This is a genomic window from Thalassobacillus devorans MSP14 (genome assembly GCF_000496835.1).
Lineage (GTDB): Bacteria > Bacillota > Bacilli > Bacillales > Halobacillaceae > Thalassobacillus > Thalassobacillus devorans_B.
The window spans coordinates 115344-173014 of the sequence record NZ_KI543237.1; the positions used below are offsets into that span (position 1 = coordinate 115344).

The window sequence follows — 57671 nt, forward strand, 5'->3', positions numbered from 1 at the left end:
TTTTATCCTACTCCTTTCGAATCAGTATAAGTTAATTTTCCTTTCACAGGACACATAACCGTTTTATTGGATTATAAATCAGCAAATCCTCTAAAATAATCTTTTTGTAACATCTGTATTATGATCTTCTTCCAAACCCGTCTTTAAAGCAATTCTCCATCTCAGATTAATTTTTTTTCATTAATATTCTTGGTAATTATACCCAATATTGCCGGAACACTAGTTTTGACCTAGTTTTCATCTTTTCCATTTGGGTATCAACAACAGTAAGGGTCATCACCATTTCATTAGTTCCTCAATACTTCCAGAAGGAGGTCGTGCATGAGTAAAACGGAAAAGTTAAAAGAAAATGCAGCAACCACCAGTTTAGCTGGAGGGCTTTCACTTGCTGCTTCTTCTCTGCTTCTTCCAAAATTCAGGAAGAAGATAAAAAAAGGCGTGAAGCAAACTTCTGAATTTGTGGAAGATAAAGTTCCGAGAATGGCAAGAATCATTGATCGAGCCGATGACCCCGGCGACTTAGTGGAAGAAACACAACAAGAAGTTAAAGATGAAATGGCCGATCAGATGAAAGAACAGTTTAAAGAAAGTATTCAGAACAAAGTCAACGAAGCATCAGAGAATTTGCAGGAAGCACAGGAAGAAAATGCTGACAAAGTTCATTCCAACGCCGAAAAAGTACAGGAAAAAGCTCAAAATGCTTTACTGAAGTTTCGAGAAAAACTTTCCGGGGTAAAAGAAGCCGGTGAAGATTTTCAAGAGGAAATGAGCAAAAAGACAAACGGCTCTGATAAAAAGATAAAAGGGGTTAGCGATATCAAAGGTGCAAACAGCATTAAAAGTTCTACCGATATTAAAAGTTCTAATGATATCAAAAGCGCCAAAGATATTAAGCACCCTTCAAATACAAAATCTTCCAGTTAAGTTTAAAAAAGAAAGGGGTATTTATTTATGGCAGTACAAAAATCAACCGATAGTAGTAGCTTGGCAGAGGTCATTGACCGTATTCTGGACAAAGGAATTGTCATTGATGCCTTTGCAAGAGTTTCCGTAGTAGGTATTGAATTAATTACAGTCGAAGCTCGCGTAGTCATTGCAAGTGTGGATACTTGGTTACGCTACGCAGAAGCAGTTGGACTTTTACGCGATGAAGTAGAAGAAGAGGGTCTTTCCGACCGTTTATCTTCACGTACAGAAAGCCAATCTAATTCTCAAAATGAACGCAGTGGGTTCAGTATTTAATGAATTGGAGTCAGAGCACTGCCTCTGACTCTTCCCTATTTTATTAATTAAAGGTGAGGGTGATCGTGAAGATTATGAAAGTAATGGATGAAGTAAATCAATTTTTCACTGAAAATATAGCTCCTCCTCATAAAATTATTTCTGTTCGTAAATATAAAGAAGAGGATAATGAAGATAATGATACTGCCTGGAAAGCTATGGTAGAGGTCATCGAAGAGAAGGAGTATATGAAAAAGTACGCCAATGACCAAATGATTGGTCTTTATGAAGTGTTTTTAGATAAAGATGCTGAAATCACCGGGTTTTCCAGAATCAGCCTGAGATATCGCAGTGACTTGGAAGAGCAGCAATCATCCTGAGCACCTGGATTTCCTACGTATTAGGAGGATAACGAATGACCGTATTAAAAGAAGTAAGACAGCAGCCCCATATCAATAATGAAGTATATAAACATTCTTCCTATTATCAAGGCTTAATAAAACGATCATTACGATACCTTTCCTCCGGTTATCCAGTCCACTTTACTGGTCCTTCCGGGATCGGGAAAACAACACTCGCCCTTCACATAGCCAAACAGCGAAACCGGCCTGTTATGCTGCTCAATGGTAACAAGGAATTGTCGAATCAAGATTTGATTGGCGCCTTTACAGGCTATCAAAGCAATAAGGTGAAGGATAATTTTATTCGTACCGTCTATAAAACGGAAGAGAATGTGACGGAATCATGGACGGATGGAAAATTGCTGGAGGCCGTAAAGCATGGTTATACGCTGGTTTATGATGAATTTACCAGGTCTCAGCCGGAAGCGAATAACATTTTTTTGTCAATACTAGAAGAAAGAATCCTCCCTTTATATGGGACTAAACGGAAAGAATCGTTTATACGTGTGCATCCGGAATTCTCTGTGATTTTTACGAGTAATCCGGCCGAATATGCGGGTGTCTTCCAATCACAAGATGCCTTGCTGGATCGAATGATTACCTTGCCCTTGGATCAAATGGATCACCAGGCCGAAGTGACTGCTGTCACAAGTAAAACAAACCTATCCCAGAAAACAGCGGAAGCCATTGTAGAATTCGTGGTTACTGCCAGAGAGTTATGTGAGAGTAATGAGCAAGTGCAAGGACCCAGCCTAAGGGCTTCCATCATGATTGCTGAAATGGCAGAGAAACATGATATTCCTATTGACGGAAGTGATGAGGAATTCCAGGAGCTGTGTATGGATATTACCTGGTTCCCTTTACAGACTTGCACACCAAGAGATCAACAGCCACAACTTAAAGGAAAGCTTCTGGAAGCTTGTAAAAAAATAAAGTCGGGTGAGTGAAATGCAAATGGATAAGGATAAAGGAATATATATATTTTGTGCTATACAAACAAAAGAGGAACATGATTTTACAAGTATCAATTTCGAGGGTGAAACAAGAGAAGTATTCACCATTCACTATGAGGATGCGGCAATGGTAGCTGCAGAAATGCCAATGAAAATATACCATCCAAGTAAAGAAAACCTAATGATGCACCAGAATGTTATCTCAGAGGTTATGCAGAAAATGGATACAGTCGTACCGATCAGCTTCGGGAATGTTTTTCATTCTAAAGACGATGTAGTTGCATTGACAAAAAGCTTGTATCCTCAGCTGGAAACGCTCTTCCCTAAAATAAAAGGCAAAATCGAACTGGGATTGAAAGTTGTTGGAAAGAAAGAGTGGCTGGAAAAAGAGATTGCTAAAGATACTAAGGTAGCTAAACAAAAGGAAACCGTTCAATCCAAATCAGAATCGGCAGGTTATTTTGATCGCATACAATTAGGTGAAATGGCCACAAAATTTTTCCAATCACTACAAAAGGAAGCGGAAACTGAAATTCATGAAAAATTGACCCCACTGGCAGTATCCTCTGAAATCAATGAGCCTATTGGAGAAAAAATGCTATTGAACGGTGCTTATCTTGTTGAGAAAGATATGGAAGAAAAATTCGATGAAAAGGTCAATGAGCTTCATGAAAAATGGAAGGATAAAGTAGATTTCAAGTACACAGGACCTTGGCCTGCTTATAATTTCATCAATATCAAACTTAAAGTGGAGGAACCTTCATGATACAAAAATTATTCACTTCCCCATTGAATCTCGTTGTCAAAGTAGGAGAAAAGGTAAAGGAAGAAGTGGATAAAGAATTGTATGACCTGGAGACTATCCAAAAGAAATTAGTTCATCTGCAGATGATGTATGAACTCGAAGAAATCCCCGAAGATGTATATAAAACCCAGGAAGAAGAACTGCTTCTTCGTTACGAGGTAGCGAAGAAGAAAGAAATGGAACAATGGAACGAACTGACCAAACGTTGAAAGTGAGGAAGCACAATGACTGAACTAAAATATTTATATGGAATTATACCAACAGACGAAATAAATCAAACCCCTCTTCCCTCTTTCAAAGGTTTAGATGAACAACACGAATTGTATAACATCGCCTTCGATGGAATGGAGGCAATCGTTTGCGATCTGGAAGAAAGTGAATACAATGAGTCTGCCCTGGAGGAAAAGACCTCCGATGTGCAATGGGTGCATGAAAAAGCTTTCCATCACCATGAAGCAGTAATGAAACTTCATGAAATTTATACAGTCATACCGATGAAATTCGCAACGATTTATTCCAGTAAAACTAACCTGGAAGAAACATTAACCAAACATTACCAGGAAATGACCCGATTACTTTCCTGGCTGAAGGGTAAAGAAGAATGGAACCTGAAAATTTATTGTGACAACGATTCGCTCAGGGAGCGAACCGCTGCTCACAATTTGACTATAGAAGAAAAGAAAAAAGAAATAGAACAAATGTCGCCAGGAAGACAATATTTAGAGAAACGCAAATTAGACCGACTCATCGATCAACAATTGGAGAAGGAAAAAGAGCAACACTCCTCTTCCATTCATGACCAGTTGGCCACTTCTTGCGTAAAGACGGATATTAAGAAAAATTGGAATAAGGATGTAACAGGAAGAACCGACGAAATGTGCTGGAACAGCGTTTACCTGCTCGAGAATCAGGATGTAGAGAAGTTTTTGGGTAAGGTGAAACAGCTGCAGGCAGAATGGAAAGAAGCAGGATTCACACTTGAATTGACTGGTCCATGGCCTGCTTACCATTTTTCGAAACTGAAGTGAAGCGAGGGGGATTCATGTCACATAGACAAGAGTTTGAAAATAAGGATGTAGGGCTTATCGATGTGTTGGATGTTGTTCTGGACAAAGGTGTAGCGATTAAAGGCGATCTTATCATATCGATCGCAGGTATTGATTTGGTCTACCTTGATCTCAGAGTATTGATTTCATCCGTTGAGACACTCGTACAGTCTAAACTCAATGGCGATGGGCAGTTATCCTCTGAGCAATTCGATAAAGAGAAGGAGGCGTTGGACCATGTCACAAAAACTTGATCATCGTCCACAAAAAAGCGGCAGAATCAGTTTAGATGAACAAGGCGCTGAACAAGGACTCGCACAGCTTGTTTTGACCGTAATTGAATTACTGCGCCAGCTGGTCGAGCGTCAGGCACTCCGCAGAGTCGATGGCGGTACTTTGACCGAAGAAGAAATCGAACGGCTCGGAATCGCCTTGATGAATTTGGAAGTTAAAATGGATGAGCTTAAGGAAATATTCGACTTAGATGATGATGATTTGAATATCGATTTAGGACCATTAGGCAACTTATTATAAGCACACTTCAAGGAGGTGGCGCACATGGCAATCGAACAATCTACCCAATCCAGCAATCTGGTAGACGTACTGGAAACCGTTTTAGATAAAGGTGTTGTCATCGCAGGTGATATACGGGTAGGCATCGCTGACGTCGAACTGTTATCCATTAAAATACGGTTAATTGTAGCTTCTGTTGATAAAGCGAAGGAAATCGGCATGGATTGGTGGGAAACGGACCCATATCTGAACTCCAAAGCCGCCAATAAAGAACAGGATCAAAAACTGAAAGAAGAGAATGATGATTTGCAAAAGCGAATTGAGGAATTAGAAAAGAAAATGGGAAAAGACAATCGTTTAGTATAATATTACTAATATTTTAATTATATTTAATTACTTTAAGGAGGAATTATCATGGCAGAACAACAACAAAAAACACAACAAGTAAAAGAGGAAGTTAAGAATAAGGCAGAGAAGGCAAAAAGATCACTGGGTAAAAAGGACGTAGCGACAGGAACAATCATCGGAGGTGTAGTTGGAGCCGCAACAAGTCTGTTATTTGCTCCAAAGGCCGGCAAAGACCTAAGAAATGATATCTCTACTCAGACTACTACCGCTGTTGGCAAATGCAAAGATTTCAGCAATTCTACACGCGAAAAATGTTCAAATTGGAAAAATACAGCTACAGAAAAATCTCAGCAGGTAAAAGAGAAGTTTAAAAAGAACAAAGAGGATGAAGAATCTTCAGAAGAACAGTTTGCAGATGAGCAAACTGCAGAAGGCCGAAACGAAGCGGCAGCAACAACAGAAGCCGATACTTCTCAAGATAAACAAACAGAAAACAAAGTACAGAACAAGCAGGAAAATAAGCAGCAAACCAAAGATGAGAATAAACAAAACAAGCAAAATAGTTCGAATAAAAAACAAGAAGGAGAAACAACCCTTAAAACGAATGACGATACAGCAAAGTAATAGTTAGGAGGCAGCGGTTATGAGTAATGATGATGTACTTTCCATGTATGTCAAAGCGGCTAATAAACATGATTTTAATTTAGCCATCACGTTGAATGTCAATGGAGCGCTCGTTACCGGAACTACTATCTCTGCTCAGAGCTATTTTGAGAAAATCAGCGAAAGCTTTGAAGATGGTAATGATGTTGCACAGTCATTAAGTGACCAGTTGAAAAGTGCCAGTGATACTGCTGAGAAGAGCAGTTCAGACGAAGCACAGTTTATCCACTTAAAAGAAGCCCAGGTATACTGCGGTGACAGCAACCCTACACCTTCTAAAGGTAAATTCCTATGGAGAGGAAAGCTGTCTGAAGTAGATGGCTTCTTCCTCGGAACCATCGCAAAAGATAAGTAAAAGATAATTAAGATACAGAGATTAATACGACTTAATACGCTAATAGAGAAAGAATAAAGCCCATTAAAAAGAATTCGACCGACCAAAGTTATATCACTTTAAACCATAAAAAGGATGGACCATCATGAGGTTCATCCTTTTTTCAATACAACAGATTTTTCAATCACAGGCATGTCTTTTTTTATTGAAAGCCTTGGAACCGAAGTAGATCTGGCTGCCTGAAAATTACCAGGACAGACAATCGATACAATCATTCACTAAATGATGAGTTATGCTATAATAAGCAAATAACCAGAGAAGAAATGAGGATTATTATGCTTACTTTTGAACAAAAAATATCCATCATGGAAGAATTCGGAGAGTTGACTCGTAAGGATGTCTCACTTGGCCGAGTGAACTTTCATTTTTATGGAAGTTTATTCGATAAAACGATTGTCGCTTACCACCTTCATCCTAATGGCAATGGCTTTGTTTATACAGGAGACATGCACGGGTTTGATTCTAATCAAAAAGGACTAGTCAATATTAGGGATTATGATGAAACCCAGCTCCGGAATATAGTTAAGGCTTCTATTGCCAACCTGTCAAGTGATGCGGAAATATCCCACAAGCAAGTATGGAGAGGACCGGAAGATCAATCCCTGCTTCTTGTCCAGGAAGATTACTTTTGGAACATTTATACCGGTGATATGTTAGAGGATAGTTTTGAAACATACAATGAAGCGGAAGCTTATTTGAAGGAAGAAGGCTTCATCCGACTATAAGAAAAAGACGAACCCTTTAAGAAAAGTTCGTCTTTTTCTTATTAGTAGAACATTCTATTTTTAATAGCTGTGACTTGCAGTAGAGATCCCCATGTTTTATGTCCTCTTTCCTGTATTCTTGCTATCGCCTCACAAAAAAGATGTGCAGTAGTCAAGGCATCACCTGAAGCGGTATGACGTTCGTATATCCTTGTATCCAACATCCCTGCGTATTCAATTAAATCTTTTCTGCCTTCTGTAGGATACAAATATTTTAATAAACTGAGGGTATCTACTGCTCTCGGCTTGGGAAATTTATATCCCGCCCGTGACAATTCACATTTCATTAAGGTGATATCAAACTGAATATGATGACCGATCAGGCAGGTAGTCTTATTTGCTTCTGCCTTTTGAAAAAAACTATTTATTGCATCATAAGCTGCTGGTGCACGCTCCACGTCCCTATCCTGTATCCCTGTCAACTTGACAATACGTTCCGGTATCACCGTTTCAGGGTTTACATAGGTTTGGAATACTTCCTCTTCTTCTACAAGTAATTTCCGAACCGGCACCGAGGCGATTTCAATCATACGATCTTGTTTTTGAACATGAAAACCTGTCGCTTCTGTATCAATGACTTGGAAATTAATATCTTCCAGCCTTGTCGATAAGGGGATGTCATCTTTCAAATTAAAATGGAATCGTTTGGCTTTTTTTATCATGGTTGTTTTTTCCTCCCACTCCCCTTAAAGCGAATACTGGCTCAACATCGTTGTTTGCAGCTTTCTCATTTCTTTTAAAGCCCGTATCAGCTTCTCTTTGTCACGTGTAGAAAACTGAGAAAAAGTTACAATAGAAGACGGAGCCTTGCCAGCTGTAATACTTCCCCATTTTTGCTTAATATATAGGTCCATTACTTGCGATAGAGCATGCCTTAAATCGGTGGCCAGCCAATCCGTGATAATATCTTTTTCCACTAAAGCCTGTAGTTTCTCAACCGTAGTACCTTCCAGAATATGATGGGAAAGAGAAAGAATCTGTAGAGCATGATGAAATGGGAACAAAACTTGTTTTTTCAAGTCCAGCTGCTTTCGCTCAATCCGTAACAGGGCTCGGATCGGCTGCTCTAAACTGGGAATCTGATTTTCTTTTTCGACCTGGGCCAATCGATATAAAAAGATACTTGATCTTTTAAGGTCTTCCCTGACCATCCGGATGAATGCCGTATGCAAACCATCCGACCCATAAAGTTTCCGGAAAGAAAAAAAGTTCTGTGCCAGCAGCAAGGACTCGTTTGTGGACCTCATTGCCCATTTTCTTAAGGTTTCGTTCCATTTTGACATGGAACCGCGCCACATCAGTTCACTGGCCATCATTTTCCCTTTACATCTTTCGTACCCGGCTATTTCAAGATAATTTGTAATTTCTTCTCCCAATTGTGCAAAATACTCATCCACTTCCTTTTTACGGAGACTCTCCACGTCTTCATAAACAAGGAAGTGATCCTGGTCTGTCAAAACAAATTGTTCACCTCGACCGGCGCTTCCCATTTGGTACCAGACGAATGGCACAGGGGGTTCCCCTGCTCCTTTACGTTTCAAGGAGTCGATAGCTATCGTTACTGCCCGTTTGGTCAACCGGTCGTAAAGTTGAGTCAATACATCCAATACATGGAGAGAGGGAACATTATCTCTTATCAGCATTGCCAAAATGTCATATATTTCTGTTTTGACTTCATTTAAACGATCAGCTTCTGTCTCCTCGACCTTCCTGATTGCCGAGAACATTTGACGATTTTTCTTCCGTAGGAGATCAGCCATGGTTATCATCCCGACTACCTTGTCTTTACCGTCTACTACAGGCAGATGCTTGACTCCTCTTAATATCATTTCAGATAAGGCATGATAATAATAATCGGCCCGATGAATGTGATAAGGGTGTTCAGTCATGATCGTTCCGGCGTGCTCACGGACCGATTTATTACTGGTCACTACCCGGTTCACAAAATCCTTCTCGGTAATAATTCCTTCTAAACGGCCATGATCTGTGATAACAATAGAGCTTGCTTTTTCTGCTATCATTTTCTCCGCAGCTTCTTGTATCGTCACATAGCGATCAACAGCAGTCGCAGGTTTAGTCATAATATCCTGGACACGTAACAGGAATGGATCACTCTCTCCCAATTCATGGGCAAGCCTGACCTGCTCTGCCAAAGAAACGTAGACATCTTTAAGCCTTGAGACAACCTGATGGAGGAAATAATCACGGATATCCTCATGGCGCCATAATCTTCCCAGGACTCCATAAGGGATATAAAGCCCCACCACAGTTTCCACAGCCCGGATTTCAACCATGTAGGCATATGCATCCTCGTTACTTATTCCGAGAAAGTTGCTGAGGCTGCCAAGGCCAAGAATTCCTCCCTCCTGAACAACCTCCAGCACTTCTCCTGCTTCCTGATCCTCAGCGGCCGCATAAACCTCCGCTGTGCCGGAAGTTATCACTAAAATCCCTTCCCGGCGTTTTTGGGCATGGGCAATGACGGCACCATCAGGATAAAGTCTTTCTTCACATTGTTCATATAACTCACGGTAGTAATCATCCGTCAATTTTTGAAAAATGGGTTGATGCCGAAGCTTTTCCCGGACACGGTAACTACCTGGTGGAGTTTGGTACGTCTTCTGTGTCATCCATCCAGACCTCTCCATCTCTATATGTCATTTGTTCCGGATAACGAAGATCAATGACCTCTTCCTGCACTTCTTTTACTGGTTCTTTTGTAGCCAAAGAAACTATAACATTCGTTAAAATGGCAGCACTGGCTCCAAATACACCTGCGCCGGTGTCAATAATACCTAAAATCGTGAAACCCCCAAATTTAGCTGCGAATATATAACCAAGGGTGACAGATAAACCGACCACCATCCCCCAGATGACACCTGGACCGTTTGACCGTTTCCACCAGACACCGAGTAATAAGGCCGGGAAGAACGAGCCGGATGCTAACGCGAATGCCCAGGCAACAATCTGAGTGATAGCCCCTGGTGGATTCAATGCCACCAGGCCGGCAACAACTGTTGCGATTACAATTGACCAGCGTCCGACAAGAAGACGTTTTTTCTCACTGGCATTCGGGTTAATCGAGCGGAAATAAATATCATGAGACAATGCAGCCGAAATAGCGATCATCAATCCACCGGCAGTAGACAAGGCCGCTGCCATTGCACCAGCTGCCATCAAGCCAATCACGAAAATACCAAGGTTCGCGATTTCAGGCGTTGCCATTACAACAATATCGTTACTGATCACAATTTCCTGCCACTGTAATATGTTATCCCCATTCGTATCAGCAACGGACAGCAGACCAGTGTCAACCCACGATGCAGTCCATGCCGGCAAGTTACTGATAGAGGATCCGGCTACCTGTGTCATTAAAATGAAGCGGGAAAATGCCGCATATGCCGGAGCAGATAAGTAAAGTAACCCGATAAACAACAATGCCCAGGCTCCACTCCAGCGAGCGGCTTTCATGGTAGATACGGTATAAAATCGAACGATGACATGAGGCAGACCAGCTGTACCCGCCATCAAAGTAAACATTAAAGCGAGAAATTGCCATTTTGTTCCTTCGGTAAAGGGAACAATATACTCTGTGATTCCGAGATCCTGATCAAGCGCTCTCATTTCATCAATGACCTGGCCATAAGAGACCCACGGCATCGGATTACCCGTCAGCTGCATGGCCATGAAAATGACCGGAATCAAATAGGCAATAATCAATACAACGTATTGTGCCACCTGCGTCCAGGTAATCCCTTTCATTCCTCCAAGTGCAGAATAGAAAGCAATTAAAACAACACCGATCAAAGTCCCTACAGCAGCGTTCACTTCCAGAAGACGTCCAATAACGACACCAGAACCGGAAAGCTGGCCTACAGAATAAGTGAAACTGATGATGATTGTAGCAATTGCTGCAATCAATCTTGCTGTATTGCTTCGATAACGGTCCCCAATAAATTCAGGAACGGTATAACGCCCGTATTTTCTAAGCTGGGGAGCAAGCAGGAATGTTAATAATAAGTAACCGCCTGTCCACCCCATAATATAAGCTAAACCATCATAGCCAAGAATCATGACTGTCCCTGCTAACCCTATGAAAGAAGCAGCACTCATCCAGTCAGCACCGATTGCCATACCGTTGAATACAGGAGGAACGCCGCGACCAGCTACATAAAAGTCCGAAGTAGCCTTCGCTTTGTTATATAAAGCGATTCCTATGTACAGGCCAAATGTGGCAACTATTAGTGTCAGGGAAACAAGAAATTGTGCATCCATACGTTGACCTCCTTAAAATCTACAACTGGATCTAATTCAGTATATTTTTTGGAATTAATGATCATATGTTTTGCCAGCACTTATCGATTCATTTCTTTTTGCATCAATGCCATACTTTTTATCGATTTTATCGCTCACAACAGCATTAATGAATAGTAGAATAATGAAAGTCAAAATTGCCCCTTGAGCGCCCATATAATAATGTAAGGGAAACCCATTGAAGGCGATCTGAGATAATGGCTCCGCAAATAAAACTACACCATAAGAAACAAGAATCCCGATAGCTAAATAGATGATGATCATGGTTGTCCTGGCACGGAAATAAGCGTCAGCTACACTTTTCTCGATTTTCTTCATGTTCGGTCACCTCCCTTCAATGTTTTGTTAATGTTATTCAAGCCGCTTAGCTGCGCAAGTTAAAAATGAAACGGATCGTTTCCCAAAATGGCACCGGAATCATGATGATTTTCACCAGCATAAAAATAAACACAGAAAGAAACGGCACAATCAGGAAAAACGGCTTTTTCTTGTTTAAGGCAATGACTACAGATACCACGGTAATCACTGCGAAAATCAAAACCCAAATCATGTGTGTTCAACCACCTTTGAAAGCGTTATCAAAAAATGTCAGATCTTGTTTATGTATTTAGTTAGAAACCATATGCCCCCTTCCATGCTTTACTCCATTAGTAAATGACAGAAAATTATTTCTATTGCTATTATTCTAAAGTTGCAGTTTATTTGTCAAGTTATATATCAATATAAAACCATTTCCTACTGTACTAAAACACCCCAGGACAGTCTTGATATGGCTGTCCTGGGGTTAAGGAAATTTTATATTTTTTCTACAACATAGGCTTTCTTTTCCCGATAATATTTTTCTCCATCTTGAGAAGAATGTTCAAAGAAACCTTCAAACTCCTGGATAACCTTATACTCCCGATCCGGCTCAGTGAATAGGTGACTCCCATTGTTAGAAAGAAGCAATACATCTTTTGTTGATACAAAACTATCCAGTTCCTGAGCGGAATAATTATTTCCAGGTTTTAATGTATTGAAACCACTGTTAGTCATAAAATATTCCCACCTTCTTTTTTTAGAACAAGTTCCCAGGAAGGGAACGGTTAAAACATGATTACATTACTCATGGAAATAGTTCACACACATCAAAGTGACAAGGATAAGCAAACTAATGATGTAAAGGGAAGGGGGTGTATGAGGAGTGCAAAGACGAAATATCCAATGGCTTCCCATCATTGCATCTGTAGGTATCGGAGCGGCAACTTACAGCATGATGACTGGCCAGGGCGGTCAATTGCAAAATATGATTCCAAGTTTGACGAACATGGCTGGGCAGAACCAACAACACAAGCAAGGGTAACTTGGCCTTTAGGTCAAGATTAAATAAAGGAAACGGACTCTCCTGTCAGGATGGGTTCGTTTCTTATCTTTATACAGCTGTATGCAGGATGAATATATGGAATAGTTGGCAGGCTAAGGATTGGAGGTGAAGAAGATGAGCAAGAAATCGACAAACAGAAGCAAGGGGCAATCTGCTCCTAATATAAACCCTCAAGGGCTTACAGAAGACACAGCTGAACAGCAGCCCAAATCCCAGTTAGAACAACGAGCCAAAAAAAGCAATACAAAAATTTAGTAAAGAACAAAAGCGCAAGCGCCTTGCTAGTAATGACGTTCGACTAAAAGCGGCACGTCCTCAAAAAAGACTTTGTCTTTTTCTGCGAAGTACATTCTAAGAAGTAGTTCTAGTGTGCCAACGTCGAACTGACCTGCATCCTCGAAAAAGAAGACCACTTTTTCTTCGTGCGATGTTGTTCTGGGAAGCATTCCTTGTCCTCCAGGCCTCCGACAAGCTTAAGACAAGCCTCGGTGTGACGTTCTTTGTATTAAAGGATCAAAGTATAAGAAAAACTAAGGCTTTCGCCATTAGGAAGCGGCGATAAGCCAAGTTTTTCTAATCACAAAGAGGATTGACTTAAGACTTCGAGGGGGTAGGCGCTGAAGCTGGATGTGACCCACTATTTAAAGTTATCGACACAAAGAAATTTTATAATTTCCTAGACAATGAAAAAGGAGCACCTTACAGCGCTCCTTTTTCCTATTTTCAGCTGGAAACATGGACTTCTACTTGATCAGATATTTCATCATCCTGGTATAAAATGCGTTGATGGTTATTCAAGACCAATGCTACTTTGACTGCGTTATTACCCTTTGGAAGTTCTAAGTTATAATATTCACCGTACAACCGGTTTATCTTTACCCCATTAATATATATATGCCCATGGCCTTTTTGAAAATCAATTACAGATGAACCAGCCAGCTCCGGGGTGAATGTAAAATTCTTCTTATCGACTTGCAGCAGCCAGGATCCATCAGCCAATTGGTCAACACTGACTTTGACTTCTGGAACCTCCACTCCCTCCGGAATTTCCACTGCAGGATGCCCAGAAGAATGCAAATGATCATTTGTGCTGGTGAAATAGAAGAATAACACTAAGAACAACAAAAACAGACTGGAATAACTCCATAAATTTCTCACAGTATCTCCCTCTTTCACTGACTTGTCAAACGTGCCCGCCGTTTTATCATAAAACCGATGCCCGCTAACAATAAACCAGAAGCCAGGAATGCCAGGTCATAAAGAAGTGGATTCTCAGACAATGGCCTTACTCGATGAACTTGGAGAATATGATGGTCGACAATTCCTTCGATTAAGTTGAAGACCCCTCCACCGATGAACATTCCTCCGACAAATAAATGACCACTTGTCCCTAACTGGTTATTTTTTGCATCAAAAAATATTTTAAAACCGCCCCAGATAAGCATGGCAGAGAAGGCTGCTGTAAAGAGCCCATCCGTTATAATTTCCATACGAATATTCCCGCTATCAATCATGTGGTGCCACTGCAACAGCTGGTGAAAGACGATGCCATCAACCGCTCCCAGAATTCCATGTCCTAATATTAAAGCGGCAAAGAATAAATTTTTATCTTTTTTATTCATTATTAATCCCACCTATCCTGCTATCGTTGTTACCAATATAGGGGGTTTTTATACATAAAAAAGAGCCAGCCCCAGGCTGACTCTCTATTGTTAATCCAATTCCAAATCTGTCACTGCACCTTTTGCAGATGATGAAACCAGACGAGCATACTTTGCAAGTACACCTGTTTTGTGTTTAGGTTCCGGTCTCTGCCATTTCTGACGACGCTGTTCAAATTCATCTTCTGTTATATCAAAATTAATTTCCTGTGTTTCACTGTCAATCGTAATGGTATCCCCTTCTTCCAGGAGCCCAATTGGTCCTCCCACGACGGCTTCAGGGGCGACATGGCCGATGACAAAGCCATGAGACCCCCCTGAGAAGCGCCCATCCGTGATCAGAGCCACTTTGCCGCCAAGCCCTCTTCCGACGATCATTGATGTGATTGAGAGCATTTCCGGCATGCCTGGTCCACCCTTAGGGCCAACATTGCGAATGACCAGCACATCCCCTTCTTTAATTTCTCCGCCTTCAATCGCTTTTGTAGCGTCTGCCTCACTATCATAAACTCGTGCAGGGCCCTCAAAGCGGCTGATTTTCAAGCCTGACATTTTAGCGACGGCTCCTTCAGGTGCCAGGTTGCCCCGCAGTACAACAAGCGGTCCCTCAGGTTTAATTGGTTTATCAAACGGCAGAATTACTTTCTGTCCTTCTTTTAAAGGTGGAGCTTCCGCCAGGTTTTCAGCTACTGTTTTTCCTGTCACCGTCATGCAGTCGCCGTGCAGTAATCCATGCTCATGAAGCAGCTTCATGACAGCTGGTACACCGCCCGCTTCATAAAGATCCTGCATGACATATTTCCCGCTCGGCTTCATATCTGCGATAAATGGTACCTTCTTACGTACATGCTCGAAATCATCGAGCGAAAGATCGACGCCAGCTGAATGAGCCATTGCAGTTAAATGTAAGAGAGCATTAGTTGAGCCTCCCAGCGCCATGACAACTGTGATTGCATTTTCAAAAGCTGCTTTTGTCATGATATCCCTTGGATATATTTCTTTCTCCAACAATTCAACCACTAATTCACCGGCCTGGCGGCATTCTTGTTCTTTATAATCATTTACCGCCGGAGTGGAAGATGAACCTGGGATACTCATTCCTAAAGCTTCCACTGCAGATGCCATGGTGTTGGCTGTGTACATACCGCCACAGGCACCGGCGCCCGGGCATGCATTGCATTCTACCTTGTGAAGCTGTTCATCATTTATTGTGCCTTCCTGGTATTGACCTACTGCTTCAAAAGAAGAAACGATATCAATATCTTTTCCGTCCAATTTCCCCGGCTGGATTGTCCCTCCATATACATAGACGGAAGGTATATTCATTCGCCCAATTGCCATCACACAAGCTGGCGTCGTTTTATCACATCCTCCGATGGCAACGACGCCATCAAGTCGTTCAGCGTTTGTCACGGTTTCAATCGAATCGGCAATTACTTCCCGGCTGGGCAGGGAGTAATGCATCCCTTCATGCCCCATCGCAATACCATCAGAAACAGTAATGGTATTAAAAATCATAGGCGCTCCGCCATTGTCTGAAGCACCACCTTTGGCTTCTCGTGCCAGACGATCGATATGTACATTACAAGGGGTTACTTCGCTCCAAGTACTAGCCACACCGATCATGGGCTTTTTAAAATCTTCATCTTCAAATCCGACTGCTCTGAGCATGGAGCGGTTCGGAACACGGTTAACGCCTTCACTGATCACTTTACTGCGTATACGTAAATCCTTTTTGTTTTCCATCGGTACACCTTCCTATTCAGATATTTAAGTCAGACGATTAACCTGAATCGAGACTATTATTATGTAATGATACTAATTTGTCGCCTGCTTCGCAATTAATTTTCTGAATATATCAAGTTTTTACATAATAAAAGCGCTTTCTTTATTGTCAGATCGCCTATATAAAAATTTTGACAGTTATGTGAAGGACAAAAAGTATTGGAACTTGCACGTAAACACCTTGTAACTTCACCTGGGTACTGCTCATATGCTAATATATTAGAATGACTGGTGACGATCATAATTTTTTAACGGGAATGATGTACATGGGAAATAAACAGAAAATCTATGATAAATTGATGGAAATTGTAAAAGAAGAAAATGTGAAAGTCGATGAAATGCTGAGAGACCACCTATATACCAAACTTGGCGGAAAGGCTGATTTCTTTATCACCCCGACCTCTTATGAAGAGGTACAAAATGTGGTCAAGTTCTCCAATGAAGAAAATGTACCCTTCACCTTACTCGGAAATGGCTCAAACTTGATTATCAAAGATGGTGGCATCCGCGGGATTGTCATCAATTTAAAACATCTTGACGATATTTCCGCAGAAGGCAATACTGTCGTAGCACAAAGCGGAGCACGGATCATCGATACTTCCTACTACGCTTTAAAACAACACTTATCCGGCTTAGAGTTTGCATGCGGAATCCCGGGCACAGTCGGAGGAGCACTGTATATGAATGCCGGGGCCTACGGCGGAGAAATCAAAGACGTACTCGACTATGCCTATGTGGTCGACAAAGAAGGAAACCTTGTAAAACGGCTGGCTTCCGAACTCGATTTAGATTACCGTACCAGCAATATACCGGATAACGGTGATATTGTCCTCGAGGCAACTTTCAATTTAAAACCGGGAAATTATGAAGATATCAAAGCTGTCATGGACGATTTGACGTATAAAAGGGAATCTAAGCAGCCTTTGGAATACCCGTCATGCGGAAGTGTTTTCAAACGCCCGCCAGGCTATTTCGCCGGCAAATTGATTCAGGACAGTAAACTTCAGGGTACGAGCATAGGCGGTGCTGAGGTTTCCACGAAACACGCCGGATTCATCGTAAATAAAAATAATGCTTCCACTACTGACTATATTTCTTTAATTGAACATGTACAAAAAACAGTAAAAGAAAAATTCGGGGTCGATTTGGAGCGGGAAGTCCGGATTATCGGTGAAGATCCTGAGTAAATGGTGACTGCACATCCTGGTATGTGCAGTTTTTTCTTTTTTCTTTTCGGCAAAATCCTACAATGCTTCTCATTCCTCAACTACATAGTACACACAATCGTCATTAAACGACATTTTTCAGCTTAGTCAACTCGATGTTTGTAGAAAGATTTATTGTTTAACCTCCAGCAAAAGGCGGTATAAAGCTTATATACCGGTATAGATCCTTCCCCTCCCTTTTCACCATGATGATCTCCACGATATTCCAAACTAATTAAGGAGAGAAAATTCATGAAAATCAAAGTACGTAGTTGGCAGATGTTAACCAGGCAGGATAAACTGTTTATTCTCAAAGCAGTCAGTCAACGGTCCAGGGTGATGAAAAGTGCTTGAATTTAGGGATAAAAAAATAAATAGATACAGCTCTCAAATACTTAACCTTTCTTAACCTTCCGTGACACGCAAAAACAGTCGCGGAAGGTTTTTACTTTTATAAAAGACTTGTCGTATAAAAGTATGAGTATCATTGGAAAAACCTGGTGAAAGCCAAGTTTTTTTCTTGTCTTCTTCTCCTTGATAATTGCATTGATTAAGTCAGCTATAACATCCCCCTAAGTATTAAATTAAAATAATTATAAAAAGATATTGATTTTTCATTGAGAAGTGTTATCATTAGTTCAGGTTGTGAAAATATTTCATACGAGGTGGTACTTTATGAGCAAAGATAAAAATAAATTGACGACTAGCTGGGGAGCCCCCGTAGGAGACAATCAAAACTCCATTACCGCAGGTTCCCGTGGACCTGCCCTGATTCAGGATGTCCACTTACTGGAAAAGCTGGCCCACTTTAACAGAGAACGGGTACCTGAGCGCGTGGTGCATGCGAAAGGCGCAGGGGCACATGGCTACTTTGAAGTTACTAATGATGTATCCAATTATACGAAAGCTGACTTTTTGTCTGAAGTAGGAAAACGTACCCCGTTATTCGTACGTTTTTCTACCGTAGCAGGAGAAAATGGATCTGCTGACTCTGTCCGTGACCCACGGGGATTCGCTGTCAAATTTTACACAGAAGAAGGCAACTATGATTTAGTCGGTAATAACACGCCGGTCTTTTTTATACGGGACGCAATTAAGTTTCCTGATTTCATTCATACCCAGAAACGTCACCCGAAAACACACTTGAAGAACCCTGACGCGGTTTGGGACTTCTGGTCTTTATCACCAGAATCATTGCACCAGGTTACCATTTTAATGTCAGACCGAGGTATACCAGCTACATACCGGCATATGCATGGTTTCGGCAGCCACACATTTAAATGGACAAATGCAGATGGACATGGACATGGCGTCTGGGTAAAATATCATTTTAAAACAGAACAAGGTATCAAAAATCTAACAGAAGAAGTGGGGACAAAGCTGGCAGGGGAAAACCCTGATTACCATACAGAAGATCTTTTCAATGCTATTGAAAAAGGCGATTATCCAGCCTGGAAATTATATGTTCAGATAATGCCGCTTGAAGATGCTGAAACTTACCGCTTTGATCCATTCGATGTCACTAAAGTCTGGTCCCAGAAAGACTATCCATTGATGGAAGTCGGCCGCATGGTGTTGAACAAAAATCCGGAGAACTATTTCGCTGAAGTAGAACAAGCTACCTTCTCTCCTGGCACACTGGTACCAGGCATTGATGTCTCCCCTGACAAAATGCTGCAGGGACGCTTGTTCGCTTACCACGATGCCCACCGTTATCGTGTGGGAGCCAACCATCACGCACTGCCGATCAACCGTGCGCGGAATGAAGTAAACAATTATCAACGTGACGGACAAATGCGTTTCGATGATAACGGCGGAAGTTCGGTCTATTACGAACCAAACAGTGCCGGCGGCCCCATTGAGCATTCAGATGCCAAACAAGCAGCGTACCCAGTATCAGGGGTGGCAGAAAGCGTTGCTTATGATCATAATGACCACTACACGCAGGCTGGAGATTTGTACCGCCTAATGTCCGAGGAAGAGCGCGAACGCCTTATTTCCAACATTATCGGTGCTATGCAGCCAGTAGAAAGTGATGTAATTAAACATCGGCAAATCCAGCATTTCTATAAAGCCGATCCGGAGTACGGTCAGCGTGTCGCAGAAGGTCTGGGATTGTCGGTTAAACAGGAAGTTTGATCCTTCCCATTCTCAATTATTTTTGATTTTTATCAATTAGAAAAAGGAGATTCTCTTTAGCAGGGAATCTCCTTTTTACATTATTTGTTCTTTACATCTTTCATTTTCCAGTTTTGTATCTGATCTGTTTCAATAATTGCAATCACCACATCATCTACATCGGGATCCTCTAACACGTTGTCCCTTACCCTGTATTTGATATCATCAGCTTCTGCCAGCGTCATCCCTCCTCTTAACTCGATAGTACCATCCACGTGATAATTTTCTCCCTCGCGGATAATACGAAGCCTTTTGATATCTTCAACGTCTTTATCGCTCATAATAATGGAAGCGATCCTATTTTCTACACTTTCCGGAGCAGCAGTCCCAATCAGCCCCATCGTATTTTCGTACCCAAGCATCAATGCGATGATGATCAACAATACACCAATCAGTATTGTTCCTATTCCATCCAGGATATACAAGCCGGTGAAGTGGGCTAAAACCACGGCTATTAAAGCCAAAATTGCTCCTGATGTTGCAATGATATCCTCATAAAAAACAAGCTTTGTTGGCGGAGCTGCATATTTGATGTTTTTAAATGATGCAGAAATCACCTGCATGCCTGAGGCATCCGCTCGAGATTCTTTGACTATTTCTTTCATCGCTTTGATTAAAATAAAACCATCGACAGCGATAGATACCAGTAAAATCAGTACGTTGAGCCAAAAACTTGTCGATGCTTTCGGGTGCTGGATGATTTCCCACCCTTTTAATATCGTTTCATATGCCATAATGCCGATGATAATGACAGCGACCAGCACAAATAAATTAACTACCCGGCCGAAGCCGGTCGGAAACCGTTTGGTCGGCTCTTTTTCTGCCAGAGCACTTCCGAAATACACAAGCCCCTGGTTCGTAGCATCTGCGATGGAGTGGATTGCAGTAGCCATCATGGCCCCGCTCCCACTTACTGCTGCCGCTATGCTCTTGATGATCGCAAGTCCGGTGTTCCCCAGTGCAGCCACACCTGACGACTTGTTACCTTTTTTCAGAAGTTCGATGAAAGCCATATGTCCAACTCCTCTTGAAGTGAAATAAATTCCCTCTGATTTCTTATTATTAACCTTAACTTACTGATAATGCATTCACACCTATCTGACAAAAAGAATTACTCTAAAAAACTGTAATAATTCTACTTTTAGCATATAATGATTGTAAGAACGTATGTTCCTATATAAAAGGGAGGAAATGATATGAAAGCTTGGGAAGCCGTCTATATGGCAGGAATAATTGATGGAGAAGGAAGCATCACTTTAACAAGAATCCATAAAAATGAACATAGAAGACCCTGCATCACCATTTCTTCCACCGATAAGGAACTTCTCATATATCTACAATCATTAGGTGGGGAACAATTATTAATAAAAAGAATTATAACCCGGATACACATTTAAATTCCTATACCCTAAACATTAAATTAAAAACCGAAGTATTAGCTGTTTTAAATCATGTTCATAAATTTCTACGAGTTGCCTGGAAGCATAAGCGAGCATTGTTGATATTAGAAGAATATAAGCTTGTAACCGTAAGGAACGGAAAATATTCGAAAGAGGCATTAAAGAGGAAATTATCTTTTGAGGAAAAGTTTTTTCATCTATGATTTAATTCATATTGAACGGAAATGTTGAATTGCTTTTTATTATTTAATCTATCATTTTTTAAATATTGAAATATTAAAACATAAAAAATAGACCAGCTTTAGCTGATCTACGTAGTTTGATGGAGACGGTGGGACGTGCGCTTCCATGCTTTCGTCATGGCACTGACTATATCTTGAACCTGTTCTTTAAGGTCCTCTGGCGTATTATGCGAACCATAGACTTCCTTTAAGGAGAGTTCACATCCTAGTACTACCAAATCAGGTTGGCAGCCTATAAGTCGATACACGGCTGTTGGATTACTCCACATACCGCTCGGTATTGCCTTATCACGCTAGGTGACTTAGGTTTCACCGATAAAGCCAGATTTTCACTTATGTGTTACCACATAAGGCGACTATTAACTAATCGAACCCACGTCCAGAGATATCGGCACTCAGGCTTCTACAAGCGTAGTCGGTATATTATGCTTCGCCACCTGTTCAGCCTACCAACAGGCTTCCCAGGCGCTAGCCTGATTAGTCTCTTCGTCTCTCCTCAGGCGGTGGAGAAACGCGTAGTCCGCTTCAGTTTGGGACCCTTCAATCTGGCACACGGACAATGCCAGGAAGGATCAGCTCAAGTCAGCTTACGCTGCTAGAGCTAGGTTATCGTTAGATTCGCCAGTTATATTTAGGCAAATGACGTTTTACGAGCCGTCGCCTCGACTTGCAACCTGAGCTCGACCTATCCCTGTCGAATCCGTAACGTCCCCGTTAGGATTAAATAGGCAAGCTATTATTTAATTGTGCTTATTGTCTTCATCGACAACTACCATTATAACATAACTTCACACATAATCAAAAGAGATGTCTGACAGCATTACCATCATTTAGTATCTCTCTTTCAACGCTCTGTCGATGTCCCGCTTCATTTGTTTCTCTTTCAATACCTGACGTTTATCGTATTTCTTTTTACCTTTCCCAAGGCCAAGCAACACTTTTGCCACGCCATTCTTAATATAAATTTTTAACGGTACTAAAGAATAGCCTTCTTGCTGCGTTGCACTGATTAAACGGTCGATTTCTTTGCGGTGAAGGAGCAGCTTCCTCGTCCGTGTCGGTTCATGATTGTACCTGTTCCCCTGTTCATATGGAGAAATATGCATATTATGGAGAAACACTTCTCCTTTTCGGATGGTGGCAAAACTGTCTTTCAGGTTGACCCGCTTCGCCCGGATCGATTTAATTTCTGTTCCCTGCAGAACCATGCCGGCTTCAAAAGTTTCTTCTATAAAATAATCATGACTGGCTTTTCTGTTTTGTGCAATTGCATTCCCTTTTCCTTTTGGCATAATGGTTCCTCCTCTAATTGCCGTGAAGATTATTGTACCAAAAAAAAGGGCTTATTCCAATAAACAGGCGTGGGAATAGACAATCGTAAATAGCATGTGCGATTATATTTTTGGGAATTTCTTTTAGAAAACTTGGTTTATCGCCAAACACTTATGGCGGAAGCCTTAATTTTTCTTATACTTCAATTCTTTACGATGGTTAAACATATCTTAATGTATAAAAAGGGGCGGGGGTAAGTGGAAAAACCACAAGTGATGAATATCCGAAAACTGGATCGGAAAGATTTAGATAACCTGAAACAGATGGATACAGGAATTGAAGATGATTATGTCATCCGCATCTTTCCAAGACTTATCGAATCGAAAGAGCACGAAATTTTTGGCTTATTTCAAGAAGGAACTTTGATGAGTGTAGCTGGATACACCACTTTTGCTGATAAATTTGCCATGCTCGGCAGGATGCGTAGTGATCGACGCTATACCGGAAAAGGATATAGCACGGAGGTAATGACCCACATTGCTGAACGATTAAGTAAAGATCCAGATATAGAATGGATCGGTGCTAATACTCAAACCCATAATTACCCTGCTCAGCGCGTAATTGAAAGATCAGGAATGAGACCCGGACCTGTCCATTACTATGCTATTTTAAAATCAAAAGCTGTGTATCCAGGTGCTACAGGGCCGATATGGAACAGGATAAATGAGCTTCATGAAAAAAGGAAGCTATTGTCCAGACTTACATCTAATGCTCTAGAGGTTTTCCCTTATGAATGCTATTACCCGCTCCCATTTGATAAAAATTTATTTACTGATGACTACTTAGATGAATGCACTTTTTATGTAAGCCCGTCGGAGGACAGGTTTGTCATATTCCGTAACGATCAGAAGGGAAGTCTTCATACCCATGTAAAGTATTTTTGGAATGATCACTACGAGCAGCCAGGCTTTTTTGAAACTGTCTATCATAACTGGGACGAAAACCCGGAAGCAGCTGGAGCCTGGTTTGATTTTTCCGAAACAGGATTCAAAAACATTCCGGATCCATCTATTTTTGAAGTCCAAAAACCCTGGCGGCTCTATAGTAGATGGTTATAGCGCATCTAGAAAAGCTGCCAGTAATATACCGGCAGCTTTTGTATAGGATCATTTCTTTTTCTTTTTATTTTTCTTTCTTTGTTTCAACCCTTTGTTGTTATAAAAGGGCTTCTTACTTTTATTTTTACCCTTTTCTTTCTTCTTCCCGCTCTTGTTTTCAGAAGTGCGATTGGCACTTCTTGTTTTTATGACTTTCGGTTTGGCGTCAGGATCACGTTCTTTCCTTGGTTTCATGCCGACAATTTCAAAATCGACTACACGCTCTTCCAGGTTCACATTCGTCACTCGTACAGTCACTTCGTCGCCAATACGGAAGACATTACCTGTCCTCTCACCAATCATCGCATATTGCCGCTCTTCAAAATGATAATAGTCATCCGTCAGATAACTGACATGGACCAGTCCTTCTACTGTGTTTGGCAGTTCGACGAATAGTCCAAAGCTGGTCACAGAACTGATGACGCCCTCAAATTCTTCTCCGATTTTATCTTGCATGTATTCGGCTTTCTTTAGATCATCTGTTTCTCGTTCCGCATCGACTGCCGCACGTTCCATTTCAGAGGAATGACGAGCGATTTCAGGCATTTTCTCTTTCCAGTGCTGCCGGGTTTTCTCGTCGAGCTTCTTATCCACCAGGTACGTCCGTATCAAACGATGGACAATTAAATCCGGATATCTCCTGATTGGAGAAGTGAAGTGTGTATAAAAGTCCGTTGCCAGCCCAAAGTGGCCGATACTTTGCGGGTCATATTTCGCCTGCTGCATGGAACGGAGCATCAATTTTGAGATAATCATTTCTTCCTGTGTACCTTCAATACCCTCGAGGACCTTCTGCAAAGCCTGGGGGTGGATTTCATTCGCTGTACCCCGCACGACATATCCCAAATTTGCAACGAATTCAAAGAAATGCTGAAGTTTATCAGGATCTGGGTCCTGGTGAATCCGGTGGATGAATGGCACATCCATCCAATGGAAATGCTCGGCTACAGTCTCATTGGCAGCGAGCATGAATTCTTCAATCAACCGTTCCGCCACAGAGCGTTCACGTAGTTTGACATCCACAGCTTTTCCTTGTTCGTCGACTATGACACCGGCTTCTTTGAAGTCGAAATCGATAGCTCCCCGTCCCATTCTTTTTTTCCTCAATGTTGCGGCGAGTTTACCCATGTCTACAAACATAGGTACCAGATCTTTATAACGTTCCATTAATTCCGGATCCTGATCTTCAAGAATCTTATTCACGTCTTTATAGGTCATACGCTCATTCGTCCTGATTACACTTTGGAAAATCTCATGCTCTACTACTTCACCACTACTGTTGATTTCCATTTCACAGGATAATGTCAGACGGTCTACCTGTGGGTTCAAAGAACAGATACCGTTAGATAACCGGTGGGGGATCATCGGAATGACACGGTCGACCAGATAAACACTTGTCGCTCGTTCAGCAGCTTCCTTGTCGATCGGAGATCCTTCTTCCACATAGTAAGAAACATCCGCTATATGAACTCCAAGTTTGAAGTTTCCGTTTTCCAGCCGTTTGACCATTACAGCGTCATCTAAATCCTTCGCATCAGCACCATCAATGGTAACAATCATTTCATTGCGTAAATCACGACGGTTTTTGATTTCCTCCGGTGAGATTTCATCCGTAGTATTTTTTGCCTGTTCTAATACCTCATCAGGGAAATCTAATTTGATTCCATGCTTATAAATAATGGAAATGATATCGATTCCCGGATCATTCTTATGACCAAGTATTTCCTCAACTTCCCCTTCAGCACTCATCCGGTCTTCAGGGTATTTAGTGATTTTCACAATTACCTTATGACCATCCGCAGCACCATTGGCCGCTCCTTTTGGGATAAAAATATCATTCGGTATCCGTTTATCATCCGCAATGACAAATCCAAAGTTTCTACTTGGCTGATACGTACCCACAACTTTGTCCGTAGCCCGCTCCAGAATACGGATGACTGTTCCTTCCGGCCTTGCTCCTGATTCATCTCTTTTTTCCACACGGACCAGCACTTTGTCATTATTCATGGCAGAGTGCAAGTCAGAATGGTGAATATATATATCATCTTTGCCTTCTTCGTCCGGTATCAAAAAGGCAAACCCTTTGGCATGCATCTGGATTCGGCCGCGAATCAAGTTCATTTTTTCCGGCAGACCAAAACGGTTTTTACGTGTCCGTACTAATTCCCCTTGTTCTTCCAATTCATTCAGCGTCTTCATGAGGTCTGAAAAGTCATCGGCTCCATCGAGCTCAAGCGTTTCTTCCAGTTCCTGGACTGATAGTGGTTTTGATGCTGTTTCATTAAAAAAGTCTAATACCTTGCTTTTTATTTCTGTACTCAAAACGCTTCATCCTCCTTTATCGTTCCGTGACACTCCGACCCTGATGGAACATGAACTCAGTCCCAGTCTAACGATTCTAAAAACTCGAGTACATCTTGATGGAGCTCATCCTTTTCCTGGTCCATAGTGATGACATGCCCCGAATTCTCATACCATTTGATATCTTTTTGATCGGATTCCACATTCTCAAATATATAATTAGCGCTTTCCTTATTAATCATCTCATCTTTAGAGGCCTGGACTACGAACGTCGGTGTGTAAATGTGGTCGACATGATCATGAACTTCGTTGATGAACTGCCCCAGCTGCTTGAACATATCTTCAGACTGCTCCATCAGCTCTTCTACTTCATGTTGAATCGTAGCTTTGTCTTTTCCTTCTAGTTGTTTATATTCTTTTGCTTTGAAGCGATATCCTGCCGTCAATTGTTCTTCATTATCAAAAAACATGGGAGCACACATAGGGACAACGCCTCTGATTTTTTCTGTAAAAGCGAGCTTCAGTCCAAGAACCCCTCCAAGTGACAAACCTGCTACAGCAATTTTTTCATATCCTAAATCACGTAAATGATTCAAGGCTTGCTGAACATCTTCCCACCACTGATCGGGCGTTGCCTTAGTCAATTCTTCCGGTGGCAGACCGTGACCACGATAAATAGGTGCATGGCTGGTATAACCATGTTTCTGCAGAAAGCGTCCCATCATCCTTACATCTGCGGAATGTCCTGTGAATCCATGTAGTAACAATACCGCACGTTCTCCTTCTTCAAACGTGAACGGTTGTGGTTGTTTGATTTTCATAAGTATAGTTCTCTCCTTATCTTTGTAATTCCCTATTAAGTCCTTTTTCATTCTCTTTTAGTCAGCCTTTTTATTTTAGCAGACAGCATCCGATACTACCTACCTGTTTGCTTTGCAGATTCCCATTCATACAAAAGGAAAGCCGCGCTGATCAGCACGGCTTTCCCGGTTTCATTACTAACTTAATACATAAGCAGCTAAGAAGGCGAAAACGAAAAAAAGTACTCCGGTTACGATGGTAGCTTTATGAAGCACAGCATCGATTCCCCTTGCTTTTTGCTTACCAAATAATTGCTCAGCCCCACCGGAAATGGCACCAGACAGGCCTGCGCTTTTACCGGATTGAAGAAGAACTAGAACGATCATGACAAGTGTATCAATTGTTAATAACGTGATTGCAAGTGTTTGCATGATGTGACTGACACCTCCTAAGAACGCACAAATACATAATGTAAATGTAGCACAAATTCCCATCCCAGGCAAGATAATATCCCTGTTTCCCATGACAAATCCAAAGGCAGTAAACATGAATGTTTTTAGCTGTTTCTGTTCACATGTATGACACTTATTGATTGTTTTTGATTGATTTTGATTGAAAAATGAAAAGGCTTCCTTTATGATGAAAGCAGGATATTCTGAAAGGAGTGTCAGCCCATGTTGACACCTGAGCGCCATCAAACCATTCTAAAGCTGCTTCAGGATAAAAAAACAGTCAAGATGAAAGAACTGGTGGAAGCTGCCAACGCCTCAGAATCCACTATCAGGCGCGACCTCAGTTATTTAGAGGAACAAAGAAAGCTCCGTCGTGTTCATGGAGGAGCATCCATAAAGAGTGCAGCCAGCGAAGAGCTAAGCCTCCAGGAGAAAAAGACTGTCCATTTGGCTGAAAAGCAAGCTATCGCCAAATATGCGGCCAGCCTGGTACGGGATGGCGATAGCATCTTTCTTGATGCTGGTTCGACCACTTACGAGATGATACCTTATTTATCTCAGAAAAATGTTCTGGTCGTCACCAACGGGCTTTCCCTTTTGGAAACGCTGACGGGCTATGACATAGAGACCTATGTTGTCGGTGGTCGAATTAAGCGAAAAACACGGGCAGTTATCGGGGCACACGCTGTCGAAAGCTTAAAACATTACCGTTTCGATAAAAGCTTTCTCGGTATCAACGGGGTCCACCCCAAGGAAGGATTCACTACGCCAGACCCTGAAGAGGCAGTTGTAAAAAAAACGGCTCTTCAATTATCCGGAGAAACTTTCATTTTAGCGGATTCCTCAAAATTCAACGAAATTACATTTGCAAAAGTTGCAGATATACGGGAGGCAGGCATCATTTCTGATGCACCCGACGATATCCTGCCAATATTTAAAGAACTAACTGAAGTAAAGGTTGTGACACCATGATATATACTTGTACACTGAATCCTTCCATCGACTACATTATGCATGTAAGTAAGTTTGAACCAGGAGGATTGAACCGCGCTGAAAAAACTTTTTATTATCCGGGTGGAAAAGGGATTAATGTTTCCCGCGTGTTGAACAAACTGTCAACCCCGTCCACAGCCTTGGGGTTTGCAGGGGGGTTTACCGGACAGTTCATCCGTTCTTTCTTAGATGATGAAGGGGTTTCCCACCATTTCATTGAAACCGGTGAACCCTCCCGCATCAATGTCAAAATGAAAGCGGGTGATGAGACCGAAATCAACGGACCTGGGCCCTCTATCACAACTGGGCAGCAAAGAGAACTGTTATCTTCTATTGAAAAATTGTCACCTGAAGATACTTTAGTGATTGCAGGAAGTGTTCCTTCTTCATTGGATAAAGATATTTACCTGAACATCGCCGACATATGTAAACAAAACAATATTTCTTTAGTTGCTGATACATCTGGTGAAGCACTTCAACAGCTGATCGGTTCTCCCGTCATGCTGTTGAAACCGAACCACCACGAGTTAGGTCAGTTGTTCGAGACAACTGTCACTACGAAAGACGACGCGGTCTTTTATGCAAAAAAACTGGTCGAGCAAGGTGCAGAGAACGTCATTGTTTCTATGGGCGGGGATGGTGCTGTTCTTGTTGATTCAAATCATGCTTTGCATGCTAATGTCCCACAAGGACAAGTGAAAAACTCAGTTGGAGCCGGAGATTCAGTAGTAGCCGGGTTCCTGGCAGCTCTATCGAGCGGCAAGAACCTTGAAGCAGCCTTACGATATGGAGTAGCTGCCGGAAGTGCTACCGCATTCAATGATGATCTCTGTAATCAAAAAGAAGTAGACGGATTACTCAACGATATTGATATTACCGGGTTAAATTAAAGGAGGGATTTCCATGAAAATAACAGATTTATTGAAAAAAGACACGATTCTGTTAGATCTTTCCGCTCGTTCAAAAGCGGAGGCAATCGATGAACTGGTAAGTAAATTGGATCAGGCAGGCCGTTTGAATAATAAACAGGGTTTTAAAGAAGCTATCTTAGAACGTGAAGCACAAAGCACAACAGGAATAGGTGAAGGAATTGCAATCCCGCACGCTAAGACCAGTGCTGTCAAAGAGCCAGCCATTGCATTTGGGCGCTCATCAGAAGGCCTTGATTATGAATCCCTTGATGGACAGCCGACAAACCTGTTTTTTATGATTGCGGCTTCAGAGGGCGCTAATAAGACTCATCTGGAAACTTTATCCCGCTTATCCTCGTTCTTAATGGATAAAAAATTCCGTGCCCAGCTTGAGCAGGCTAAAACGGAAGATGAAGTCATAGAAGCCATAAATGCCAAAGAAGCAGAAGAAGAAGGCGAAGTGGAATCAGAAGGTAAGGCCAACAGAATCTTAGCCGTTACCGCATGTCCCACTGGTATCGCCCACACTTATATGGCTGCCGATAAATTGAAAGAAACAGCCAAAGAAAAAGGAATAAATATTAAAGTACAGACCAATGGTTCTAGTGGAGTGAAAAACCGCCTTACCGACGAAGATATCGCAGAAGCAGACGCAATCATTGTGTCAGCTGATACAAAAGTAGAAATGGAAGGCTTCAAAGGTAAGCCTGTCATTGAAGTACCAGTCGCAAAAGCTATCCATGAACCTGAAAAGCTGTTGGATCGCGCTGTAAAAAAAGATGCTCCAATTTACCAGGGAGGCGGCAATTCTTCTGAGCGCTCTTCAAATCAAGGAAATCAACGTTCAGGTATCTACAAACACTTGATGAACGGTGTTTCCAACATGCTTCCATTTGTAGTAGGGGGCGGGATCTTAATTGCCATTTCCTTTTTGTTCGGAATCAATGCAGCTGACCCGTCCAGTGATCAATACAACCGTTTTGCTGAAATGCTAAGCATTATTGGCGGAGATAACGCCTTCTTCTTACTTGTTCCAGTGCTGGCTGGTTTCATTGCGTCCAGTATCGCTGATCGCCCGGGCTTTGCTCCTGGCATGGTTGGTGGTTTAATAGCAATCACCACTGGTGTGGAAGGAACGAGCGGTTCTGGTTTTCTTGGCGGTCTGATCGCAGGTTTTCTTGCTGGTTATTTGACACTTGGAATTAAAAAACTGCTTGAGGGCTTACCTGATATGCTTGATGGTTTAAAAACCGTGTTATTTTATCCTGTACTTGCCATTTTTGGTACCGGGATGGTCATGCTGCTAATCAATCCACCATTGACCAGAGTTTACAGTGGTGTACTGAGCTGGTTAGAAGGAATGGGCGGCACGAACCTGGCTGTCGTAGGACTGCTATTAGGCGGCATGATGGCGATCGACATGGGTGGACCGATCAATAAAGCTGCTTATACATTCGGACTGGCGATGATTGACGCACAGAACTATGAATTCATTGCGGCTATTATGGCTGGAGGTATGGTTCCTCCACTAGCTATGGGTATCGCTACTTTGATTTTTAAAAACAAATTCACACCACAAGAACGAGAAGCAGGAAAGACAGCCCTTCCTCTAGGAGCATTTTTCATTACAGAGGGTGCTATTCCATTCGCAGCTGCTGACCCGGTAAGAGTTATTCCTTCTCTTGTAATAGGTTCAGCTGTTGCAGGGTCCCTTACCATGTTGTTCGGAATTCAATTATTTGCCCCACATGGAGGGATTTTCGTATTCCCGCTCGTTGAAGGTGGATGGTATCTTTATACAATAGCTATTTTGATCGGAGCATTTATCAGTGCTATTATTGTAGGATTCTTGAAAAAAGACCTGCAAAAAGCTTAAAATGGTATAGTTAAGATGTGAACAAAGAGAACCCTTTTGAGGAGGAATAAATCATGAAAGAAAAAACTTTTACAATTACATCGTCTGATGGCGTACATGCACGCCCGGCTACCGTACTTGTTCAGAAGGCAGGAAACTTCGAATCAGAAATCAACCTGCACTATAAAGAGAAAGCTGTCAATTTGAAATCCATCATGGGAATTATGAGTCTTGGCATCCCATCCGGAGCAGAAGTGAAAATTACAGCAGAAGGCAATGACGAAGAAGAAGCTATTCAGAAGTTAGAGGAAACTATGAAAAACGAAGGCCTGGGGGAATAACAACATGAGTCACATCAAAGGGATTGCGGCTTCCAGTGGTATTGCTATCGCAAAGGTATACCGTCTGGAGGCTCCAGACCTTTCCTATAATAAAAACAATGTCGATGTTCCAGAAGACGAAGTCAAACGGTTACATGAAGCACTGGACATTTCCAAATCTGAACTTGAGAAAATCAAGGAACATACGAAGAAATCACTCGGGGATGAACATGCAGAAATCTTTTCTGCCCACCTGCTGGTTCTGAGTGACCCTGAATTGATCCAGCCGATTGAAGATAAAATCAAATCTGAAAATGTCAATGCTGAAGCTGCGCTGGATGAGACAGCGAATATGTTCATTGATATGTTCAAAAATATGGATAATGAATACATGCGCGAGCGTGCCGCTGATATTCAGGACGTAACCAAGCGGGTGATGGCCCATTTACTTGATGTAACATTCCCCGATCCTGCTTTGATCAATGAAGAAGTGGTCATCGTAGCGGATGACCTGACCCCTTCTGACACAGCTCAGTTGAACAAGCAATACGTCAAAGGGTTTACGACAGATATTGGCGGTCGTACTTCTCATTCAGCTATCATGGCACGTTCATTAGAGATTCCTGCAGTCGTGGGTACGAAGGAAATTACCAGAAAAGCTGAAAAAGATGAAAAAATTATTGTTGATGGGATCGACGGCGATGTTATCGTCAATCCAACTCAAGAAGAGTTGGATACTTACCAGCAAAAAATGGCTGATTTTGAAAAGCAAAAACAGGAATGGGCGAAGCTCAAGGATGAGCCAACCGTCACAGCGGATGGAACGCACGTCGAACTTGCTGCCAATATCGGTACACCAGATGACGTCGAAGGTGTATTGAATAACGGTGGCGAAGGTGTCGGTCTTTACCGTACCGAATTCCTTTATATGGGGAAAAGTCAGCTCCCAACCGAAGAAGAACAATTTGGAGCTTATAAATCTGTCCTGGAGCAAATGGGAGACAAGCCTGTCGTCGTCCGTACGTTAGATATCGGCGGTGACAAAGAATTGGATTACCTCGATCTCCCTAAGGAATTGAATCCATTCCTTGGTTTCCGTGCCATCCGTCTGTGTCTGGAACGCGATGATATTTTCCGTACCCAATTGCGGGCGCTTTTGCGTGCCAGTGTACACGGTAACTTGAAAATCATGTTCCCGATGATCGCTACGCTGGAAGAATTCCGTGAAGCGAAAAACATGCTAGATGAAGAAAAATTGAAACTGAAAGAAGAAGGTCATGACATTTCAGATGATATCGAAGTTGGTATCATGGTAGAAATTCCTGCGACTGCGATGATTGCACGTCAGTTCGCTAAAGAGGTTGATTTCTTCAGTATCGGAACAAATGACCTGATTCAATATACAATGGCTGCCGACCGTATGAATGAACGGGTTTCCTACTTGTACCAGCCATACAATCCGGCGATATTGAACTTGATCAATAATGTTATCGAAGCTGCTCATGCAGAAGGCAAATGGGCAGGCATGTGCGGCGAAATGGCCGGTGACTCCATTGCTATTCCTATCCTGCTTGGATTGGGGCTTGACGAGTTTAGCATGAGTGCTACTTCCATTCTTCCTGCCCGTACACAATTGAAGGACTTATCTAAAGAAGAAATGGCTTCCTATAAAGAGAACCTGCTATCTATGGGTACAGCCGATGAAGTAGTGGCATTTATTAAAGAAAAGACAAATCAATAATAGTAATGAGAGGCAACTTATGCCATAATAAACAAAAAAGAAGGGGATCGCTCTCCTTCTTTTTGTTCATTATTATAGGGAAAGAAGGATAACCATGACGTTCACTATCATCATGATCATTTCCGTGATCATTGTATTAGGTATAGCAGCAGCTTTTGGTTTTGCAGTAAATTCCGGCTACAATTATAAACACACAGTAGATCCGCATCCTGATGATGAAGATAATAATTCGGAACATAATGCTGAAAATGAAGCTCAAAAAAGCTGACGCTTTCCTGGAAGGCATCAGCTTTTTGTATTTTTACTTATGAAAATCAAGGCCCGAATGAACCTCTTCTACATACCCGGCGCGAATCACAAAATCCCCGAACCGTTCATTATCCTTTTTCTTCTCTGCATAATCGAATAATATAGGTTTTAATTCAGCAAGAATTTCTTGTTCTCCTATATTTTCACGGTACAGTTTATTCAAACGGTCGCCCGTGAAACCGGCACCCAGATACATATTATATTTTCCTGGGGCTTTCCCGATAAAGGCAATCTCGCCCAGAGCAGGGCGCGAGCATCCGTTGGGACAGCCGGACATACGAATGACTATTTCTTCGTCTTCAAGACCTGCTTCCTTAAGCATAACTTCGATTTTATCAAGCAGCACAGGAAGATAACGTTCGGACTCGGCCATTGCCAATCCACATGTAGGCAGAGCCACACAAGACATGGAATTTCTCCGCAGGGCAGAATTCTCTTTACCATCGGTCATGCCGTATTTTTGGACAAGATCATTGATTTCCGACTTCTTTTCTTCCGTTACATTAGCGATGATTACATTCTGGTTCGGAGTAAGCCGAAAATCACCAGTATGGATTTTGGCAATCTCCCTTAACCCTGTCTTCAGTGACTGTTCTCTGCTATCCTTGATTCTTCCATTCTGAATAAATAAGGTCAAATGCCATTTCCCGTCCCCTTTAATCCAACCATAACGGTCGCCGTTATTTTCAAAGTGATACGGACGTTGTTCCTCCAGTTCCCATCCAAGCCTTTCATTCAATTCCTTGATAAGCCAATCTACTCCACGTGCATCAATCGTATATTTGAAACGGGCGTTCTTCCGCTCGGACCGGTTTCCATAATCGCGCTGGATGGTAATGATGGTTTCGGCAACTTCTTTAATTTTATCTGCTGGACAAAAGCCGATTACCCGTCCCAGCTGAGGGTAAGTGTTTGTATCTCCATGGGTCATACCCATACCGCCACCGGCAGTAACATTAAAACCTCTCAGTACGCCATCTTCTATAATAGCAATGAATCCTAAATCCTGTGAAAACACATCTATATCATTAGAAGGAGGAACTGCTATACCGATTTTGAATTTTCGTGGCAGATAATATTTACCATACATTGGCTCGATTTCTTCAGGCTCTCTGCTATCAGCGACTTTTTCCTCATCCAGCCAAATTTCATGATAGGCTTTCGTTTTCGGAAGTAGGTGATCACTTAATTCCTTCGCCAAATTATAGACCTCTGCATGTGTTTCTGACTGGTATGGCTGAACATTGCACATGACATTCCGGTTAACGTCCCCACAAGCAGCAATGGTGTCCATTAACGACTGGTTCATCTTTTGAAGGCTTTTCTTCATATTCCATTTTAAAACACCATGCAGCTGGAACGTCTGGCGGGTGGTCAATTTTAGCGTCCCATTTGCGTAATGATCGGCTATCTCATCCATGGTAAGCCATTGCTCAGAAGTTGCTACGCCACCTGGCAGTCGGACACGCACCATAAATTGATAAGCTGGTTCAAGCTTCTGTTTTCTACGTTCATTGCGTACATCCCGGTCATCCTGCTGATAGCTGCCATGAAATTTTAACAGCTTGGTATCGTCATCCTTTATTCCAGCTGTAATCGGGTCGGAAAAGCTTTCCTCAATTGTACCCCGCAGGTAGTCGCTTTCTTCTTTTATATTTTCCATTTCACTGGGCGGGCCATGATATTGCTTGGATTTCTGATCTGTCATTACCTAAACTCCTTTCCCTTTATGTCCCTGTTTACCTAGTAAACGTCACGCTGGTACCTTTTTTCCTGTCTCATTTTACTTAGATAATCTTCTGCTTCTTCCTTTCCCATACTGCCTTCCTGTTCCAATATGGTCAGCAGGGCATTTTGAACATCATGAGCCATATGTTTTTCATCGCCGCATACATAGATGACTGCTCCTTCGACTAACCATTGGTAAAGCTCTTTGCTTTTTTCCAGCATCCGATGCTGGACATAGACTTTCTCCTCCGTGTCCCGGGAAAATGCAACATCCATCCTGGTAAGCACACCTTCCTTCAGCCACTTCTGCCATTCCGTCTGGTAGAGGAAGTCTGATCTAAAATGCTGTTCGCCGAAAAACAGCCAAGTTTTTCCTTCTGCTTTGATTTCCTCCCGCTCCTCCAGGAAAGCCCGGTAAGGTGCCACCCCTGTACCTGCCCCGATCATGATGATAGGTGTATCAGGGTTTTCGGGAAGTTTGAAATTAGGGTTATGCTGAATATAAACTGGAAGCGCATCGCCTGGCTGGGACCGTTCTGCACATTGGACGGAACATACACCCGAGCGGCTTCGCCCGTGGGCGTCATACCTTAATGCACCAATGGTAAGATGTACTTCATCAGGGTTGGCCTTCAGGCTGCTCGCAATCGAATACAGACGAGGCGGTATTTTTCGCAAAATAGGGACGAACTCCTGCGGGGAAGCTTGCAGTTTATAATCCTTGATAAGATCAAGAAGATCTCTGCCTTCCAGATACTCCTTCAATTCTTCTTTCTGTTCCGGCTCGATCAATGCTGCTAACTGTTTGTTTCCAGTTAGCTCTGCTGCCTGTTCCAGTAGCGGCTTCGTCAGCCGGGTAATTTCAAAAAAGGATAGAAGAGCTTCCCTAACGGATCTTACTTCCCCTTGTTTATCTACCTGCACTGATTCTTCCGGATTCCACCCCAACGCATCCATAAGCTGATCGACGAGGACTGGATCATTTTGCGGAAATATCCCTAAACTGTCGCCTGGCTCATACATAAGATTCGAACTTTCGAGATCCAGTTCCAGGTGGCGTGTCTCTTTATTTGAGCCTCTGCCATTCAGGTTCAGGTTCTCTAAAATTTCCGCATCAAATGGCTTTTTTCTTGAATAGACCGGGGCGGAAGATGAATCTCCTCCAGTTGTTTGAGATACTGGAGAATTACCTTGCTCATTCCGGCTTTCATTCAACCTGTTTAATACGCCTTCAAACCATTCATCCGCAGAATCTTCGAAATCGACATCGCAATCAACTCTTGAATGAAGTCTTTCCGCTCCTAATTCCTCCAGACGTTTATCAAAATCTTTTCCTGTCTGACAGAAATACTCGTAAGAACTGTCTCCAAGGGAAAGGACAGAGAAACGGACGTTTTGGAGCTTTGGAGCCCGTTTACTATGAAGAAATTCGTAGAATGAGAGAGCATTATCCGGTGGATCTCCTTCGCCATGGGTACTGGCAATGATCAATAAATCCTCTGCATCCTTAATGGACTTTGGTTTAAAATCGTCCATGGAAGAAAGCGTGACGGTAAAATCCTTTTCTTCCAGTTTTTTTGTCAATTCATCTGCAAGCCCCTGACCATTCCCTGTTTGGGAACCAAAAAGGACTGTCACTTCTCGGGCAGCAACCGCCGGCGCCTGAACAGGAGCAGTTGCTGCAGAAACCTCTCCATGCCCCTCTATTGTTGCTGCTGATTCTCCTCCAAAAGAAGCAGCCAGACAACCGCTTAACCAAATTTTCTGCGCCTCTGTCAATGTTGGCAAAAGGCGATTCAGATGTTCTACCTGCTCTTTAGTAAATGGACTATTCTCTACCTGAAACTGCAAAACTATCCACCTCACAAAATTAATCATTAGAAAAACTTGGCTTATCGCCAAGTACTTATAGCGAAAGCCTTAGTTTTTTACTTTAACCCTCTAACAAAGTTAAACTTTTTTAAAGTATTATATACGGCACACGCTGCTTAACCTCTAACGTAGTCATGGACTTTGTCCTTGCCGGTAGTGGTGATCAATAGCCACAACCATCGCCCCCATTTTAGAATCCTCGGGCTGAAGAACATCAGTAATGCCTTGGGCCGACAGCTCACCCGCTGTCACTTTCCCAATCGCCGCTGCTAACACTCTATGGTTAAAAGCTTTTACAAGAATTTCACGGCCAGTTTCGTCATGGAATAAGTTTCTGACCTGGGTTTTACTAGTGAACACAACGGTATCCAGATAAAGATCGGCAATGTCATACTTCAGACTCCTGACCACTTCCGTGAGCGGCTGCTCATAAAAATAAGGCTGTGAAAGATAAACATTATTTCCGAGATGCTCCAGGGAATTTTTCAATTTGGCATCTTCCTGGTTATATGCCTGCAAAAAAATATCTCCGCCGCTGGAGTCAGCATGAAAAGCTGACAGAAGGTTTTCCATTGTTCCATCTGAGGAAACACGTTCTGCCTGAAGTGCATTCTCCTTCAGCCATTGCATCGTTTTCCTACCTCTAACTGCAATTTTTGTTTGGCTTAATTTATTGACAAACTCTTTATGAACGCCTGCTGTTTTTGCTGCTTCTTCCAGGGTAGCTGCCCCTATTCCTGTGGTTAAAACAACCCAATCAAATGGTTTCTCCAGGAAATCATAGATGTTTTTGCTGCTTATATCCTTATTCAGATGCTGCATCCCCTGTAGCGGATAAATAACAGGGATGCCGCCTTTATTCCGAATCATTTTGCTGATGACTTCGGCTTTTCTCTCTGCGGCTATCCCTATCCGTTTTCCCTCCAGACTACTCATATCTCTCCCCTCCTTCTGCCAGTCTCTTAAGCCATAGAATTATCTGCTGCTGTTTTTCTTCAGTTCTAAAAGACTCATCCAAAAGTTCATGAAGAAATTGGCGCTTCTCCTGTTTACTAAGTGGAGTATTCTTAATCAGCTGCCGGCACTCATATAAAAAATCCACATACATTTCAAAATCAGGTTCAAACCGGTTTTCCAGTTCTTCCTTTATTCGGGAAGTAAGTATAGGACTGGCTCCATGGGTGGATACAGTAAGAGTCAATTTCCCCCTTTTCAAAAAAGCAGGAAAGTGGACATTACCCCCGCTCGCTTCCCCAGCTGCATTCACGAGCGGAACCTGTGAAGACGATTGAAGTACAGACATATTGACGGACGGGTCATCCGTTGCCACGACGACCATAAATGCTCCTTCCAAGTCATCAGGTTCAAAAAGCTTTTTCTTCCAATTGACTTTTTCCTGTTTCCGCATCTTTTCTAATTCCGTATCCAATGCTGGACTGATGACTGTTATTAAAGCCCCGCCCTGGAGGAGCACCCTGGCTCTTTTAGCTGCCACCTTCCCTCCCCCGATAATGACTACACACCTGCCTTTGAAGTCGATCATCAATGGTTGAAAATTGACTTCTTGCTGTTCTGCGAAATCATTCCCCATGACCATTCACCTTCAGTTTCCTAACCGGAATGATTTCATAGACCCGTTCCGCCAGCGCTTCCACCATCTTCGGGTGGTCGCCGAGATGCTGACACAAAACAACTGGTTGACCGGACTCCTGATAATCCCGGACTCTTTTTTGCATTGACTGTATTAAAATGCCAGTGAACCATAGATATGGCACAACAATCGTCAGGCTGTATCCTGCTTGAATGGACTTTTCCAGACCTTTTTCAAAAGAGGGCTGACAGGCAGCCAAATAACAGGCATCTACATTCATTCCACCCATTCTTTTGCGAAGCTTCTCCTGAATCATCTGTATTGCCATAGGCGTTTCAGGATTTCGGCTTCCTCTGCCTACCAGGAGAATATTAGCATCCGGGGGAACAGGGGCATGCGTTTCTTTGATACGTTCGACTAAAATATCGATCAGCCGATCCTGTACTCCAACCGGCTTTCCGTATTGAAATTCTATATCAGGGTACTTGTTTTTGGCTGCTTCGATTTCCTTAGGTATATCCGTATAATAATGGCCTGCACGCAGCAGTAAGACTGGAATAACCGCAATCTTATCTGCTCCCTTTTCCACCAGAAGTCTGATCCCTTCCTCCATATCCGGCTGAGCTAGTTCCAAGTAACAGATTTCCTGAAGTCCGATACCCACTTTATGCTTAACGGCTTGAATGCAATCAACCGCTTGTCGTCTAGCCTCCGGAACCCGGCTGCCATGGCTGATGTATAGTATTCCTTGCATAATGACCGGACCTCCTTAATTACTACCCGACAACAGAGTCGACAGGCTGTGTTGCCTCTGAATTCAGCTGCTCAAACCACTGCAGCTGATTACGAAGTTTTACGACTTCCCCCACTATAATCATGGACGGGTTACTGATTCCTTCAGCCTTTTGTACGATATCTTCCAGGGTTCCAGTCACTGTGAACTGGTTTTCAGTCGTACCCGATTGCACAAGAGCTACCGGTGTTTCACGATAACAGCCATTGCGGATCAGCAGATCACAAATCTCCGGCAGTTTTTTCACACCCATATAGATACAAAGCGTATCCATGCAATTTACAACGTGTTTCCAATACGATTCCTCTTCTGAACTGAGCTTGCTTACACCTGAAATGAAAGCGACAGAAGAACTGTAATTACGGTGGGTAACCGGGATTCCGGCGTAGGCGGGAGCAGCCACCCCTGAAGTGACTCCGGGTACTATTTCAAAGGGGATCCTTCTTTTAGCCAGCTCTCCCGCTTCCTCTCCTCCTCTGCCGAAGATAAATGGGTCTCCACCTTTGAGACGGGTGACTGTTTTTCCCTGTAAAGCAAACTTGCAAAGCAGACCATTTATGGTTTCCTGGGTAAGTGAATGATTATCAGGACTTTTCCCGCAGTAAATAAGTTCAGCGTGAGCCGGAGCTTCTTCAAGCAGCTGTTCATTGATCAGCCGGTCGTATAAAATTACATCTGACTGCTGGATCACTTTCAGTCCTTTTACGGTAATGAGGTCAAGATCCCCAGGGCCTGCTCCGACCAAAAATACTTTTTTCATCTTAAATGATCACTCCTTTTCCCCAAATCAGAACTCATTTGGCACCCTTACAGCCATTCATTTTTCTCGAGAAAAGAAATGAGCTGCTCTGCACATTCATCCACACTATATACGTTCGACTCCAGTACCAGTTCTGGTGAATCTGGTGCTTCATATGGGGAATCAATTCCCGTAAATCCTTTTATTTCTCCATTTCTTGCTTTTTTATAGAGGCCTTTTGGATCTCTGGACTCGCACTCGGACAGCGGGCAGTCGACATGCACCTCCAGAAAGTCACCAGATTCGACGATATCCCGGACACGGTCCCTGTCTTCCTGATACGGAGAGATAAATGCGGTCAAAACTATGGTCCCGCTATCTGCGAACAGCTTGGCGACTTCTCCGATTCTTCTTATGTTTTCTTTTCGATCCTCTGGTTTAAACCCAAGATCTGCATTCAATCCATGCCGTATATTGTCACCATCCAGAATATAGCTTTGGATACTTCTTTCATACAGCTTCTTATTCACTTGATTGGCAATGCTTGATTTACCTGAACCAGACAGCCCTGTAAGCCAGACTACTCCACTGTGATGGCCGTTTTTGTTCCGGTAATCCTTCGTTTCAATTGCTGCTTGGTGCCATACAATGTTCGACCCCAATCCGCTCACCCTTCCTGTCCTTGCTTTACGGTATTCTGGCTGTTCAATCCATTGATCAGTATTTCGACGACTTCAGGACGGCTGAATGTTTTCGGAGGCTTTTCCCCATTTCTTAACAGCTCCCGTACTTTTGTCCCTGACAATATGACATGCTGGTCGTCATCATGCGGGCATGTTTTATGAGAGGCCATCCCTTCACATGCCAGGCAGTAAAAGCTATGTTCAAAAAAGAGGGGGGTAATTCCAAGCTCTTCGGATTCAAAATTACTGAAGATCTTCTGTGCATCATAAGTGCCATAGTAATCACCAACACCAGCGTGGTCACGCCCGACTATGAAGTGGGTGCATCCGAAGTTTTTTCTGACTAGCGCATGGAATATAGCTTCCCTTGGACCTGCGTAACGCATTGCCGCATTAAAGACTGCTAATGTAACGCGGGCTTCCGGGTAATAGTTTTTTAATAAAACCTGATAGCTTTCCATTCGCACATCGCTTGGAATATCATCACTTTTGGTCTCACCGACCAATGGATTCAGGAACAGTCCATCTACGGTTTCCAATGCTGCTTTTTGAATGTATTCATGGGCGCGGTGGACCGGATTTCTTGTCTGAAAGCCGACGACGCGTTTCCAGCCGAGCTCTTTAAATAATGCCCTTGTTTCAGCTGGATCCAAGTAAAACTTTTGATCATGTTCCCGTTTAGGACGCTCCAGCAATTGAATTTTCCCTGCCACATAAAAATCAGGACGGTCATATAATTTCCTGACCCCTGGGTGCTGGTATTCCGTAGTCAAATATACTTGCTCTGCTTCCCTCTCTTTATCTGGCTGATAAAGCTCTTCGATTTTTATCTGTCCATAAACGGTCTCATCCTTACGTAACTCTGCTGTTTCTCCTGTATTTAAGCTTTCTGCCTGTTCCTTAGAAACTGGCAAAGTGATTGGGATACTCCACGGTGTCCCATCAGCAAGCCTCATTTTTTCGACAACAGATTCATAGTCTTTTTTATTTAAAAAACCTTCTATTGGGCTGTAGGCCCCAGTAGCAATCAGCTCGAGATCGCTTAAAGCCATAGCATCGAGCTCGATAATTGCCGATGCTTCCTCCCAGTTTCCTTTCAGCCGGTTCACTAGCGTTCCTCCGTGGGGTTCAATAAGTGTCATGAATAGTTCCTCCTTATGTTAGTTTTATGTTTATTTCTTTTCTTCTGCAGGTACATGAAGACCGCATTCTGTCTTGTTAAAACCGCTCCATCTTCCAGCTCTTGAGTTTTCTGTACCCTCCACGGCAAACGTGCAGGGAATACAACCGATGCTCGGATAATTATTATCGTGAAGTTCGTTGTAATCCAATTGATTTACTCGGATATAATCCCATACGTCTTCCCACGTCCAATGGATAAGCGGGCATACCTTAATGGACTTGAAGCGTTCATCTTTATTGACAAAATCAGTCTTGCTCCGGCTTAGGGATTGCTCACGCCTCAACCCGGAAATCCATGCATCCACTCCGTTAAGAGCATCCTCCAGGGGCTTTATCTTCCTGATATAACAGCATTGGTCCGGGTTCTTTTTCCAAAGTGCTGGACCATGCTGTTGTGACTGCTCTTCCAGAGTCAAGTCAGGCTTTTTCATATGAATGACAAGATCAGAGTATCTCTTTTTCACTTTCTCAATCAGGTCATAGGTTTCCTGAAAATGAAGACCAGTATCAAGAAAGACGATTTCTGCATCTTTTTTCACTTTTGCAATCAAATCAATTAAAACAATACCTTCCGCTCCAAAGCTGCAAGCATAAACAAGAGACTGTCCGTATGAATCATAAGCCCATTTCAAGACCTCAGACGCCCCTTTTGTATCATCCACAGGCTCCCAGCCTTTAAATGGGTCTCCCGGAAAATCTTTATAAGTAATTGCTGGTTGATTCATTCGTCCCCTCCTCCAATCAATTGATTTTGTTTATACAAAGTTTCCTTACTTACACTTAACTTATAAATCCGATGAGTTAACTTGGTTTTATGTGATTGATAAACATGATATGTGGAATTAAAAATAATGTCAATACTAATTAAAATATTTATACTTTTTTCCCAGTAATCATGATCATTTCAGCATGCAGGAAGCTGCTGTTCGTGCCTGGGAATAATCGTTTCCAAGGTCACTTTGGGCTGATTTTTCCAATCAGGCTAATAGAACCGGTTTTGTATTCCTGCTTGACAAGTTATGGATATTCCTTTAGATTGAAAGCTATTATTTCAGATTACGGTATTAGCTATTTTAAATTTATTTTTTTGAACTTAATCCCGAGTAAACTCATAGGTTTAGTATTAATAAGTTGGAGGTTGATTAACTTGAGAAAATTAATCATTTTTACACTAGTAGGCTTTTTTGCCCAATTGATTGATGGTGCGCTCGGAATGTCATACGGATTAACCTCATCCACCTTATTAATTGCATATGGGGTAGCTCCTGCGGTGGTCTCTTCATCTATCCATATGGCTGAAATAGCTACCACAGCCGTTTCCGGTTACTCCCATTATAAATTCGATAACATAGATAAGAAATTAGTTCTGCCATTAATAATCCCCGGCTCGATCAGTGCTTTTCTCGGAGCTGCCTTTTTGAGCAGCCTTCCCGGTGAAAAGATCAAACCATTTATTTCAATCTTCCTCCTCCTTTTGGGGGTCTACATTGTGGTTCGGTTTTTACTCATGAACACATCAAGTGTAAAGCGGAAAGAAGTTCCTGTTAGAAAGTGCTTCCTATACCCTTTAGGTGCCTTAGCAGGGTTTTTGGATGCTGTCGGCGGAGGAGGCTGGGGGCCGATCAACACACCGGTCCTTCTATCAAGAAAAGGGGCCTTGCCCAGGAAAGTGATCGGTACAGTGGATACAACTGAATTTGCGATTACTATCTCTGCCACGTTAGGATTTCTACTATTCTTAGGTTGGGAACAGCTTCACTGGTTATGGGTAGTATCCTTTATGATCGGAGGGGTAGCAGCAGCACCGCTGGCTGCATGGCTTGTACGAATCGTCCCGTCATTCATACTTGGAGTAGGGGCTGGAGGTTTTATTATTCTGACTAATTTACGGACTCTTCTACTTGCAATGAATATATCAGGAGACATGATGGTTTTAATTTATATTGTGATGGTACTGGGATGGCTGGCAGCTATCATCACCTCCATACGGAAAAATTTTCATTTTCAAAAGAGAGAAAGAGTTGTGGATCCTAAAGGAGAAAATTTCGGGTAAAAAAGAGTTGTAAATAACACCTGCTGAGTAAACAAAGAGAGAGTATTAAAAGTAGAAATCTCAGCAGGTTTATTTTAAACCAGCTTACAGAAATTTTAAAGAATGCTTCAACCATTCAGTTGCCAATCATTAATGAAATTCACTTTCTGTTCGATTGGTGTCCGCCTTTTTGGCTTAGGTATTTTATTAGGATACCCCATCTGTAATACAGAAACAATTTTATAGAGCTCAGGATCGATTCCACACGACTTGGAAAATTCCCTATCGTAAATATAAGGGTTTGTCGTCCATAACACTCCGACTCCATGTTTCCATGCCATTAACTGTACGTTTTGAATAAAAGCGCAGACAGCAGCATAATCCTCTTCAAACAGACGCAAATCCTTACCTTTTTCCATATATATGATCGCATGGTGCGGTATAGATAACAGATGATCTTTTATACCTTCCATGAGCTTCCCCTGTTTTTCTTTATCATAACCTTTGGCATAACCTAGACGCAGATAACTTTCCGTAACCTGCTCAGCAAAAGATGCTACGGCTTTATTTTGGATAATATGAACTTCCCAAGGCTCTTTCATCCGGTGTGTCGGCGCCCACGAGGCCGCAGCGAAAATAGATCTCAGAATGCTTTCTTCCACATTTCGATGTTTAAAATCATGAATTGACCTTCTCTGTTTAATTGCCTCATAGATTTCCATCCATTCCACCTCCTCTGTCTATCAATAAAGTGAAAGTAACGGAAACATAGAAAAATGTCAAAACGTTACGAAAAAATAATTAAAGTTATTGTTTAGATAACGTTAAAAAAATCAGGTAATAAATACTAAGAAATTCTTCCTCTTTCCATCCATATAACTCATTGCTAAATAACTAAACACTCCCCATGAATGATGAACATTCATTATTTATTCCACCTATTTTCCTGAGTATAAATACCTTCCTTTTCATTCCTGCATTTACATTACTTAACAACCAGTTAAAAATCACCTCGTATAATGGCAATTGTTCCAAACATTTCGAACATAGAGAGGAGATATTGCATGACTGAGAAAAGGGTAATAGATGATTTGATTCAAAGGTTGAACGAAGAAACATTGCAAAAGGATGTCGACCGCAGAGGATTTTTGCATGGTGCGGGTAAAATTGCAGGAATATCTTTAGGAGTAGCAGTTGCTCAATCGATGGGAGGCATAACTGTTGAAGCGCAGGAGGAAGAGTTCGAAAGCTACCCGTTCACACTCGGTGTAGCCTCAGGTGACCCACTATCTGACAGCGTAGTTTTGTGGACAAGATTAGCTGTCGACCCAATGAACGGAGGCGGCATGCCTGAACGTAACATAGCAGTGAAATGGGAATTGGCTAAGGACGCACACTTCCGTGATATTGTGCAACGTGGTACTGAAGTAGCCAGCCCAAAACTTGGCCATTCCATTCATATAGAAGCCGCGGATCTGGATGCTGATACCATCTACTACTATCGTTTTAAGGTTGGAAAAGATTACAGCCCGGTTGGAAAGACAAAGACACTTCCAGAAAGTAATGCACCTGCAGCAAGTCTTTCGTTCGCATTCGCTTCCTGCCAGCAATATGAACACGGCTATTATACCGCTTATAAACATATGGCAAAAGAAGACCTTGATCTTGTCTTTCACCTTGGTGATTACATTTATGAATATGGACCGAATGAGTATGTTGCTTCAACCGGAAACGTACGGGCACATAAAGGTCCGGAAATCATGACGTTGGAAGATTATCGCAATCGTCATGCTCAATATCGTTCCGATAAAGATCTACAGTCAGCCCATGCCGCTTTTCCATGGGTAGTGACTTGGGACGACCATGAGGTTGAAAACAATTATGCAGATATGATACCTGAAAAAGGACAATCAGTAGAAGCATTTGTTAACCGTCGGATCGCTGCCTACCAGGCTTACTATGAACACATGCCGCTCAGAAAATCATCCATGCCTCATGGACCGGATATGCAATTGTACCGTAATTTCTCCTATGGCAACCTGGCAAATTTTTATGTATTAGATACACGGCAATATCGCTCCGATCAGGCTAATGGAGACAAAAGCTCTCCACAAACCGAAGAATCCCTTGACCCTTCACGCACATTATTAGGCGACAAGCAGGAGCAATGGCTGCTGGATAATCTCGACCAGTCGCAAACACACTGGAATGTACTGGCACAGCAAATCTTCTTCGCCAAAAGAAACTACGGACCAAGTCCGGAAGAACCTCGGTTCAGCATGGACAGCTGGGATGGCTATACACCAGCCCGCCAGCGTATTACTGACTATGCAAGCAGCATCGATTTAGACAATCTCATTGTGTTGACCGGTGATGTTCATGCTAACTGGGCATCCACCCTGCTGGCCGACTTTGATGATTTGAAATCTCAGGTGCTTGGTGCGGAATTTGTCGGAACATCGATTACATCCGGGGGAAATGGAGCCGATAAACGTGCAGACACTGACCGTATTTTAGAGCAAAACGATCATATTAAATTTTTCAATGACTACCGCGGGTATGTTCGCTGTGAAGTCACTCCTACTCAGTGGAAAACAGATTACCGTGTACTTCCTTTTGTATCCAAACCTGGTGCAGACATTTCCACTCGAGCTTCCTTTGTTTACGAAAAGGATCAAGCTGGCCTCAAGGAAGTATCAGCAACCATCGTTCCAGAAGGGAAGCAGTCATCCAGTGAAGTAGAGGAAGACCGTCATAAAGCACATGATCGTGCCCATAAAAAACAATTTCGCAAAGAAAAACAGTTGAATTGAAGGAATAAGCTATGGATGGTAAAAATCAGCAGCTCATCGGACATTTAGAAGAACTCAGGAACCGCTTAATCATCACAATCGTATCATTCATCGGATTTCTTATAGGCGGATTTATTTTCGTAAAGCCCATTTATGAATGGGTGATCAGGGGACTGGACACACCGTTGGCAGTTCTGGGTCCCAGTGAAATTCTCTGGGTCTACCTGATGCTTGCCGCTGTCATTTCTATGGCAGCGACCATACCCGTAGCTGCTTTTCAAATCTGGCGGTTTGTTGCACCTGCATTAAGCCGGGAAGAGCGTAAAGTGACGCTGCGGTTTATTCCAGCAATGTTTTTTCTTTTTATAATCGGTCTTGCATTCGGATACTTTCTATTATTTCCCCTTGTGCTAGGGTTTTTGACCTCTCTATCTGAAGGTCAATTTGAAATGATGTTTACGGCCGATAAATATTTCCGATTCATGCTGAACATGACTGTGCCTTTCGGACTGCTATTTGAAATGCCGTTAGTCGTATTGTTTTTGACAAGGCTTGGCATTTTGAATCCACTTCGCTTAAGGAAAGCTAGAAAATTCGCCTATTTTGTGATGGTGGTAGTTTCGGTTTTGATTACACCTCCAGATTTTTTATCGGATGTGCTTGTGATTCTTCCACTCTTGACCTTATATGAAATCAGTATCAGTTTATCCTCTTTTGTATATAAGAAACGTCTGGCAGCAAACTCAGCCAGCCAATCTGCAGCGTAAATCAGATTTCTATCAGGAGGTATGGAAATGACCAAAAATATGAATCGCCGCGATTTTTTGAAAGCAGGCGGGCTAAGTACAGCAGCAGTTGCTTTAGGTTCTACTGGTCTGCTTTCATTCAATGAATCCAAAGCCCTTGCTTCACCGAAAGCAGCCAGGAATTCCTTTCGGGGATATGGCCCATTAGTCAAAGATCCTGGAGGCGTCCTTGACCTTCCTCAAGGATTTCAATATCGGATTATCTCAGAAGAAGGCGGTCTTATGGCCGATGGCCGGCCCATCCCTGAAAAATTCGATGGCATGGCAGCCTTTCCGGGTAAGAACAACTCTACGGTACTTGTACGAAATCATGAATTGAGTGGAAATACGAAATATCCAGTCATAGGCAGGAATCCTTATCAACGGGAACATACTGGCGGCACTACTGCTTTGGTTGTAGATGCCAATCGCAAAGTTCAGAAAGAATACGTCACTTCCTCTGGCACCATCCGCAATTGTGCAGGCGGAGCCACTCCATGGGGGACATGGCTGACATGTGAAGAAACCCTGCAAGAAGGACATGGTTACGTTTTTGAAATCGACCCATCTGATCCGGAAAATAATTTATCCAGAACACCGATCCGTGACATGGGAGCTTTTTCCCATGAAGCTACCGCGATTGACCCTGCTACAGGCATCGTCTATTTGACAGAGGACGCCGGGCCTAGTTATTTCTATCGCTTTATTCCTCATGACAGAAGTCAGCGGACCGGTTCCTTACAAAAAGGCGGCGTCTTGCAGGCAGCTGCCATGGAAGAAATGAGTATGGACCATACAAGTGAATTCCATAGTGGCCAAAGATTTGGAGTAGTGTGGAAAGATGTCGACCCTGAGAAACCTACCCTGGATGCTGGTCGAAAAGGCTGCATCCCGTTCAGCAGACTCGAAGGAGCCTATTTTGAGGGCGGAGTCTTCTGGTTTGACGACACTTCTGCAGGCGACAATAATCTTGGACGTGTATATCGTTATATTCCAGCTACAAATACATTAGAGTTGTTCTACGAGTCAACTGAGTCCAATGATTTGGAAATGCCGGACAACATTTGTCTCACACCATGGGGAGATCTTTGGATTGCAGAAGACGGCGGCGGAACCGACCGGATAATCGGAATGACCCCTGAAGGGGAAACTTATTTATTTGCCGAAAACCGGTTGAACGGATCCGAACTTGCAGGACCCACTTTCTCTACCCAGGGAGATACTTTCTTTATCAATATCCAGACACCGGGTATCACCTTTGCCATTTGGGGACCGTTTGCGAGTAAAAATACAGGAAGACAGCGCCAGATGGGGCATGCTGTACCACCAGCACCATACGCCCCGAAAGTATCAGATAAAGTATCTGCCTTTGCGGAAATGGAGGGAATGTCTGCTCTTGAAGCAGCGGCATTCCAGAGACATGGTATGCCAATATTATAAAAATTCGGAGGTGTAATGAATGTTATCAAATATCGGAATTCCAGGGTTAATCCTTGTACTAGTCATCGCTTTAATTATCTTTGGGCCATCCAAACTGCCGGAAATCGGCAGGGCATTCGGAAGCACATTGAAAGAATTCAAGAACGCTACAAGCGACCTTGTAAATGGAGATGGAGGATCCCAGGAAAAGGAAAAGCAAAAACTTAAAGCTGTAGAAAAAGAAGACCAAAAAACCGGAAGTTAAAAGCGGATGCCATATCCGCTTTTTCTTTTGTATTCTTTTATTGCTTTTGTAAAACAATCATGTTGATATACAGTTAAAGCTCCCAATTGCTGAAGACTCAGTTTCGAGAGAAACTGTTTCCGTTACGGTTAAGAAGCTCTGGAGGTCCGGGAAATCACTCGCTTTCCATGGGCGGACCGTGAGCTTCCTCAGGCTTCGCCCTGCGGGATCTCACCATGTCCTATCCTCCCATAGGACTTTGACTAAGCTTCCTGAATAAACACCGCACGAAGAAAATGCGTAGCATTTTCGAGGAGTCTCGCAATTTCCCGGCCCTCCTTGCGTTGGTAAGGAAAACGGAAACATTGATATGCGGACCCAACCCTTCATCCATAAGAAGAGCTTTTTATTAATAAAACCCTGCTTAGAACCTGCATCATAGTTCCATATGATTTGTGGAAGACATCTTCATCTATCGCAGGGGTTCGTTCCTCCCATCCTTCGGATGGGGTGGTTGGGAAACTGCGAGACTCCCGCGGGAGAAGGGACTAGGCGAGATCCCGCAGGGTTTTAGCCCGAGGAAGCTTGCCAGGTCCCCCGCAGGAAAAAAACGAATGCGTAATCGCCTTGGGAGACACGACACGCATAAGCAGAACATCAAAAGGGAAGTGTTCTTTCTTCACGTTGATGGGATGCTTATGTCGCGAGTGTCTAGGCGATGAAGCTGGAAAGCGAGTAGTTTCCAAGCCACCCCTAACTCTTTTTTAGTAAAGAACCCCTTTTATCTTGAAACTGAGTCTTCCACAATTCGGCCGTATAATGAAATAAGCCGATTGATAAATTAACACCTATATTTAATTAAGTTTTATAATTAAAAAACTTCTATCTGGCAGTTTTTACTGTTATCAGGGATTAAAAAAGCTTGCAGGAAAACCAGATAGGTTTCCTGCAAGCTGAGTATATCCACTCTCAAATTATTTGTTCAAGTTATAGAAAGCCTTGTCACCAGCATAATACGCAGTGCCGAGCAATTGGTCTTCGATACGAAGTAATTGGTTATACTTCGCAACACGGTCCGTACGGGATGGTGCACCGGTTTTGATTTGACCTGCATTAGTAGCAACGGCGATATCAGCGATCGTCGCATCTTCTGTTTCACCGGAACGGTGAGAGATGACTGCTGTGTAGCCAGCTTTCTTCGCCATTTCAATCGCTTCGAAGGTTTCTGTCAATGTACCGATCTGGTTCACTTTGACAAGGATGGAATTACCGATTCCTTCTTCGATTCCGCGGCTAAGCTTCTTGGTGTTTGTTACAAACAAGTCGTCGCCGACAAGCTGGACACGATCGCCGATACGGTCAGTCAGCATCTTAAAGCCTTCCCAGTCATTCTCATCAAGACCGTCTTCAATGGATACGATTGGATACTTATTGATCATCTCTTCGTACCAATTCACCATTTCTTCAGAAGTACGGACAACGCCTTCACCTTTCAGGTTATACTTGCCGTCTTCATATACCTCAGAAGCAGCAACATCCATTGCAAGCTTCACCTGTTCGTCAGGCTTATAGCCGGCAGCTTCGATCGCTTCAATGATGGTGGAAAGTGCTTCTTCGTTGGACTGAAGGTTCGGTGCAAAGCCGCCTTCATCACCAACACCTGTATTGTAGCCTTTTTCTTTCAATACCTTTTTCAAGGAATGGAAAATTTCCGCTCCCATACGCAATGCTTCACGGAAGTCCGGCGCGCCTACAGGCATAATCATGAATTCCTGTATGTCGACGTTATTATCCGCGTGTTCGCCACCATTCAGAATGTTCATCATTGGAGTCGGTAGTGTTTTAGCTGCGAATCCTCCAAGGTATTTGTACAATGGAAGACCTACAAAGTCAGCCGCTGCATGAGCTGCTGCCATGGACACACCCAGGATCGCATTAGCTCCTAATTTACCTTTGTTCTCTGTACCATCAAGTTCCATCATCAAAGCATCAATGACAACCTGCTGTGTAACATCCAACCCTAACAATTCAGGTCCGATTTTTTCGTTGACGTTTTCTACTGCCTGCTGTACACCTTTCCCAAGATAGCGGTCTTTGTCTCCGTCACGAAGTTCAACGGCTTCATATTCACCGGTAGAAGCTCCACTTGGTACCAGTGCAGAACCGAATGCTCCGGATTCTGTATATACTTCTACTTCAATTGTAGGATTACCGCGGGAGTCCAGTACTTCACGTGCATAAACATCTGTAATATATGGCATTGAAAAACTCTCCTTTATGAAAAAAATTATTTTTTAATTAATGATTGACCTGTCATTTCTTTTGGTTGTCCGACTTTAAGCAGCTCTAGAAGCGTCGGCGATAAGTCAGCCAAAATACCGCCTTCCCGGAGCTCCACGCCTTCCTTTGTCACAATGACTGGCACAGGATTCGTCGTGTGTGCAGTCATCGGCTTTCCTTCTGGCGTAAGCACTTCGTCCGAGTTGCCATGATCAGCTGTAATGATGGCCTGTCCACCTTTTTCGTGGATTTTATCCACGACTTTGCCAAGGCATTCGTCTACTGCCTCGATCGCTTTAATGGTAGGTTCCAGCATGCCAGAATGGCCGACCATATCCGGGTTCGCAAAATTCAGGATGATGGCATTATGCTTATCGGCATCCAGCTCTTTTAAAAGAGCATCTGTCACCTCATAAACGCTCATTTCCGGCTTAAGGTCATAAGTGGCTACTTTTGGTGAGTCGATCAAAATCCGTTCTTCTCCAGGAAATTCCGCTTCACGGCCGCCACTCATAAAGAACGTAACATGTGGGTACTTTTCTGTCTCAGCTATACGGAGCTGTTTCAAATCATTTTGTGACAGAACTTCTCCGACAGTGTTATCAAGATTCACTGGTTCATAAGCCACTTCGCCATCCACCGTTTCACTGAATTGCGTCAACCCTACAAAATGCAGGTTCTTCGGTGCTTTATCTCCGCGATCGAAGTCTCTGAAATCTTCATTAGCAAATGTTCTTGAAATCTGAATCGCGCGGTCCGGTCGGAAGTTATAGAAGATAACGGAATCTTCTTCTTCTATTTTAGCTTTCGGATTACCTTCCTCGTCAACTATAACAGATGGGAGCACAAATTCATCATAAATTTCATTCGCGTATGAATCATCTACAACTTCCATTGCACTGTGATAAGTCGGGCCTTGACCATAAACCATCGCATCATAGGACTTCTTGACACGATCCCAGCGCTTGTCACGATCCATGGAGTAATAACGCCCGGAAATCGTAGCAATTTCACCTACACCCAGCTCTGCCATTTTATCTTCTGTCTGCTGGATATACTTCTTAGCAGACTTTTGACCAACATCACGACCATCCAGGAAGCCGTGGACATATACTTTCTTCACATCATGACGGGCAGCTAATTCCAACAAGGCAAACAGGTGATCAATATGGCTATGGACCCCGCCTGAAGATAACAAACCAAAGATATGCAATGCTTTATCATGCTGTTTGGCATGATCGATTGCCTTCACGAATGCTTCATTTTCAAAAAAGTCGCCTTCTTTAATCGATAAGTTCACTCGTGTCAGGCTTTGATATACGATACGCCCCGCACCAATATTCAGATGTCCCACCTCGGAATTCCCCATCTGGCCTTCCGGAAGACCAACAGCTTCACCGGATGCCTTCAGCTGCGTATGGGGAAACTGGTTCCAGTAACGATCGAAATTAGGTGTATTGGCCAGCTTGACTGCGTTACCTTTTTCTTCATCACGCAGAGCATAGCCATCTAAGATGATCAAGGCTGCTAACTTATTGTTACTCATGCTTACCTGCCTCCACAAGTTTTAGGAATGAATCAGCCTCAAGGCTTGCTCCGCCTACTAGTGCGCCATCGATATCAGACTGACCAAGCAGGTCATCGACATTTGCCGGCTTGACACTGCCGCCATATTGGATACGTACGGCTTCTGCTGCCTCTTCTGAAGAAAATTCTTTTACGATTTTACGGATATGGCTGCATACTTCATTTGCATCTTCAGCAGAAGAAGTTTTGCCTGTTCCGATAGCCCAAATTGGTTCATAAGCGATAATGACTTGTTGAACCTGCTCATCACTCAGGCCTTCGAGTGCATTTTTCACTTGTGCTTCGACATGATTCATCGTTTCATTATTTTCACGCTGCTCCAATGTTTCCCCGACACATACAATTGGTGTCAACTCGTGCTTGAATGCCGCATGGACCTTTTTGTTTACGTCTTCGTCTGTTTCACCAAACAGCTCCCGGCGCTCAGAGTGTCCAAGTACGACATAAGAAACTCCCAAGTCTTTCAGCATGACTGGGCTGACTTCGCCTGTGAAAGCGCCACTCTCTTCAAAATGCATATTTTGAGCACCGACTTTTAAAGGAGTGCCTTCTGTTTCCTTGACTAGCGTGTGAAGAAAAGGAAATGGTGCACAAACAACGGATTCTACTTGTTCTTCGCTTGGCACTTCATTTTTAGCAGCTTGTGCGAATTGCTCAGCTTCATTCAAAACTTTGTTCATTTTCCAGTTTCCTGCGATTACTTGTTTACGCATATGCTCACCTCTCCTTTATTACTTATCGTTCAATAATGCTACGCCTGGAAGTTCTTTTCCTTCCATGAATTCCAGTGAAGCTCCTCCACCTGTGGATACGTGATCCATTTTGTCAGCAAATCCGAATTTCTCTACGGCTGCAGCCGAATCACCGCCACCGATCACTGTGTAGCCTTCTGTCTCAGCAAGTGCTGCTGAAACATCTTTCGTTCCATTGGCGAATATTTCAAATTCGAATACTCCCATAGGTCCGTTCCAGATGATCAGTTTGGAATCTTTGACGACCTGACTGTATTTTTCCCGTGTCTTAGGTCCGATGTCAAGGGCTTCCCAGTCACCAGGAATGCTGTCGATAGATACCTCTTTCGTATTCGCTTCACGAGAGAAATCATCAGCTACAATGACGTCCTCCGGCATCAGAAAGTTGACATTGTTATCTTCTGCTTTTTGCATGAATTGCTTTGCCAAATCGATTTTATCTTCCTCAAGTAATGACTTCCCTATTTCATAGCCCTTGGCTTTCAAGAAAGTGTAAGCAAGTCCGCCACCGATGATCAGGTTATCGACTTTATCGAGTAAATGATCGATGACACCAATTTTATCTTTGACTTTTGCGCCACCGATAATTGCTGTGAATGGGCGGTCAGGGTCAGAAAGAGCCTGTCCCAGCACATTCAATTCTTTTTCCATCAGGAAGCCCGCAACTGCCGGCAAGTGTTTAGCTACTCCAGCTGTAGATGCATGGGCGCGGTGTGCCGCACCGAACGCATCGTTTACATAGACATCAGCCATCGCAGCAAACTCTTTTGCCAGTACCTCGTCATTCTTTTCCTCACCAGGTTCGAAGCGAACGTTTTCAATCAATAATACATCGCCGTCTTTCATATCTTTGATAGCACGATTGACTTCATCACCGTAAACTTCGTCCGTCTTCGTAACAGTACGCCCCAGCAAATCGCTCAGGCGCCTGGCTACAGGGTCCAGACGAAGCTCATCATGAGCCTCTCCTTTTGGACGACCCAGGTGGCTGGCAAGAATGACTTTTGCTCCGTCCTGAACTAAATGTAAAATTGTCGGTAATGCTGCTTTAATACGTGTGTCATCAGTAACTTCTCCGTTGCTCATTGGTACATTGAAGTCAACTCGGCAAAACACTTTTTTTCCTTGTACCTCAATATCACGGATTGTTTTTTTATTCACAGCGTTGGACCTCCTTTTGGTATGAAAATCGTCTTAAAAGCGATAAAGGAGGAGGACTATGGACCTCCCCCTTCATTTTACATCATATGATTCGACTCTATCTGAATTAAAGTCCCTTTTCTTTAAGGAATGCAGCTAAGTCGACACAACGGTTTGAGTAACCGAACTCGTTGTCGTACCAGGAAACGACTTTAACCATGTTATTTTCAATTGCCATAGTGGAGATGGCATCAATGATTGAAGAGTTAGTGTTTCCATTATAGTCACTGGATACGAGTGGTTCTTCACTGTAACCAAGAATTCCTTTCAATTCACCTTCTGCAGCTTCTTTCAGTGCAGCGTTAACTTCTTCGACAGTAACATTCTTATCAAGCTCTGCCACCAAGTCTACGATAGAAACGTTTGGAGTTGGAACACGCATAGCCATACCATTCAACTTGCCATCCAATTCAGGCAATACTTTTGCAACAGCTTTTGCTGCACCAGTTGTAGTAGGGATGATGTTTTGTGCAGCAGCACGGGCACGACGGTAATCCTTATGTGGCAGGTCAAGGATTTGCTGGTCGTTAGTATAAGAGTGGACAGTTGTCATCATACCACGCTTCAGGCCGAACTTGTCGTTAAGCACTTTTGCAAATGGTGCCAGGCAGTTCGTTGTGCAGGAAGCGTTAGAAATAACGTGATGGTTGTCTGGATCATAAGCAGAATCGTTTACACCCATAACCATTGTAAGATCTTCTTCTTTTGCAGGCGCAGAAATAACTACTTTCTTAGCACCAGCGTCCAAGTGTTTCTTAGCATCGGCACGGTTTGTGAAACGACCTGTAGATTCGATAACTACTTCTACGCCAAGATCGCCCCAGCCAAGTTGTGCTGGATCTTTTTCAGATAATACAGTGATTTCTTTTCCACCAACAACAAGGTTGCTGCCATTAACAGTTACTTTCTCTCCAAGTTCACCATGTACCGTGTCATATTGCAATAAGTGGGCTAGCATTTCAGCGTCAGTCAAGTCGTTTACTGCTACCACTTCTACGTCGTTATTGTTTAAAGCGGCACGGAAGACATTACGTCCAATACGTCCAAAGCCGTTAATACCTACTTTTACTGTCATTATAAAATTCCTCCTTGATAATGGTTGTTTATTATTATTTATTTAAAGGGAAATTTCTTCCCTTACCAGCTGTTGAGCTGCACCTTCATCGGTGATAAGCACATTGCTTTTCCCAGGTTTGAAATAGGAAGCAATCGCCCTGGCTTTTGATTCTCCTCCAGCCACAGCAATTACCTGCTGGGAATCCGTGAGATCCTCAAGCTGCAGTCCGACCGTCCTGGCTTTATGGACTATGTCGCCTTGTTGGTTAAAATAATATCCGAAGGCTTCCCCGACTGCATGCCACTGCTTGATTTTATCAATCTGCTCCGGTGGTGTCTTTCTTCTTTCGGCCATGGTGAGGGCATTTCCAATCCCATGTATGACGGTGTCAGAATTCTTGATCAGACCAAGAATTTCTCTGATCGACGGCTCGGATGTTATCGAGTGATAAGTATCTTCACTCAATGGGTCAGGTACATATAAGAGGCGGTAATCCCCTTTCGCTTTCCTGGCCATCTCTACACAAATCGTGTTGGCCTGATTTTCGACCTTTTCCCCCAGGCCCCCTCGCGCTGGTACAAACAAACAATCAGGCGCCCCGGTGAGTGGAGTCATCATTTCGGCAACTGCCGCCATCGTAGTGCCCCCGGTTATCGCTATTGTGCTGCTCGATTCGAGGATACTTTTCAAATAATGGACACAGGCTCTGCCCATTTCCTGCTTTACCCAAGGAAGCTCATCGCTGTCCCCTGGAACGACCACAACATGGTCTAAATTTAATTTTTCCCTTAACTGTTTTTCTAAAACACTGATTCCTGAAACCTCTTTGATGAAATCAGCCAGCTGATCCAAAACCATTTTGCCATCAACAGTAATCTGCATCCCTTTTACGGTGATGGCAACGAAGCCTTCTTGCTTAAGAAAATCGACCTCACTGCGGATCGTCCGTTCCGCAAGTTCCATATTTTCTGCCAGACTTCTTCGTCCGACTGGTTCCATCAGCTGGATATAATGCAGGATTTGATACCTTCGCTGCATAATATCGAGTAAATCAGGGAAAAGTTTCTTTTGTAAATCAATTAAAGCTCTCATGGAAAAGCCCCTTCAAATATAAGAATTCCACCTCCGGGATGATTTTGTCCCGACTAGTCAAATTTCGTCCCACGCAGAGCAAAAAAATATTTTCTACATGATTAAATATAACAGTACCCAAATAACGCCGCAAGTAAAAAAAATCAGCTATTTTTCTTGTAAACGTTCTCTTAACGAAAAAATATCAATTTGTTCACAATTCAATTCTTCATCTCCGATTTTAATCACAGGTATTTCAAATTGATACCTTTCCAGCAATGCATCATCTTTATAGATATCTTTCTCTAAAACTGTAAAATTATAATCTTTTTTCAAAATTTCCAATAATTCTTTTGCATCATCACACAGACAGCAGTTTTCCTTTGAGTATAAAATAATTTCTTTCAACACCAGCCACCCTCTTCTCCTGTAAGCTTTTAACCTTACTTTTTTCTTGTACCATCTGTCACTATATATAAACCACGTTCACATATAA

General features: G+C 42.8%; 63 protein-coding genes and 1 other RNA gene (1 of these 64 only partly in view). 30 read left to right on the plus strand and 34 right to left on the minus strand.

The window, feature by feature from the left end:
* A protein-coding gene (locus tag P855_RS0111035) for a Lin0512 family protein (protein ID WP_028783632.1) crosses the window boundary here: on the minus strand, position 1 shows a 1-nt sliver of it. The gene continues 359 nt to the left of window position 1, outside the view; a 1-nt sliver of its 360-nt coding sequence is all that appears in the window; its start codon straddles the left edge of the window (only 1 of its three bases is visible, at position 1); its stop codon lies off the left edge, out of view.
* Positions 2-321: 320 nt separating this feature from the next.
* Here P855_RS0111035 and gvpQ point away from each other — a divergent pair, with 320 nt between their 5' ends.
* From gvpQ to P855_RS0111100, 13 genes are all read left to right on the plus strand, one after another.
* Positions 322-924 carry a gas vesicle protein GvpQ gene (gene gvpQ, locus P855_RS0111040; RefSeq protein WP_051353181.1) on the plus strand — a complete coding sequence of 201 codons (603 nt, stop codon included), beginning with the start codon at positions 322-324 and terminating at the stop codon, positions 922-924.
* 27 nt (positions 925-951) lie between these two features.
* Positions 952-1242 (plus strand): gas vesicle structural protein GvpA, encoded by a 291-nt coding sequence (gvpA, locus tag P855_RS0111045; protein WP_028783634.1) that lies wholly within the window; start codon positions 952-954, stop codon positions 1240-1242.
* Between the two features lie 74 nt (positions 1243-1316).
* Positions 1317-1601: a gas vesicle protein GvpO gene (gvpO, locus tag P855_RS0111050; RefSeq protein ID WP_419177277.1), complete on the plus strand. Its 285-nt coding sequence runs from the start codon at positions 1317-1319 to the stop codon at positions 1599-1601.
* 35 nt (positions 1602-1636) lie between these two features.
* Positions 1637-2569 (plus strand): gas vesicle protein GvpN, encoded by a 933-nt coding sequence (gvpN, locus tag P855_RS0111055; RefSeq protein ID WP_028783636.1) that lies wholly within the window; start codon positions 1637-1639, stop codon positions 2567-2569.
* Between the two features lies 1 nt (position 2570).
* Complete coding sequence (locus tag P855_RS0111060; RefSeq protein WP_028783637.1) at positions 2571-3341, plus strand: GvpL/GvpF family gas vesicle protein; 771 nt, start codon at positions 2571-2573, stop codon at positions 3339-3341.
* The gene (locus P855_RS0111065; RefSeq protein WP_028783638.1) at positions 3338-3589 is read left to right on the plus strand and encodes a gas vesicle protein GvpG; all 252 of its coding nucleotides are present in this window, start codon (positions 3338-3340) and stop codon (positions 3587-3589) included. Before P855_RS0111060 ends, P855_RS0111065 begins: the two co-directional genes overlap by 4 nt.
* Before the next feature lie 15 nt (positions 3590-3604).
* On the plus strand, positions 3605-4408 hold the full coding sequence (locus tag P855_RS0111070; RefSeq protein WP_028783639.1) for a GvpL/GvpF family gas vesicle protein: 804 nt from the start codon (positions 3605-3607) through the stop codon (positions 4406-4408).
* 14 nt (positions 4409-4422) lie between these two features.
* Positions 4423-4680 carry a gas vesicle protein gene (locus P855_RS0111075; RefSeq protein ID WP_028783640.1) on the plus strand — a complete coding sequence of 86 codons (258 nt, stop codon included), beginning with the start codon at positions 4423-4425 and terminating at the stop codon, positions 4678-4680.
* A complete protein-coding gene (locus P855_RS0111080; RefSeq protein WP_028783641.1) occupies positions 4664-4960 on the plus strand; it encodes a gas vesicle protein K in 297 nt (98 codons plus the stop codon). Before P855_RS0111075 ends, P855_RS0111080 begins: the two co-directional genes overlap by 17 nt.
* A 24-nt stretch (positions 4961-4984) precedes the next feature.
* On the plus strand, positions 4985-5305 hold the full coding sequence (locus P855_RS0111085) for a gas vesicle protein (protein ID WP_028783642.1): 321 nt from the start codon (positions 4985-4987) through the stop codon (positions 5303-5305).
* A gap of 48 nt (positions 5306-5353) precedes the next feature.
* Positions 5354-5911, plus strand: coding sequence for a YtxH domain-containing protein (locus P855_RS21530; RefSeq protein WP_051353182.1), 558 nt, complete (start codon positions 5354-5356; stop codon positions 5909-5911).
* A gap of 19 nt (positions 5912-5930) precedes the next feature.
* Positions 5931-6305 (plus strand): gas vesicle accessory protein GvpU, encoded by a 375-nt coding sequence (gene gvpU, locus P855_RS0111095; protein WP_028783643.1) that lies wholly within the window; start codon positions 5931-5933, stop codon positions 6303-6305.
* A 314-nt stretch (positions 6306-6619) separates the two neighbouring features.
* A complete protein-coding gene (locus P855_RS0111100; protein WP_028783644.1) occupies positions 6620-7069 on the plus strand; it encodes a hypothetical protein in 450 nt (149 codons plus the stop codon).
* 41 nt (positions 7070-7110) lie between these two features.
* Here the strand turns inward: P855_RS0111100 and P855_RS0111105 are convergent, their stop codons facing one another.
* From P855_RS0111105 to P855_RS0111130, 6 genes are all read right to left on the minus strand, one after another.
* Entirely contained in the window at positions 7111-7770 is a 660-nt protein-coding gene (locus P855_RS0111105) for a PolC-type DNA polymerase III (RefSeq protein ID WP_037986011.1), read from the minus strand.
* Between the two features lie 24 nt (positions 7771-7794).
* Positions 7795-9738, minus strand: a complete 1944-nt coding sequence (locus P855_RS0111110) for a DUF294 nucleotidyltransferase-like domain-containing protein (protein ID WP_028783646.1) — start codon at positions 9736-9738, stop codon at positions 7795-7797.
* Positions 9704-11383, minus strand: a complete 1680-nt coding sequence (locus P855_RS0111115) for a sodium:solute symporter family protein (RefSeq protein ID WP_028783647.1) — start codon at positions 11381-11383, stop codon at positions 9704-9706. The genes P855_RS0111110 and P855_RS0111115 overlap by 35 nt, the downstream gene beginning before the upstream one ends.
* 54 nt (positions 11384-11437) lie before the next feature.
* Positions 11438-11740 (minus strand): DUF4212 domain-containing protein, encoded by a 303-nt coding sequence (locus tag P855_RS0111120; protein WP_028783648.1) that lies wholly within the window; start codon positions 11738-11740, stop codon positions 11438-11440.
* 46 nt (positions 11741-11786) lie between these two features.
* Complete coding sequence (locus P855_RS0111125) at positions 11787-11972, minus strand: hypothetical protein (RefSeq protein ID WP_028783649.1); 186 nt, start codon at positions 11970-11972, stop codon at positions 11787-11789.
* A 245-nt stretch (positions 11973-12217) separates the two neighbouring features.
* A complete protein-coding gene (locus tag P855_RS0111130; protein ID WP_028783650.1) occupies positions 12218-12457 on the minus strand; it encodes a hypothetical protein in 240 nt (79 codons plus the stop codon).
* A gap of 148 nt (positions 12458-12605) precedes the next feature.
* On the opposite strand from P855_RS0111130, the gene P855_RS22400 reads away from it, so the two are divergent.
* Both P855_RS22400 and sspL read left to right on the plus strand, forming a co-directional pair.
* A complete protein-coding gene (locus P855_RS22400; protein ID WP_200865953.1) occupies positions 12606-12764 on the plus strand; it encodes a hypothetical protein in 159 nt (52 codons plus the stop codon).
* A 135-nt stretch (positions 12765-12899) separates the two neighbouring features.
* Positions 12900-13040, plus strand: a complete 141-nt coding sequence (sspL, locus tag P855_RS21815) for a small, acid-soluble spore protein L (RefSeq protein ID WP_084315682.1) — start codon at positions 12900-12902, stop codon at positions 13038-13040.
* 26 nt (positions 13041-13066) lie between these two features.
* On the opposite strand, the gene P855_RS22275 is transcribed toward sspL, so the two are convergent.
* From P855_RS22275 to ilvD, 4 genes are all read right to left on the minus strand, one after another.
* A complete protein-coding gene (locus P855_RS22275) occupies positions 13067-13231 on the minus strand; it encodes a hypothetical protein (RefSeq protein WP_161628818.1) in 165 nt (54 codons plus the stop codon).
* A 277-nt stretch (positions 13232-13508) separates the two neighbouring features.
* Positions 13509-13943, minus strand: coding sequence for a hypothetical protein (locus P855_RS20820; RefSeq protein WP_051353183.1), 435 nt, complete (start codon positions 13941-13943; stop codon positions 13509-13511).
* Positions 13944-13957: 14 nt separating this feature from the next.
* Complete coding sequence (locus P855_RS0111155; RefSeq protein ID WP_028783651.1) at positions 13958-14407, minus strand: DUF2243 domain-containing protein; 450 nt, start codon at positions 14405-14407, stop codon at positions 13958-13960.
* Positions 14408-14497: 90 nt separating this feature from the next.
* A complete protein-coding gene (ilvD, locus tag P855_RS0111160) occupies positions 14498-16192 on the minus strand; it encodes a dihydroxy-acid dehydratase (RefSeq protein WP_028783652.1) in 1695 nt (564 codons plus the stop codon).
* A 305-nt stretch (positions 16193-16497) separates the two neighbouring features.
* On the opposite strand from ilvD, the gene murB reads away from it, so the two are divergent.
* Complete coding sequence (gene murB / locus P855_RS0111165; protein ID WP_028783653.1) at positions 16498-17418, plus strand: UDP-N-acetylmuramate dehydrogenase; 921 nt, start codon at positions 16498-16500, stop codon at positions 17416-17418.
* Between the two features lie 693 nt (positions 17419-18111).
* Positions 18112-19575, plus strand: coding sequence for a catalase KatA (katA, locus tag P855_RS0111175; protein ID WP_028783654.1), 1464 nt, complete (start codon positions 18112-18114; stop codon positions 19573-19575).
* Between the two features lie 80 nt (positions 19576-19655).
* On the opposite strand, the gene P855_RS0111180 is transcribed toward katA, so the two are convergent.
* Entirely contained in the window at positions 19656-20627 is a 972-nt protein-coding gene (locus P855_RS0111180) for a cation diffusion facilitator family transporter (RefSeq protein WP_028783655.1), read from the minus strand.
* 183 nt (positions 20628-20810) lie between these two features.
* Here P855_RS0111180 and P855_RS20825 point away from each other — a divergent pair, with 183 nt between their 5' ends.
* Positions 20811-21011 (plus strand): hypothetical protein, encoded by a 201-nt coding sequence (locus P855_RS20825; protein ID WP_051353184.1) that lies wholly within the window; start codon positions 20811-20813, stop codon positions 21009-21011.
* 609 nt (positions 21012-21620) lie between these two features.
* Here P855_RS20825 and ssrA read toward each other — a convergent pair.
* Positions 21621-21961: a transfer-messenger RNA gene (gene ssrA / locus P855_RS21820) on the minus strand.
* Between the two features lie 125 nt (positions 21962-22086).
* Positions 22087-22548 (minus strand): SsrA-binding protein SmpB, encoded by a 462-nt coding sequence (smpB, locus tag P855_RS0111190; RefSeq protein ID WP_028783656.1) that lies wholly within the window; start codon positions 22546-22548, stop codon positions 22087-22089.
* A gap of 237 nt (positions 22549-22785) precedes the next feature.
* Here smpB and P855_RS0111195 point away from each other — a divergent pair, with 237 nt between their 5' ends.
* Complete coding sequence (locus tag P855_RS0111195) at positions 22786-23646, plus strand: GNAT family N-acetyltransferase (RefSeq protein ID WP_235062637.1); 861 nt, start codon at positions 22786-22788, stop codon at positions 23644-23646.
* A gap of 48 nt (positions 23647-23694) precedes the next feature.
* Here the strand turns inward: P855_RS0111195 and rnr are convergent, their stop codons facing one another.
* The 3 genes from rnr to secG all read right to left on the minus strand — a co-directional run bounded on the left by rnr (position 23695) and on the right by secG (position 27218).
* Positions 23695-26007: a ribonuclease R gene (gene rnr / locus P855_RS0111200; RefSeq protein ID WP_028783658.1), complete on the minus strand. Its 2313-nt coding sequence runs from the start codon at positions 26005-26007 to the stop codon at positions 23695-23697.
* Positions 26008-26063: 56 nt separating this feature from the next.
* A complete protein-coding gene (locus tag P855_RS0111205; protein ID WP_028783659.1) occupies positions 26064-26807 on the minus strand; it encodes an alpha/beta hydrolase in 744 nt (247 codons plus the stop codon).
* Between the two features lie 177 nt (positions 26808-26984).
* Positions 26985-27218, minus strand: a complete 234-nt coding sequence (gene secG / locus P855_RS0111210; protein WP_028783660.1) for a preprotein translocase subunit SecG — start codon at positions 27216-27218, stop codon at positions 26985-26987.
* 243 nt (positions 27219-27461) lie between these two features.
* On the opposite strand from secG, the gene P855_RS0111215 reads away from it, so the two are divergent.
* From P855_RS0111215 to ytzI, 6 genes are all read left to right on the plus strand, one after another.
* A complete protein-coding gene (locus P855_RS0111215; protein WP_028783661.1) occupies positions 27462-28211 on the plus strand; it encodes a DeoR/GlpR family DNA-binding transcription regulator in 750 nt (249 codons plus the stop codon).
* Positions 28208-29122, plus strand: a complete 915-nt coding sequence (gene pfkB, locus P855_RS0111220) for a 1-phosphofructokinase (protein ID WP_028783662.1) — start codon at positions 28208-28210, stop codon at positions 29120-29122. Before P855_RS0111215 ends, pfkB begins: the two co-directional genes overlap by 4 nt.
* A 13-nt stretch (positions 29123-29135) precedes the next feature.
* On the plus strand, positions 29136-31019 hold the full coding sequence (locus P855_RS0111225) for a PTS fructose transporter subunit IIABC (protein WP_028783663.1): 1884 nt from the start codon (positions 29136-29138) through the stop codon (positions 31017-31019).
* 53 nt (positions 31020-31072) lie between these two features.
* Positions 31073-31339: a phosphocarrier protein HPr gene (locus P855_RS0111230; protein ID WP_028783664.1), complete on the plus strand. Its 267-nt coding sequence runs from the start codon at positions 31073-31075 to the stop codon at positions 31337-31339.
* A gap of 4 nt (positions 31340-31343) precedes the next feature.
* Positions 31344-33059 (plus strand): phosphoenolpyruvate--protein phosphotransferase, encoded by a 1716-nt coding sequence (ptsP, locus tag P855_RS0111235; protein ID WP_028783665.1) that lies wholly within the window; start codon positions 31344-31346, stop codon positions 33057-33059.
* Positions 33060-33153: 94 nt separating this feature from the next.
* On the plus strand, positions 33154-33327 hold the full coding sequence (gene ytzI / locus P855_RS21825; protein WP_084315683.1) for a YtzI protein: 174 nt from the start codon (positions 33154-33156) through the stop codon (positions 33325-33327).
* A gap of 33 nt (positions 33328-33360) precedes the next feature.
* On the opposite strand, the gene cysI is transcribed toward ytzI, so the two are convergent.
* The 9 genes from cysI to P855_RS0111285 all read right to left on the minus strand — a co-directional run bounded on the left by cysI (position 33361) and on the right by P855_RS0111285 (position 42681).
* A complete protein-coding gene (gene cysI / locus P855_RS0111245) occupies positions 33361-35076 on the minus strand; it encodes an assimilatory sulfite reductase (NADPH) hemoprotein subunit (RefSeq protein WP_028783666.1) in 1716 nt (571 codons plus the stop codon).
* A 35-nt stretch (positions 35077-35111) separates the two neighbouring features.
* Positions 35112-36947, minus strand: a complete 1836-nt coding sequence (locus P855_RS0111250; RefSeq protein WP_028783667.1) for an assimilatory sulfite reductase (NADPH) flavoprotein subunit — start codon at positions 36945-36947, stop codon at positions 35112-35114.
* A gap of 153 nt (positions 36948-37100) precedes the next feature.
* A complete protein-coding gene (locus P855_RS0111255; RefSeq protein WP_028783668.1) occupies positions 37101-37904 on the minus strand; it encodes a uroporphyrinogen-III synthase in 804 nt (267 codons plus the stop codon).
* Positions 37897-38559 (minus strand): NAD(P)-binding protein, encoded by a 663-nt coding sequence (locus P855_RS0111260; protein ID WP_037986012.1) that lies wholly within the window; start codon positions 38557-38559, stop codon positions 37897-37899. Before P855_RS0111260 ends, P855_RS0111255 begins: the two co-directional genes overlap by 8 nt.
* Complete coding sequence (locus P855_RS0111265; protein WP_028783670.1) at positions 38549-39313, minus strand: sirohydrochlorin chelatase; 765 nt, start codon at positions 39311-39313, stop codon at positions 38549-38551. Before P855_RS0111265 ends, P855_RS0111260 begins: the two co-directional genes overlap by 11 nt.
* 22 nt (positions 39314-39335) lie before the next feature.
* On the minus strand, positions 39336-40112 hold the full coding sequence (gene cobA, locus P855_RS0111270) for a uroporphyrinogen-III C-methyltransferase (protein WP_028783671.1): 777 nt from the start codon (positions 40110-40112) through the stop codon (positions 39336-39338).
* A gap of 47 nt (positions 40113-40159) precedes the next feature.
* Entirely contained in the window at positions 40160-40753 is a 594-nt protein-coding gene (gene cysC / locus P855_RS0111275; RefSeq protein WP_028783672.1) for an adenylyl-sulfate kinase, read from the minus strand.
* Positions 40754-40758: 5 nt separating this feature from the next.
* A complete protein-coding gene (sat, locus tag P855_RS0111280) occupies positions 40759-41916 on the minus strand; it encodes a sulfate adenylyltransferase (RefSeq protein ID WP_028783673.1) in 1158 nt (385 codons plus the stop codon).
* 30 nt (positions 41917-41946) lie between these two features.
* Positions 41947-42681: a phosphoadenylyl-sulfate reductase gene (locus P855_RS0111285; protein WP_028783674.1), complete on the minus strand. Its 735-nt coding sequence runs from the start codon at positions 42679-42681 to the stop codon at positions 41947-41949.
* 422 nt (positions 42682-43103) lie between these two features.
* Between P855_RS0111285 and P855_RS20830 the strand changes: the two genes are divergently transcribed.
* On the plus strand, positions 43104-44009 hold the full coding sequence (locus P855_RS20830; RefSeq protein WP_051353185.1) for a sulfite exporter TauE/SafE family protein: 906 nt from the start codon (positions 43104-43106) through the stop codon (positions 44007-44009).
* A gap of 107 nt (positions 44010-44116) precedes the next feature.
* Here P855_RS20830 and P855_RS0111295 read toward each other — a convergent pair whose 3' ends face one another.
* Positions 44117-44710 carry a nitroreductase family protein gene (locus P855_RS0111295; RefSeq protein ID WP_028783675.1) on the minus strand — a complete coding sequence of 198 codons (594 nt, stop codon included), beginning with the start codon at positions 44708-44710 and terminating at the stop codon, positions 44117-44119.
* A 342-nt stretch (positions 44711-45052) separates the two neighbouring features.
* Between P855_RS0111295 and P855_RS0111300 the strand changes: the two genes are divergently transcribed.
* From P855_RS0111300 to P855_RS0111315, 4 genes are read left to right on the plus strand one after another with little or no spacing between them, the layout of a single operon-like run.
* Positions 45053-46801 carry an alkaline phosphatase D family protein gene (locus P855_RS0111300; protein WP_028783676.1) on the plus strand — a complete coding sequence of 583 codons (1749 nt, stop codon included), beginning with the start codon at positions 45053-45055 and terminating at the stop codon, positions 46799-46801.
* Between the two features lie 11 nt (positions 46802-46812).
* The gene (tatC, locus tag P855_RS0111305) at positions 46813-47547 is read left to right on the plus strand and encodes a twin-arginine translocase subunit TatC (RefSeq protein ID WP_028783677.1); all 735 of its coding nucleotides are present in this window, start codon (positions 46813-46815) and stop codon (positions 47545-47547) included.
* 27 nt (positions 47548-47574) lie between these two features.
* Positions 47575-49005, plus strand: coding sequence for an alkaline phosphatase PhoX (locus tag P855_RS0111310; RefSeq protein WP_028783678.1), 1431 nt, complete (start codon positions 47575-47577; stop codon positions 49003-49005).
* Between the two features lie 19 nt (positions 49006-49024).
* The gene (locus P855_RS0111315; protein ID WP_028783679.1) at positions 49025-49249 is read left to right on the plus strand and encodes a twin-arginine translocase TatA/TatE family subunit; all 225 of its coding nucleotides are present in this window, start codon (positions 49025-49027) and stop codon (positions 49247-49249) included.
* Positions 49250-50202: 953 nt separating this feature from the next.
* Here P855_RS0111315 and eno read toward each other — a convergent pair.
* The 7 genes from eno to P855_RS0111350 all read right to left on the minus strand — a co-directional run bounded on the left by eno (position 50203) and on the right by P855_RS0111350 (position 57586).
* Positions 50203-51489 carry a phosphopyruvate hydratase gene (eno, locus tag P855_RS0111320; RefSeq protein ID WP_028783680.1) on the minus strand — a complete coding sequence of 429 codons (1287 nt, stop codon included), beginning with the start codon at positions 51487-51489 and terminating at the stop codon, positions 50203-50205.
* Positions 51490-51515: 26 nt separating this feature from the next.
* Positions 51516-53054 (minus strand): 2,3-bisphosphoglycerate-independent phosphoglycerate mutase, encoded by a 1539-nt coding sequence (gpmI, locus tag P855_RS0111325; RefSeq protein ID WP_028783681.1) that lies wholly within the window; start codon positions 53052-53054, stop codon positions 51516-51518.
* The gene (gene tpiA / locus P855_RS0111330) at positions 53047-53808 is read right to left on the minus strand and encodes a triose-phosphate isomerase (RefSeq protein WP_028783682.1); all 762 of its coding nucleotides are present in this window, start codon (positions 53806-53808) and stop codon (positions 53047-53049) included. The genes gpmI and tpiA overlap by 8 nt, the downstream gene beginning before the upstream one ends.
* A gap of 18 nt (positions 53809-53826) precedes the next feature.
* A complete protein-coding gene (locus P855_RS0111335) occupies positions 53827-55008 on the minus strand; it encodes a phosphoglycerate kinase (RefSeq protein WP_028783683.1) in 1182 nt (393 codons plus the stop codon).
* A 106-nt stretch (positions 55009-55114) separates the two neighbouring features.
* Positions 55115-56122, minus strand: coding sequence for a type I glyceraldehyde-3-phosphate dehydrogenase (gap, locus tag P855_RS0111340; protein ID WP_028783684.1), 1008 nt, complete (start codon positions 56120-56122; stop codon positions 55115-55117).
* 42 nt (positions 56123-56164) lie between these two features.
* Positions 56165-57196 carry a sugar-binding transcriptional regulator gene (locus tag P855_RS0111345; RefSeq protein WP_028783685.1) on the minus strand — a complete coding sequence of 344 codons (1032 nt, stop codon included), beginning with the start codon at positions 57194-57196 and terminating at the stop codon, positions 56165-56167.
* A 147-nt stretch (positions 57197-57343) separates the two neighbouring features.
* Entirely contained in the window at positions 57344-57586 is a 243-nt protein-coding gene (locus P855_RS0111350; protein WP_327084780.1) for a glutaredoxin family protein, read from the minus strand.
* Positions 57587-57671: the final 85 nt, after the last annotated feature.

Excerpts from the sequence above, each read along its gene's own strand:
- gvpQ (WP_051353181.1), top strand. The coding sequence starts at position 322 with ATGAGTAAAACGGAAAAGTTAAAAGAAAATGCAGCAACCACCAGTTTA.
- gvpA (WP_028783634.1), top strand. The coding sequence starts at position 952 with ATGGCAGTACAAAAATCAACCGATAGTAGTAGCTTGGCAGAGGTCATT.
- gvpO (WP_419177277.1), top strand. The coding sequence starts at position 1,317 with ATGAAAGTAATGGATGAAGTAAATCAATTTTTCACTGAAAATATAGCT.
- gvpN (WP_028783636.1), top strand. The coding sequence starts at position 1,637 with ATGACCGTATTAAAAGAAGTAAGACAGCAGCCCCATATCAATAATGAA.
- P855_RS0111060 (WP_028783637.1), top strand. The coding sequence starts at position 2,571 with ATGCAAATGGATAAGGATAAAGGAATATATATATTTTGTGCTATACAA.
- P855_RS0111065 (WP_028783638.1), top strand. The coding sequence starts at position 3,338 with ATGATACAAAAATTATTCACTTCCCCATTGAATCTCGTTGTCAAAGTA.
- P855_RS0111070 (WP_028783639.1), top strand. The coding sequence starts at position 3,605 with ATGACTGAACTAAAATATTTATATGGAATTATACCAACAGACGAAATA.
- P855_RS0111075 (WP_028783640.1), top strand. The coding sequence starts at position 4,423 with ATGTCACATAGACAAGAGTTTGAAAATAAGGATGTAGGGCTTATCGAT.
- P855_RS0111080 (WP_028783641.1), top strand. The coding sequence starts at position 4,664 with ATGTCACAAAAACTTGATCATCGTCCACAAAAAAGCGGCAGAATCAGT.
- P855_RS0111085 (WP_028783642.1), top strand. The coding sequence starts at position 4,985 with ATGGCAATCGAACAATCTACCCAATCCAGCAATCTGGTAGACGTACTG.
- P855_RS21530 (WP_051353182.1), top strand. The coding sequence starts at position 5,354 with ATGGCAGAACAACAACAAAAAACACAACAAGTAAAAGAGGAAGTTAAG.
- gvpU (WP_028783643.1), top strand. The coding sequence starts at position 5,931 with ATGAGTAATGATGATGTACTTTCCATGTATGTCAAAGCGGCTAATAAA.
- P855_RS0111100 (WP_028783644.1), top strand. The coding sequence starts at position 6,620 with ATGCTTACTTTTGAACAAAAAATATCCATCATGGAAGAATTCGGAGAG.
- P855_RS0111105 (WP_037986011.1), bottom strand. The coding sequence starts at position 7,770 with ATGATAAAAAAAGCCAAACGATTCCATTTTAATTTGAAAGATGACATC.
- P855_RS0111110 (WP_028783646.1), bottom strand. The coding sequence starts at position 9,738 with ATGACACAGAAGACGTACCAAACTCCACCAGGTAGTTACCGTGTCCGG.
- P855_RS0111115 (WP_028783647.1), bottom strand. The coding sequence starts at position 11,383 with ATGGATGCACAATTTCTTGTTTCCCTGACACTAATAGTTGCCACATTT.
- P855_RS0111120 (WP_028783648.1), bottom strand. The coding sequence starts at position 11,740 with ATGAAGAAAATCGAGAAAAGTGTAGCTGACGCTTATTTCCGTGCCAGG.
- P855_RS0111125 (WP_028783649.1), bottom strand. The coding sequence starts at position 11,972 with ATGATTTGGGTTTTGATTTTCGCAGTGATTACCGTGGTATCTGTAGTC.
- P855_RS0111130 (WP_028783650.1), bottom strand. The coding sequence starts at position 12,457 with ATGACTAACAGTGGTTTCAATACATTAAAACCTGGAAATAATTATTCC.
- sspL (WP_084315682.1), top strand. The coding sequence starts at position 12,900 with ATGAGCAAGAAATCGACAAACAGAAGCAAGGGGCAATCTGCTCCTAAT.
- P855_RS22275 (WP_161628818.1), bottom strand. The coding sequence starts at position 13,231 with ATGCTTCCCAGAACAACATCGCACGAAGAAAAAGTGGTCTTCTTTTTC.
- P855_RS0111155 (WP_028783651.1), bottom strand. The coding sequence starts at position 14,407 with ATGAATAAAAAAGATAAAAATTTATTCTTTGCCGCTTTAATATTAGGA.
- ilvD (WP_028783652.1), bottom strand. The coding sequence starts at position 16,192 with ATGGAAAACAAAAAGGATTTACGTATACGCAGTAAAGTGATCAGTGAA.
- murB (WP_028783653.1), top strand. The coding sequence starts at position 16,498 with ATGGGAAATAAACAGAAAATCTATGATAAATTGATGGAAATTGTAAAA.
- katA (WP_028783654.1), top strand. The coding sequence starts at position 18,112 with ATGAGCAAAGATAAAAATAAATTGACGACTAGCTGGGGAGCCCCCGTA.
- P855_RS0111180 (WP_028783655.1), bottom strand. The coding sequence starts at position 20,627 with ATGGCTTTCATCGAACTTCTGAAAAAAGGTAACAAGTCGTCAGGTGTG.
- P855_RS20825 (WP_051353184.1), top strand. The coding sequence starts at position 20,811 with ATGAAAGCTTGGGAAGCCGTCTATATGGCAGGAATAATTGATGGAGAA.
- smpB (WP_028783656.1), bottom strand. The coding sequence starts at position 22,548 with ATGCCAAAAGGAAAAGGGAATGCAATTGCACAAAACAGAAAAGCCAGT.
- P855_RS0111205 (WP_028783659.1), bottom strand. The coding sequence starts at position 26,807 with ATGAAAATCAAACAACCACAACCGTTCACGTTTGAAGAAGGAGAACGT.
- secG (WP_028783660.1), bottom strand. The coding sequence starts at position 27,218 with ATGCAAACACTTGCAATCACGTTATTAACAATTGATACACTTGTCATG.
- P855_RS0111215 (WP_028783661.1), top strand. The coding sequence starts at position 27,462 with ATGTTGACACCTGAGCGCCATCAAACCATTCTAAAGCTGCTTCAGGAT.
- pfkB (WP_028783662.1), top strand. The coding sequence starts at position 28,208 with ATGATATATACTTGTACACTGAATCCTTCCATCGACTACATTATGCAT.
- P855_RS0111225 (WP_028783663.1), top strand. The coding sequence starts at position 29,136 with ATGAAAATAACAGATTTATTGAAAAAAGACACGATTCTGTTAGATCTT.
- P855_RS0111230 (WP_028783664.1), top strand. The coding sequence starts at position 31,073 with ATGAAAGAAAAAACTTTTACAATTACATCGTCTGATGGCGTACATGCA.
- ptsP (WP_028783665.1), top strand. The coding sequence starts at position 31,344 with ATGAGTCACATCAAAGGGATTGCGGCTTCCAGTGGTATTGCTATCGCA.
- ytzI (WP_084315683.1), top strand. The coding sequence starts at position 33,154 with ATGACGTTCACTATCATCATGATCATTTCCGTGATCATTGTATTAGGT.
- cysI (WP_028783666.1), bottom strand. The coding sequence starts at position 35,076 with ATGACAGATCAGAAATCCAAGCAATATCATGGCCCGCCCAGTGAAATG.
- P855_RS0111255 (WP_028783668.1), bottom strand. The coding sequence starts at position 37,904 with ATGAGTAGTCTGGAGGGAAAACGGATAGGGATAGCCGCAGAGAGAAAA.
- P855_RS0111260 (WP_037986012.1), bottom strand. The coding sequence starts at position 38,559 with ATGGGGAATGATTTCGCAGAACAGCAAGAAGTCAATTTTCAACCATTG.
- P855_RS0111265 (WP_028783670.1), bottom strand. The coding sequence starts at position 39,313 with ATGCAAGGAATACTATACATCAGCCATGGCAGCCGGGTTCCGGAGGCT.
- cobA (WP_028783671.1), bottom strand. The coding sequence starts at position 40,112 with ATGAAAAAAGTATTTTTGGTCGGAGCAGGCCCTGGGGATCTTGACCTC.
- sat (WP_028783673.1), bottom strand. The coding sequence starts at position 41,916 with ATGACACTTATTGAACCCCACGGAGGAACGCTAGTGAACCGGCTGAAA.
- P855_RS0111285 (WP_028783674.1), bottom strand. The coding sequence starts at position 42,681 with ATGAATCAACCAGCAATTACTTATAAAGATTTTCCGGGAGACCCATTT.
- P855_RS0111295 (WP_028783675.1), bottom strand. The coding sequence starts at position 44,710 with ATGGAAATCTATGAGGCAATTAAACAGAGAAGGTCAATTCATGATTTT.
- P855_RS0111300 (WP_028783676.1), top strand. The coding sequence starts at position 45,053 with ATGACTGAGAAAAGGGTAATAGATGATTTGATTCAAAGGTTGAACGAA.
- tatC (WP_028783677.1), top strand. The coding sequence starts at position 46,813 with ATGGATGGTAAAAATCAGCAGCTCATCGGACATTTAGAAGAACTCAGG.
- P855_RS0111310 (WP_028783678.1), top strand. The coding sequence starts at position 47,575 with ATGACCAAAAATATGAATCGCCGCGATTTTTTGAAAGCAGGCGGGCTA.
- P855_RS0111315 (WP_028783679.1), top strand. The coding sequence starts at position 49,025 with ATGTTATCAAATATCGGAATTCCAGGGTTAATCCTTGTACTAGTCATC.
- eno (WP_028783680.1), bottom strand. The coding sequence starts at position 51,489 with ATGCCATATATTACAGATGTTTATGCACGTGAAGTACTGGACTCCCGC.
- gpmI (WP_028783681.1), bottom strand. The coding sequence starts at position 53,054 with ATGAGTAACAATAAGTTAGCAGCCTTGATCATCTTAGATGGCTATGCT.
- tpiA (WP_028783682.1), bottom strand. The coding sequence starts at position 53,808 with ATGCGTAAACAAGTAATCGCAGGAAACTGGAAAATGAACAAAGTTTTG.
- gap (WP_028783684.1), bottom strand. The coding sequence starts at position 56,122 with ATGACAGTAAAAGTAGGTATTAACGGCTTTGGACGTATTGGACGTAAT.
- P855_RS0111345 (WP_028783685.1), bottom strand. The coding sequence starts at position 57,196 with ATGAGAGCTTTAATTGATTTACAAAAGAAACTTTTCCCTGATTTACTC.